Raw genomic sequence first — 54,662 nt, 5'->3', positions numbered from 1 at the left:
CGAATAACGGAAATGGATTAGATTCAGATGTTGACGGCGATACATTAACAATTACAGATATCAATGGAACTACCCCAGTTGTAGATACACCAATTAGTGTAACAGGAGGAACAGTAACATTATTATCAGATGGAACATTAGATATTCAACCTGATGGAACCGGAACTGCAATTACTTTCCCATATACCATAAGTGATGGAAATGGCGGAACAGATACAGCGAATGTTGATGTAACAATCGGTAATACTGCACCAGTTGCAGAAGATGATTCAGCAAGTACAACAGTTGATGTATTAGTAAATGTAGATGTTTTAGCGAATAACGGAAATGGATTAGATTCAGATGTTGACGGCGATACATTAACAATTACAGATATCAATGGAACTACCCCAGTTGTAGATACACCAATTAGTGTAACAGGAGGAACAGTAACATTATTATCAGATGGAACATTAGATATTCAACCTGATGGAACCGGAACTGCAATTACTTTCCCATATACTATTAGTGATGGAAATGGCGGAACAGATACAGCGAATGTTGCTGTAACAATCGATAATACTCCACCAGTAGCACAGGATGATACTGCAAGTACAATGATTGATGAATTAGTAAATGTAGATGTTTTAGCGAATAACGGAAATGGATTAGATTCAGATGTTGACGGCGATACATTAACAGTTACAGATATCAATGGAACTACCCCAGTTGTAGATACACCAATTAGTGTAACAGGAGGAACAGTAACATTATTATCAGATGGAACATTAGATATCCAACCTGATGGAACCGGAACTGCAATTACTTTCCCATATACTATTAGTGATGGAAATGGCGGAAACGATACAGCAAATGTTGATGTAACAATAGTTCCAAAAGACGAAAACCCAACAGCTGAACCTGACACAGCATCAACATTAAAAGATACGCCTGTAACTACAGGAAATGTCCTAGAAAATGATAGTGTTTTAGACAACGCAACAATCACTAGTTTTGATGCGATAAGCACTAAAGGTGGAACGGTTGTAAATAATAGCGATGGAACATTTGATTATACACCAGCTACAGGATTTGTAGGAAAAGATACTTTTACATATACACTTTGTGATGATGATACACCAAAAGCAAGTTGTTCAATAGCAACGGTAACGGTAACAGTTGGCGACGTAATTAAAGACGATCTAGCAAAGACAGAAATAAACACACCAGTTGTGGTTGATATTTTAGAAAATGATATTGATATTCCAACAGATGGAGATATCACAATAAAAACGCCACCAACCAACGGAACTGTTGTTATTACAGATCCAAATGGAACACCAAATGATCCAAGCGATGACGTTGTAACGTATATGCCAAACACGGATTTCACAGGAAAAGATACCTTTGAATACGAACTTTGTGATAACGCATCACCAGCAACTTGTAATACAGCAACGGTAACGGTAACAGTTGGAACATCTATTGATACCGATGGTGATGGAATTAGTGATAGTCAAGAAGTAATTGATGGAACAAACCCAGAGAATGCTTGTGATCATAAAGGAGGAACGACACCAGGAACTGCGGATTGTGATACAGATGGATTGACCAATGATGAAGAAACAACAGGAATTGATGACCCAAGTACGCCAGCAAATCCTGATGGAACAATAACCGACCCAACAAAACCAGATACTGATGGCGATGGTGTTTTAGATGGAATTGAAATTTTAGGAGGTACAGACCCGAATGATCCATGTAGTTTGGATGCCGTATATATTACAGAAGATAAAACAACAACAGTAGATTGTATTGGAAATCCAACAGCAGAAAATGACAGTGTATCAACCTTTAAAAACACTCCCGTAACCACAGGAAATGTATTAGAAAATGATACTGTACTAGATGGCGCAACCATTACAAAGTTAGATACAACAACTACTAACGGAGGAACAGTAGTAAATAATCAAGATGGGACATTTACATATACTCCAGCATCTGATTTTGTAGGAGAAGATACCTTTACGTATACACTTTGTGATGATGATAAACCAATACCAAGTTGTTCAACAGCTACGGTAACGGTGAATGTTGCATCAGTAATTGAACCTATTGTTGATGATTACACGGCAACGCCAGTATTAGTTGGAGAAAGTACACCATCGATAATCGATAACGATACATTTAATGGAAATCCAATAGTTGTAGGAACAGGAAAAGATGAAGTTACTTTAACGCCCAATCCAAACCAAACAAATGAACCAGGATTTACATTTAATGCTGATGGAACTATTACGATTTCAGAAGATGTAACTGAAGGAACGTATGAATTAGAGTATCAGATTTGCGAAAATGAAGTTATTACTCCAAACTGTGCTATAGCAAAAGTTAAGATTCTAGTTAAGAAAAAATCACTTCCTTGTGGAATGCCATACAATATTATGACCCCTGATAATGATGGAGAAAATGATAGTTTCTTTATCTCTTGTATTGATAAGCCAGCGTATAGTAAAAATACGGTAGAGATTTTTAATAGATGGGGAAATACGGTTTATAAAGCCTCAGGATATAATAATTCGGATGTTTCTTTTAAAGGGATTTCAAACGGACGTGCAACAATCACAGTAGATGAGAAATTACCACCGGGAACTTATTATTATGTTATTGATTTAGGAGATGGATCAGCACCTAAAGCAGGTTGGTTATACATAAATAGATAAAAAAAGAGATATGAAAATTAGATATACACTGCTATTAATTCTTTGCGCTGTACTTGGAGTTACTGCTCAGCAAGATCCACAATATACGCAATACATGTATAATACGATGAGCGTTAATCCAGCATATGCTGGTTCTAGCGGACATTCAATTATCAATTTGTTAGGACGTACGCAATGGGTCGGTTTAGATGGCGCACCCGATACACAAACGCTAAGTTATGATACTCCGCTAGGTTATAGCGGAGTTGGTTTAGGAATCAATTTAACGAACGATAGAATTGGACCTGCGAGTGAATTATTTTTAGATATCAACGGATCTTATACGATTCGTACGAGTGATGAAGGAAATTTATCCTTCGGATTAAAATTAGGAGGTCGTCATTTAAACGTAGATTGGAGTAAAGGACGAGTTAAAAATGTAAACGATAAAAAAATACAAGGAAATATCAATAAGTTTCTACCAACGATAGGAGCAGGATTGTATTACTATACGAATACATGGTATGTTGGAGGAGCGATTCCTAATTTCATAAGTACGGATCATTATGATGATGTAAGTAATGGTGGAGATATTGCAACCGAACGCATGCACTTATTTTTTATCGCAGGATATGTTTTTGATTTAAGTGATAATATCAAATTTAAACCAGCAGCTTTGGTAAAGGCAGTAAAAGGCGCTCCTTTATCAGTAGATGTATCGGCAAATTTTATGTTTAATGAAAAAGTAACAGCAGGATTAGCGTGGAGATGGGATGATTCGATAAGTGCTTTATTAGGTTTTCAAATCACTAGAGAATTGTATCTAGGTTTTGCTTATGATTTAACCTCTTCAAATTATAGCAATTACAATTCAGGAACATACGAAGTAATGTTACGATATGAAATGTTTAAAGAACAAGCGATAAAATCCCCAAGATTCTTCTAAATATTTTTAAAGAAAATTAAGCGATATGAAAAACACACTATATATATTAATTTTATTGATAAGTACTGCTAGTTTCGGGCAACGAAAATACGCAGCAGATAGGTATTATAAAGAATTTGCGTATAAAAAAGCAGCAGAATTATATGAATCTATCCATAGAAAAGGAGATACATCTTATTTAGTTTTAAGCCGTTTGGCAGATGCTCAATATTTTAATTTTGAGTTTGAAAAAGCGGAAAAAAACTACTCAAAATTAATGGATTTTCATGAGAAAATAGCTTCTAGTAAACATTTATTTAGATACTCACAAGTATTAAAAACGAATGGAAAAATAGCGGAATCAGATAAATGGCTTTTGAAATTACGAGGCGAAAATGCGATGGATAGTCGGGTGAGATCATTAGAGCAAAACAAAAATTATTTTTCAGAGTATTCTAATAAACCGAAAACGTTTATAAATATTCATAATATATCAACGAATACAAAATATTCAGATTTTGGCGGTTTTATTTATGAAGATGCACTTTATTTTGCATCAACAAAACCGAAAGTAAAGAGTGATAAAAAGCTGTATAAATGGAATAAACAACCATTTTTAAACATCTATAAAGCGAAGCAAAAAAACATGATTGCTAAGAAAATGTTGGATGTTGAAGAAGCAACGATGTTGGAGGATTTAAGCTCAAAATATCATGAATCGAATATGATTATCACCAAAAAAGGTAAAAAAGCCTATTTTACACGAGATAATTATGATGGTCGAAAATTAAAAGGTGATGAGGATCAAGTCTCACATCTTAAAATTTATAGTGCAGATAAAATAGGTGATTTTTGGGGAAATGTTCAAGAATTACCATTTAATAGTGATGCTTTTTCATGTGGTCATCCAGCGTTAAGTGCTGATGAAAAAACGTTGTATTTTGTATCAGATATGCCCAATGGATTTGGAGGTACAGATATCTATAAAGTAGCGATTTTAGAAAATAATAAGTTTGGGAAACCTGCGAATTTAGGAAAAGCAATCAATACGGAAAGTAGGGAAATGTTTCCTTTTATCGGAAAAGATAATGAGTTGTATTTTTCATCTGATGGTCATTTAGGTTTAGGAGCTTTGGATGTTTTTGAAGCGAAATATGATGGTGAAAATCATTTGAATCCAGTGAATTTAGGAAGTCCAATAAATGGAGCTTTTGATGATTTTTCCTTTGTGATAAACAAAGAACATTCGCACGGATTTTTCTCATCAAACAGAAAAGATGGAAAGGGAGATGATGATATTTATAGTTTTATCATTTATCAATGTAAAGAAGATATCAAAGGAATAATTAGTGATTCTCGTACAGGTGAACCAATCTCGAATGTTGTTGTTCAATTAATGAATCCTGCAGGAGAAGTAGTTTCTTCTATAAAAACAGGACGAACAGGTGCGTATCTTTTTGAACAAAAAGATTGTGAACATAATTTTGTAGTTGTAGCGTCAAAAGATGGTTATAAAAATGTGAAAGAAGAAACGGAAACGCTTGATGTAAATCAACAAGATGTTGTTGTGAATCTTAGTTTACAATCGTTAATTGTTGGAAATCAGATTGTAATCAACCCCATTTATTTTGATTTTGATAAGTCAAATATCCGAGAAGATGCGGAGTATGAATTGGAAGATATTGTAACGGTAATGAATACGTATCCAGAATTGGTTATTAAAATCGAATCGCATACGGATAGCCGAGGAGGTAAAGATTATAATAGGAATTTATCAGATAGCCGAGCAAAATCAACCCGTGATTATATAATTTCAAGAGGAATTTCATCAAACAGAATAGAAAGCGCGATTGGTTTTGGAGAAGATAATTTACTAAATCATTGTGATGATGCGAATAGTAGCAAGTGTAGTAAAGAAGAACATCAGAAAAACAGGCGTTCTTACTTTTACATCATCAAAGGAAATGAAAGTGTAAAGGCAATAAATGAGTAAGAAATCAGCAAAAAATAAATTATTAGTCAAAATAACAAAAACACGAAGTTCGCTTCGTGTTTTTTGGTTTATAGGTTTATTTTTATTTTGTGATTTTGTCTTTTCAAAAATAAAAAGACAAAGGAAACTATTGTTATCGCAATCATTATCGAGCTTATTGTACTTACAATGATATTTCCGTATGCTGTTATTTGTAAGCCGTTAAAAAATCGAATTATTAAAATAACAATTGTTACTAAACTGATAGCTATCCAATAAGTACGATTAGGTTTAGATACTATTATTTTCTTTTTTTCTTGCTTTTTAAAAGACCAAATAATGAATAATCCGCCTACCAGCGTACTTAAATGTTGCAATACTTTAAAGTGTGAAATTTGAGAATTTAATATTTTTTTATTCAGTTGAAAATAGTTCGTAAAAAAAGTGTTTTGGTGTGTAAAAGAATCCCAAAATAAGTGAGAATACGCTCCAATTAGAATAGATAAACAAACAATAAACCAATTTTTAATAAAATAATTATTCCAGTTTAAATTTTTTAAGTGAGTTGTTCGTATTTGAATATATTTAGGTGAGTTTTCTAGCAGTGATTTTTTAATAATAAGATGAAAAATAAAACATAAGAACAGTCCTAAAGGAAGGTTAAACCATAGCGTTCCAAGTATGGTATGACTGAAGTTACTTTGAATTTTCATCCGTAGAAAATATTCAAAATCAGGCGTTAAACTACCAATTATTAATGCGGTTAAAGAAATCCATTTTCCAAAGATATTTTTAAGCGGTAAAACAATTGCTGGATGCGAAAAGGTAAACGGCATTTTTTTATATTGATTTTATTTTATAAAAAGTAGTTTAAATAACTCGAAAGATAAGGAAACTACCTGATTTAAATATTAAGCCTTGCTTTTTGAATATTTCGACTCGCTTTAAATACTGTTTTTGGTAGATATTCTTCGGTTTGCTTAATTGAATAATGCCTTGCTTGGTTTCTAACGTCAATTGTTGGGATTCCTAAGTGTAAATAATTGGTAATTCCTGTATCTTTTAAAGAATACCATTGATAGGAATTGCTAAACTTTAGCTGTTTTTTGTATTTGCTCCAAGTATCCGATATTTTTTTCGGTTCTAATTGAGTTTCTCCAGGTTTAAAATTATCATCAGAAAATAGAAAATCATCATTTTTAGCATACTTTAAATGTTCAATTAAAACGTGAATTAATTGGCTTGGAATGGTTACTATCTGTGATTTTCTATTTTTACTCACATCAGCAGGAATGCTGATAATTCCATTTTTTAAAATAACATCACCAACTTTTAATTTTGTTAATTCAGTTCTTCTGATTAAACAATAAAAAGCGGTATAGCATAAGAAAAAATAATGTTTGTCGTTTTTTTCTAAATAATTAAAAATTTCTGTTCGTTCTTTTAGAGGGATTATAGTTCTTCTTTTTTCCGATACTCTAATTTTGTCAATAAATCCTGTAAAATCTACTTTCAGATAATCTCTTTTGATTAGCCATCGATTAAAAAGACTGATAAATCCTAAATAATTATTGTGTGTTCTGGCTGAATTTTTACGTTCATAAAAAATCATATCTAAAAAACTACGACAAAATCTTTCATTAAAAAAGTACACATTGCAATTCGATTGTTTTTTAAAAGTTAAGTATACTTTTAGATTTTTGATGTAACTTGTGTAGGCTCTTAACGTATCAGGGCGTAAAGAATCCTTGATTGTTTGTTGATTTATTTGATGTAAATAAATATCAAATACATCAAATAATTTTATTTTTTCAGTTGGTTTTTCTTGTGCTTGTTTGTAAGGAGTCCAACCTCTCATTAATTGGTCGTTTAATCTAGCTATAATAGATTTTGCATATATTCTTCTTTCTCTTTTATTCTTAATGTATTTTACCCGATGTCTTTTTCTTTTTAATCGTCTGCTTGGATCAGATTCGTATGGATCTATGGCATAATAAACAATTTCCCAAACTTTATTTTCTTTTAATTCGGCAGGAACATAATTGATAAAAGGTAATAGGTTGCTCTTTTGAAGTTTTGACATTTTTTTTTTACGTTGATTTTAAGAACAAAATTAACGGTAAAAAAGAATATATTTTGGCGAGCTTTTGACGCATTTTTTTGTATACAAAAAGAAACCCTTTAAAATAAAGGGTTTCAGAGTGTATTGTAGCGAGAAGCAGATTTGAACTGCCGACCTCAGGGTTATGAATCCTGCGCTCTAACCAACTGAGCTATCTCGCCATTGCGGGTGCAAATATACATCTTATTTTTAGATACACAAATGAAAATCTAATAAAAATGAATTTTTTTTTCAAAAATAAAGATATATCTTGCCATACCAAGAAAAAAAAAATGACAAAAGTTAAATACGAATTAGAATTTCCTATACACGCATCACCAAGTATGTTGTATAATTGTTTGGCAACGCCATCAGGATTAGAAGAATGGTTTGCTGATAGTGTTAATTCTCGTGGAAAATTAATTACTTTCACCTGGGATGATACCGAAGAAGAAGCTAAAATTATCGCAAAAAAAGTAAACGAACGCATCAAATATAAATGGGTTGAAAGTGAAGATGATGAAAGTTATTTCGAATTTTTAATACAAGTAGATGCGCTAACAAAAGATGTTGCCGTAATTATTACCGATTTTGCCGATACTGATGAAGTTGAAGAAGCTAAAATGTTATGGGAAAGTCAAATTGAAAGTTTGAAAAATAGTATCGGAGCATAATATTTTATACCTTATAAAAATCACAAAAAAAACTCGATATTGTAGTCTCTTATCATCGAGTTTTTTTACCGCGACTTTATCGAAATTATTCTAATTTTATTTTATAGTTTTATTATAGTTTTATTGTAATTTTGCAATCAAATTTTGAAAAATGATTAACTTTAACGGGGAAATAATATCAGAAACAGCACTACGAATATCTAAAGATAATAGAGCCTTTAAATATGGCGATGCTATTTTTGAAACCATACGGGTACTCAACACCAAAGTTGTTTTTATGGAAGACCATTATTTTAGATTAATGGCGTCAATGAGAATGCTACGTATGGAAATTCCGATGTCATTTACACTTGAGTTTTTGCAAGATGAAATCTTAAAAGTAATCAATGAATTACCAACATCACAAAATTATAGAGTTCGATTAAGTGTTTATAGAAAAGATGGCGGATTATACAAACCAACATCAAACCAAATTGATTATTTAATTGAAGCGAACGGATTTAATCCAACTCAAAAAACAAGCTATAAAATAGATTTATACAAAGATTTTTATAACTATTCTGGATTATTATCAACCATAAAAACAACCAACAGAATGTTAAATACTTTGTCAGCTATTTTTGCTGATGAAAATGATTTAGACAACTGTATTTTACTCAACGAACGAAAAGGAGTCGTAGAGGCAATTAATGGAAATGTTTTTGTAATTAAAGATGGAATTATCAAAACACCTGCTTTAACAGAAGGCTGTATTAAAGGAATTGTTCGAAAAAAAGTTATCGAAATTTTAGAAAAACATCCTGATTATTCAATAGAAGAAACTACAATTTCTCCTTTTGAACTCCAAAAAGCAGATGAAATATTCATCACAAATGCCATTGCAGGGATTCAATCGGTTACCAATTATCGAAAGAAAATATTTACATCAGAAATAACTCAAAAAATAAAAAGTAGTCTTAATTTATTAACAATTACTGGTTAATTCATTTGAACATCACTTGGAGCATTTGCCCAAATTTTATATTTGCCACCTTTTTGAAGCAATTTATTTTTCCAAAAGTTGGCATTTCTTATTGCTAAAATATTTTCATAATTATTTTCAGCGATAAACCAAGAATTTGTTTTTAATTCTGATGCTAATTGATTTGTTTCCCAACCAGAATATCCTAAAAAGAAACGAATATCGGTAGATTTTAATTTTTTATCGATTAATAATTCTTTTAAAAGGTCAAAATTTCCACCCCAATAAATGCCGTTGGCAACTTCAATACTGTTGGGGATTAATTGTGGAACTTTGTGTATAAAATATAAATTATCCTGCTCTACAGGACCTCCTTGATATATCTGGAAATCACAATCAATATCAGGAACAAAATCACTCAAAACATGTTGTGAAGGTCTGTTTAAAATAAAACCAACCGAACTTTTTGAAGTATGTTCTGTTACTAAAATAATCGTTCGATTAAAACAAGTATCATTTAAAATAGTAGGATCTGCAATTAATAACCTACCTTTTTCGAGCGTGAGAGTAATCATAATATTTGGTGTTTAGCAAGACCAAAATAAATTAAAATATGCAAAAATTAGTAAAAAATTAACATTTATTTTAAAATCATAAAAAAAACTACTAATTAGCGTATAATTAGTAGTTTTTTTATGTAGTAGTATATTGTTTTTTATTTCCAACCGCCACCTAATGCCTGATATAAATTAACAACAATTACTAATTGTTGTCGTTTACTGTCGATACTATTTAGTTCGGCACGCAAGGCACTTTCTCTGGCTGTTAATAAATCTAAATAATTAGCAAAGCCACTTTTCAGTAATTCTTCCGAGTTCATTTCGGCAGTACGTAAGGCTTCTACTTCTTTTTTTCGGAATTCAAATTTCTTAATTTCTGATTGATAAGAAAATAATGTATTTGATACTTCATTACCCGCAATTAGCAATGTTTTTTTAAATTCTAACAAAGCTTTTTCTTGTTGAGCAATAGCAACTTCTCTTTGGGTTTTTAATTTCCGTTGATTAAATAACGGCTGTGTTAAACCTCCTACGATATTTGCGAATAACGAATTTATATTAAATAATTTATCTAAATCTAAACTTTGCAAACCTCCTGCCGCAGTTAACTTCAAAGAAGGATATAAACTACTTTTAGCCATGTTGGTTTGTTCAAATGATTTGATTAAATTATATTCTGAAGCGATAACATCAGGTCTATTTCGTAATAAATTTGCAGGTATCCCTAGCGTGATATTTTGGTCATTTTTTTGAACAGCTAAACTACTTCTTTGAATACTAGTTGATGTTTTACCTAATAAAATACTAAGGGTATTTTCAGTTTTAAAAATAGCATTTTCAATATCTACTTGCAAAGCTTTTGCATTATTGAATTGTGCGATATTCTGATCCACTGCAACTTGTGTTACTTGTCCTGCATCTTTTAAAGCTTTGATGGTCGCAAGGCTACTTTCTCTAGTTAAAATAGTTTGTTTGGTTATTTCTAACTGCGCATCTAAAGCTAATAAATTATAATAAGTAGTGGCAATACCAGCAATAAGTTTTGTTTTTACTGCTTGATGTCCGGCAACACTTTGCAAATAAACCGCTTGTGTAGCTCTTTTGTTACTACGTATTTTACCCCAAATATCGGCTTCCCAAGTTAAGTTGGCACTAATATCAAATTGATCGGTAGAAGTATTGCTTAAAAATGCTCCAAACTGACTATTTTTTGATAATTCTTGATGCGTTACATTTGCACCAATATTTATTGATGGTAAATATCCAGCTTTTCCTTGTTTTGCGTATGCTTGAGCGGTAATCATTTGCTGAATAGCAATACGAACATCCATATTATTTTTAAGACCTTCTTCAATATATTGTTGAAGATATGTATCTGTAAATAAATTTTTCCAAGAAATATTAGCCATAGATATGCTATCCGTAGCTAAATTATCGGTTCTATAAAGAGAATCATTTTCTTTAATTTCAGGTCTTACATAATCTTTGGCAACAAAACAACTTTGTAATGTTAATGAGATTATTGCAACTATAATTGCTTTGCCAAAATAAATATATTTAGTTGTAAATTTCATGATTTTTTATGCTTCTATCGTTTGTATTGCTGATTTTTTAGTTACTTTTTCCTGTAACCATTGAAATAAGATAAATAAAACTGGAATTACAAAAACTCCTAAAATAGTTCCTATAAGCATTCCTCCAGCGGCTCCTGTACCAATCGCATTATTTCCTTCTGCACCAACACCTTTTGCTAAGACTAAAGGCATTAATCCTAAAATAAAAGCAAATGAAGTCATTAAAATTGGTCGTAAACGAGATTTTGCTCCGTGAATAGCCGCTGCTACAATAGTTTCACCATTATGACGTCTTTGAAGTGCAAATTCTACAATAAGGATGGCGTTTTTAGCGAGTAAACCAATCAGCATAATTAAGGAAATTTGAAAATAAATATTATTCTCTAATCCAAAGAATTTTGTACTTATATAAGCTCCAAATACTCCAAAAGGAATAGAAAATATAACCGCTAACGGTAAAATATAACTTTCATATTGTGCACTTAATAAAAAGTATATAAATAAAATACTTAATATAAATATAAAGGTTGTTTGATTTCCAGCACTTACTTCTTCACGAGTTAAACCAGAATAAGCAATGGTATAATTACTCGGTAATTTAGCGGCCTCTTCTTCGATTATTCGAATAGCATCACCTGTACTAAAACCATCGTTTGTAGCTCCAGATATTGTTGTAGAATTAAATAAATTAAAGCGTGTTACTGATTGTGGACCGTACACACGTTTTAGATTTACAAACTGTGTAATAGGAGTCATTTCGCCTTTTTCGGTTCTAACATACATGTTATCTAAAGCACTTTTATTTGCTCTATCATCTGGTGATGCTTGGATATAGACTCTAAATTGTTTTCCAAATTTTGAAAAATCAGATGCATAAATACCACCAATATATCCTTGTAATGTAGAAAAAATACTATTAATAGGAACTCCTTTTTCTTTTGCCAATGGAACATTTACTTCCATTTCATATTGAGGATATTTTGTGTTAAAAGAAGATTGTGCGTATTTAATTTCAGGATGTTTCATTAACGCCATTGAAAATTCTTTATTAGCCTTGTCTAAATCTGTAAATTTCCCTCCAAATTTATCTAATAAATTTACTTCAAAACCTGCTGAATTTCCAAAACCACGAATACTTGGAGGCGAAAAGAAAATAATATTTGCTTCGGGTATTGTTGAGGCAATTCCAAATAATTGACCTGTAATTGCTTTTACTGAAAGTGCTGTTGTTTTTCGTTCACCCCAGTCTTTTAGTTTTATAATCCCAAAACCAAAATTACTTCCAGCTCCACTAATTAAACTACGTCCTTTGATAAAGTTTACACCAATAATACCATCAATACTAGTTATTTTATCGTATAAATTTCTTGATACAGCATCAGTTCTATCTAAAGAAGCACCTGCGGGTAATTCGATATTTGCAAAAATAATTCCTCTATCTTCATTGGGTACAAAACCTGTTGGAGTTGTTTTTGATGCCCAAAAGATTCCAACAATTGCTAAAATTAATAACAGTGCAGGTACCCATTTTTTCTTATATAAAAACTCTAATGATTTCCCATATCTTTCCACAGTAGCGTTAAATCCACGATTAAAAAGTGTGTAAAAACGCTGTAAAGCACTTTTATTTTTTAACTCTTGATCTTCCTTATGAGTTTTTAATAAAATAGCACACAAAGCAGGACTTAATGTTAACGCATTTACTGCCGAAATAAGAATTGCAATAATTAAGGTAACTCCAAATTGTTCATAAAAAACACCTGTTGGTCCAGTTATAAATGTTACAGGAATAAACACGGCAGCCATTACTAAAGTTATCGATATAATAGCACCAGAAATTTCATTCATGGCAGTTAGTGTTGCCGTTTTCGGATTTTTTTCACCTTCATCCATCTTTGCATGCACGGCTTCTACGACCACAATAGCATCATCTACTACAATACCGATGGCGAGTACTAAGGCAAATAATGTTAAAAGATTAATTGAATATCCGAAAACATTTAAGAAAAAGAAGGTTCCTATAATAGAAACAGGAACTGCAATTGCAGGAATTAAGGTTGATCTAAAATCTTGTAAAAAGATAAAAACTACTAAAAATACTAATAAAAAAGCTTCTAATAAAGTTGTTATTACTTTGCTGATAGAAGCATTTAAAAATAAACTAGTATCGTAGGGTACAAAAATATCTAAACCTTCTGGTAAATCTTTTTTAACAGTTGCTAATGTTGTTTTTATATGCTGAATAATTTCACGAGCATTAGAACCTTTGGTTTGAAAAATCCCCATAAATACGGCAGGATTTCCTAAACTCATGGCATTTGAAGAATATGATTGTGCGTCTAGTTCTATGGTTGCAACATCATTTAAGGTTAAAAACTGACCATTTCCTAAGGCTTTTATAATAATATCTTCATATTGTTTTTCTTCTTTAAAGCGTCCGCTGTAGGTTAGTGTGTATGAAAATGCTTCACCATTATTTTGACCCAAAGAACCTGCGGCAGCTTCTAAATTCTGTTCCTTTAAAGCGGTGATAATATCCGAAGGTATTAAATTATAAGAGGCCAACTTTTCTGGTTTTAACCAAATTCGCATTGCGTAATCTTGTTGAGAAAATACACTTACATCACCAACTCCGCTAATACGTTGCATTGCAGGAATTACATTTATTTTTAAGTAATTTTGTATGAATGTAGCATCATAATCTTCATTTTTTGAATACATTGATATAAACATTAAAGCACTTGTTTCTTGCTTTTGAGTTGTTACCCCTGTTTGTTTTACTTCTTGTGGAAGCAACGGATTTGCTCTTGCTACTCGGTTTTGAACATTAACCGCTGCTATATCAGCATCTATTTCTTGATTAAAATATACGGTAATTTCTGCTGTTCCGTTATTGGAAGCAGTAGAGGTTATGTAGGTCATTCCTTCAACCCCATTAATTTGTTCTTCAATAGGAATAATTACACTTTCTAATACTGTTTCGGCATTTGCTCCAGGATAGGAAGCAACTACTTTAATTGTTGGCGGTGCAATATCAGGATATTCCTCTATTGGTAAACTGGAGATACTTATAATACCAAGTATCACTATGATAATAGAAATTACCGTAGACAATACGGGTCTTTCAATAAATGTTTTTAACATGATGTAGGGTGTTTATAAGTTATTTAGTTTTTAAATAATGTTGGTATCGGTTTTATGGCTTGTTCAAAAGAAACCTCTTTTGGAGTAATTATCATATCATTTTTCAATTTTCCAACACCAGCAACAATAATTTTATCTTGTAACGCTACGCCTGAAGCTACTACATATAAATTATCAACAATAGCCTTTATTTTTATAATTGAAACGGTTACTTTATTCTGATTATCTAGTTTAAAAATCATTATTTTACCTTGTTGCTCATAAGTTGCTTGCTGAGGTACTACAATGGCGTTTTTATAGATTGTTGGAATTTGAATTTTACCACTATTTCCGTTTGTTAATAACTGATTAGGGTTATCAAAAACAGCTCTAAGGCTTACCGTTCCTGTATTTTTATTTACTTGTCCTGTACTGGTTTCTATAGTTCCTTTTTCAGAATAGATACTATTGTTGGCTAAAACAAGGTTTACTTTTGCGTAGTTTGTTAATTTTTCTTGTAATGTTTTACCTGTTGCATTTTGTAAAAAATCTAAATATGCTGTTTCATTTAAATTAAAAAAAGCGTATACTTTACTAATATCACTAACAGTGGTAAGCGGTACAGAGTTATTAGGATTAATTAATGAACCTTCTCTAAAATTAATAGCGCCTACAAAACCATTTACAGGACTTTTAATGGTAGCGTATCCAATATTTGCATTTACACTGCTATAATTTGCTTTTGCTTGTGCTAAATTTGCTTTGGCGGTTTCTAGCTGAACGGCACTAATAATATTTTTTTCTACTAATGGTTTTAATTTTTCAACTTCAACTTGTGCAACATTTACACGTGCTTTAGCGGCACTGGCATCTTGATTTAAAGATTGTGTTTCTAATCTAAATAATACTTGACCTTTGCGTACTTTTTGTCCTTCATCAACCAAAACTTTTTGAATATAGCCTCCCATTTTAGCGTTTACATTACTATTAATAATCCCTTCAATAGCGGTTGGATATTCTTTAAAACTTGTTACTGTTTTTGGTGTTATTTGGGTTACAGGAAAACTAGGAGGTGTTGTATTTTTTTTTGCGCTATTTTTTTCTTGTTTATTCCCACAACTTGAAAAAATTGAAAAAGCACTTACTATTAATACTAGCATTATCTTATTTTGTTTCATTTTTTACGTAGTTTATTTTAGGTTTAGTATAGGTTTTATTTGGTTTAGATTTTAAATGTATTACTTGTAATTTTGGTTCTTAATTGGCTGATAGAATCTGTGGCTTCATCTAAAAATTTTATATAATCATTATGAAAACTCAATTCAAATTTTTCATCATCATTTTCAATTTTATGATTATTTTGAATTTCTTTATAATGTTTAATTTCTATGTGTAATTCTCTAATTTCTTTCCATTGTTCGACCATTTTATCAACATGTTGAACAATACTATTTTTATTGACGATAAAATATTTTTTACGATCGCCAGTTTTGGTGAAATACACTATTTTTTTCAAATCCTGTAAATGATTAAGATGTGTAGAAATAGTACTTTTACTAGCACACAAAATACTGACCAAATCTTCAAATGTGGTTCCTTTTTTGCCTGTTAGAATTACGTACGATAAAATACGTGCAGCAACAGGAGCTAAATGTTCTCTATTTTCTAAATGCACGCCTAATTTTTCTACTAAAGCCATTTTTTCTTTGCAGCTTTCTTTTTTCATTTTCATTAATTTGAAGGTTTTTTATATGATTTTAAAAAGTAAAATCGCTCACAAAAATACAGATTAGTTCGGAAGTAACCGAACTAATCGAATAATAAATAATGATAGTAGCATAAGAAAAATAAATACTAGTTTTTTGTAGTAAAAAGAGTTGGTGATAAACTAAAACTGATTATGATTAATAACAATCAGTTTTAATTTGATTTGATTTTTGAAATTTATCTAAAGGAGTGTTTAATTTTTTTAAAGTGATGATTTCTAGTGTTTCTAAAACGCCATTCATCATCGAAAGAGAACCACAAATCATAATAGTTCCGTTGTTTTTTAAGGTTGATGCGATTAAATCAGCATCTTTTAAAAGAATATCTTGAACATATTTTTTGTCATTTTTGTATTGTTGAGAATACGCAAGATGTATATTTTGAGTATTTAAATTTGTTAAAAAAGGCTGATATATTTTGAATGATTCTTGCGTTTTTCCGCCCCAAAATAAGTGTGTTTTTGAGTTGTTTTGTAACATTCCTAAAAAGGGAGCAATTCCTGTTCCGTTGGCAATTAAAATAGTATTTTCTGATTTTTTAGGAAATCTAAAATCTTTATTTTTTTGTATTCTAGCATTTAAAATTTCATCTTTTTTAATAGTTAAAAGAAGGTTCGAACAAATTCCAAATTCATGTTTTTTGATACTTAGTAAAATATCATTTTCTATTTTACCGATAGAGTATAAGCGTTCGATAGAATCTTGTTTTGGTGTAATTGCTAATAAATCACCAGAAGAAAAAGAGTGTTTTCTTGTTGGTTTTAACCGAATTAAAAAAGAATCATCTATATTTAGAGTTGTTGTACTTACAACTGAAAATTGTTGTTGTTTTTTAGGTTTTCTGATGATTTCTTCTAAAAGTATGCTACTATTTGTTTTTTCATTCCATTGTGATACCCAATTTTTAAAATCATCAAAATTTTGATTGTTTATTTTGTAAATTGGTAAAATAGGCGTGAATTCAGGACTATTTTTAAGATAATTATCAATAGTGATGGCAAATTTACAATATTCTTTATATGCTAAAGAACCAAAGCCGACCACGGCGTATTTCAGCTTGTTTTGTTGAGGTATTTTTTTAATTAAATCTAAGAAATTAGTAGCATTTATAGGAGGTTGACCATCACCATAAGTTGATGTTATTATAATTAAATGGGTTGCTTTTTTATATGATGTATAAGCGTTAAGATGCGTTATAAATACGGATTTTTTACTGATGATTAACGCATTATATAATGAGGTTGCATTTCTAAATGATTCGCCAGTTTCCGAGCCTACAAGGATGATAATTAGGGCAGCATCTTTTGAAATATTATTTTTTGGAAGTACACTTTTACGTTTTCTTTTTAAGGCAATTGCAAATCCAGAATACACAAAAAATAAAATAGCAATACAAGAAAGTAAAAGTATTGTAGCCCAAATAATAGTTCCTCGTCCTGTGTGTAAAAATAAACTCCAATCAGATAAAATAGCTGTCCATGATAAATTTTCAGCACTTATAATTTCGCCAGAATATTGATGAATAATTAGTTCTTTTGTATGTGTTTTTAAGAAAAAATAATCTTCGATATCATCTGAAAAAGGAAATTCAATACTTTTTAATTCGTTTAATTTTATGTTTTCAAAAACAGCAAATTCTTCAACAGGAGTTTTTTTAACAGCTTTTTTAGCAACATTTTCATCTGAAGAAAAACCCATAAAACTACTCGAATTAAAGGTGTGTTTAATTTTGGTGTTAGGTAAAATATTAAATTTTTCCAAGGATAAATAAATGCCTGTAAGGGTAATTATGAGTATTGGAATAAAGGCAAAACGCCCGATAATTACGTGATAATATTGAGCAAAATTTTCCTTAATAACTTTGGTGAAAAACTGAATAATTCCACCTTGTCTTTTGATAATTAAGATGCTTCCTGTTAGCGTAATTAAGCATAATAAAAATGAGAAAAATCCGACTAAAAAACGCCCTGTAGATTTTAAAAATAACGACCGATGTAAGTTTGTAGTCCATTTAAAAATAGGTGATTTAGCGGTAATAGTGCTAATTTTTTTTCCAGAAATAGGATTGATGTAAAAAGTTTCACTTTTTCCTGTTTGGGTAATTACCGAAGCTGTTACAAAATTATCTTGATTTACGGTTAAGGTAATTATTTCTTTATATTCTTTTTGTAAAGAAGCAATTGTTTGAGAAATGGTAATTTCATCAGTAGCTATTGCATATGGTTTTAACTGATTTGATATCGGTTCAAAAGCTAAAATAATTCCTGTAATTGAGGCGATAAGTATAAAAATAAAAGAAGATATAGCCAAGGTTAAGTGGCTATATCTCCAAATTGAAATGGTCATAAAATCAATTTAATGTTTGTTGAAAAACTACAATATAAATGAATATTTTATAAAAAAAATAATTAATAGATACCTATATATGTACCTTCTGCTAAGTTTTTTAAAGAAGCACCTAGCGTATATCCTGAAGGACTAGTAGAGGTGGTGTCAAAAATATAAATATTACCATCTTTACCTGTTGGTGTAATTGCCATATAAAATTTACCATCTTTTGTAACTGCATTTTGATATTGTGCAAGCCAAAGGTTATCAGGCATATTCATATCAACTACCGTTTTGTTGTATAAATCAACACGAGCTAGTCCCCAAACTGCATCACTAAACCAGTTAACACTAGCATCTGTATTTGCATAAGGAACGTAACCAATACCATTTCCTGCATAGAACCATCCATTAGAGGCTACATTAAAACCTAAAAGATCAGAAAGATTAAAGTTATAGCTATCGTCATAATCTCCGTTTGTTATTTTTAAAATATGGGTATCATATTGATTATTAGGAACAGAAATAACCTGATACACATCACCCTTTTCATCTAAATGAGAAACAGGGGTTCTGTAACCATTTGTTGCTCCAGCAGCAATATCAGTAGCTATTATTTGAGGATTAGTTAAAGAAGGGTAATCTAAAACTAATGTTTCAACATTTTTGTATTTTGCTTTGGTACAACCTCTTCCAGAGCAAGGGTCTATTGGGTTATAAGCGCTTTTTGACATGCCGTAGTATATCTTATCACCTGCAATTATGGGAGCATCTACTCTTCCTACATAATTATAGTGATTAACATCTACGCCAGCTATATTAATGGTGTATGGTTTTAAGTCGTTATCACTTACAGGAATAATAATTTCTTCAATAGAGCCAAAAGAAAGGTTTTCTAACCCAACACTCATTATTCTAAGAGAAACGTCCGATCTTATATATTTTTTAGGATCATTTACATCAAAAACTCTTTCTGCATTTCCACCATCAGCATAATGTATAGAAGCTGAATTTTCACTTGCCTTTGTCCATCTAGGATAGGCAGTACCCATAGCAAATTCTACATTTTTTTCATATTCTTGCGTAAAATTTTCACCACCATTTATTGCAAACTTATAAATTCTTCCACCTCCATAGTCAAGGTTAAAAAGAGAATTTCCTTCTTTTGAAGAAAAAATTCTAGCAGTTCTGGTAGATGGCATTTCGAAGCCTACACCATCATAACTAACAGTAATATTATTGCTAACATCAGTTAAGGTTTGAGTGTATATTTTAGTTTCTCCTGTTGGACTTGCAGATAATGCTAGTGTGAATTTTTGACGTGTATTACTAGGGTCTATAGGAGTTGGTACAGCCTTAGTAGTATCATCACTATTACAAGAAGTAGTAATAATAAAAACAGAAAATAGGCTCATTACAAATAGCTTTTGAGTAAGCATTCTTAAATTAAAATTGATCATAATATATATTAAATTAAAAAATTATATAATTTATTTTTAGGTAAAAAGCACGTCCTGGTTTTTGCAAAGCATAATTATCAAAAACTTGATTGTTAAACATGTTTTTAGCATCAAAAGAGATGGCTATCTTTTTATTAGGGAATTTATGTGTAATACTAATATCATTAACTAATTGTGTTGGTATGATATCTTTTCCTGCACCACCTAACGATTCCCAGTCTCTGTAAAACCAGTGTACATAAGATAGATTTGTAGAAAAAGTTGTTTCTGATTTTTTATGTATTAAATTGTTTAGACTATATTTTATATCGAAATTAGCTGTAAAAAATGGTGTATTTCTTTCTCTATTTTGATACCAATTAAAAGCTAAACCCTCTTCATTAAATTGAGTATTGAATAACGAATTAAATACTGAAACATTTGTATTGATATCTAATTTTCGGTTATAAGAATAAAAGAGATCAACATCAAAACCTTTACTGATATAACTAAAATCATTTACATATTCTGTAGTTTTATCTGTATTATCTTCTCTAACATTTTTTTTAATTTTATTTTTGGTATCTCTGATAAATGTATTTATCTTAATTTTTGCTTCATTTTTACCAAATTGAAATGTTCCTAAGGTTGCACCAAGATTTAAGTTAGTACTTTTTTCAGGTTTTAGATTGTAGTTAGGTTCTAGGTTTTCAGCAAGATTTCCAAATAATTCTCTTGCAACAGGTAGCCTAAAAGAATTTTCTGCGGATGCTTGTAAAAGAATATCAGGTGTTAATTGGTAAGCGATAGTTCCTCCATAGCCATTAGCATTCATACTTCTGTTAACGTCATTTAGCTCGATAGAGGATGTTTCACTTTCTTTTTTATATTCTATAATGCGAATATTTTGGTTAAATTTTTTATAAAAAACAGTTGTTTTTAATTTGGTATTAAAAGTATTAAAAGAGTATCCTAGTCCTAAAATGTTTTTCTTAGAATCTCTTTTGTCTTCTAAATTTCTTATATCTACATGTTTTAAGGGGTCTTCAGAATTTCTAATAAATTGAGAACGTAGAAAATTTACAGTTAATTTATGGTTTTTATTAACTACATAATTAGCAGTTGCTCTACTTAAATAAACAGTTTCATTATTTTCTTGTAATGTAGGGTTACCAGCTTCAGCACCTGAAAAATATTGATAATAGCCTATTTGGTTTCCGTTATTATCAAATCGTTTTTTGCGTTTTCCATCCCAGTCATAAATATCAGCAACAGTATCTGTAATTTGTCTTTTTAAATCTGAAAAAGAAGAGAATAGTTCTATTTTTAATTTTTTAGATAGTAAGCGATTATTTTTATATGAAAGACTAATTAATTTTGTTTGTTGTGCTGTTTTTCTATTTCCGTAAACAGATTCCATAGTAGCTCCATGTTGTATATCACGATTAAAAGAAGAATGAACGATACCAATTAATAGTTCATCTGCCCATTCTTTGTTTGTAATACCTCCATCAATTTTAAAACCATTAGAGGCGTATGAATCATGAAATCGCTTTGCTTTTACATACGTAATATTTCCAGTAGTAGGTTCTGTAGTGTATACTTGATTGCCCCAAACTTTATAATCATTGTCTGAATAATTATAAAAAGCAGAACCTTTTAAAGTTACTCCAGAATTTTTATTATAATAATTACCTAATACAGATGATTGATGTGTATTAAATGAACCGAAAGAATAAGAAGCTTCTAACATATTTCTAGAAATATGTTTGTTTAAAACAACGTTTATAGCACCACCTAAGGCGTCTCCAGCTAATTCAACAGGAACAACACCTTTATAAACTTCTATGCGTTCTATCATTTTTGTAGGAATACTACTTAATGAAAAAGAAGCTCCATACGAATCTATTGGTACGCCATTAATAAAAATACGGATAGCATTACCAGAAAGTCCGTTAATATTGTAATGTGTATGCGAACCTAACCCGCCATTTTGACGTATTCTAACCCCAGATGTTCTATCTAGTATTTCATTGGCTTGAATAGATTGAAGTTTAAGAGCTTTCATTTTAATTGCATTTACAGCAAACCCTTTCATTTCTATTTTCGATTCTATTGTTTTTCCTGTAATTAAAACTTCATCTAAACTATTCGCTTCATTATACTTTAGTCTATGTTTTATAAACATAGGTTTTTTGTTGATATTGAGAGATATTATTTCTGGTTCTTTATTAAAATGTTTGATGTTAATTCTATGTTTTGCGTATGGAACTTTAGTCAACTTAAAAAAACCAGTACTATCTGTTTCAGTGTATATTGTGCTATTTTTTATATATAAAGAAACGTATTTAGCAGGCGCTCCATTTTTAAAATATATGTTGCCTTCTATTGTTCCATTTTGTGAATAGATGGATGTTGTTATAAAAATTAATATGTAGAAAATGTATTTCATTCGTTTATCGACTATATTTTTTTGCAAAGATAGTATTTAATATTAATTTAGATTAAATAAATATAAGTATTTTGTAAAAAACTATTTTTTATTTTTATTTGTAAAATGCTTATTATGTTGTGATTAGCTAACTTTATTATTGAGGAATCATACGGATGTAACGTATAAAACCTTTACCGTCAATTTTACCTTTCATATTTTCTGATGTCAATTCAAATTCAATATCATCTTTGTAATATTCTTGATCTTCAACAGCAGATTCAAATCTAATTTTATATCCTTTATTTAATTTATCATTATCAATTTTAAGAATAGTAATAGCTCTGTTTCCTCCGCTAACAGTAGCACCAGTTAGGGCATCGATATTAGCACGAATTTTCCCTTGAAAATTCCACCATGCAGTAATGTCAGGATACCATTCTTCATCATCGCCCTGAACGTATAAGGTTTCTTCATATGCACCAGATGGATTTAGTAAAGAAACAGTAATATATGCACCTTCACCAATATAGTTCTTCATTTGAATCATACATTTATAGGTGTTATTATCTTTAGTTTTTGAACTAGAAAATGCCATAATACCAAAAGCTATAACTAAAATTATTAGTAATTTTTTCATTTTTTTATATTTAATATCAAGTGAGTATTCTGATTATTTTAAAAAGCTAATATCAGTATTTTTTAAAGCTTCATTTTCTCTAGCTAAATCATATAAAGTTTCATTAAAGCTTGTTCTTACGGTCTTTTTGGCACCTTTACTAATTAAATACTTTATAATTTTATCATTTTTAGCTGTTAAAACAGCTTCTTGTAAAGCTGATAATCCTTTTTTATTGATTGCATTAATATCTATGCTATATTTTTTTATAAAATCTAACATTGCTAAACTTTGTTTTTCAACAGCTAAATGATATAACGTATTGCCATTTTTTTGATTCTCTGTAATATCTAATCCTTTAGTTTTTAAAAGTGAAAGTTTTTGTTGAAACTCTTCTTTCTTTTTTTGATTAAAAGTTTTAAATAAATGATAGTTTAAGTTATTTCCTTTAGTGTCAATTACTGAAACATCAGCACCTTTTTCTAATAAGAATTTTAGAATTTCAGGTTTGTTTTTCAAAGCATTTGTAAGTGCGGATTTACCATTTTTATTTGTATGATTAATGTTTTTAGTTTTTGAAGTTAATAACTGTACAACCTTTAAAGAATTTCTTCTTGTTGCTTTTAACAATGGGGTTTCACCATTATTATCTACTTGATTTACATTAACACCTTTTTCTAAAAAATAGTTATAAACTTCAATATCTTTATTACTATATGCTATGTTATGAAGTGGAGTTACACCGTCTTTATTTGTAACGTTAGGGTTGATTCCTAAATTTTCTAAGTACTTAATAAAACTTAATGAGTTATAGCCGTTACGTGAGCCTATTGTAGATGCTAATATAGCATTATCACCATTTATGCTAAGGTTTTTATATGGTAATCCCTTTTTTATTAATAATTCTAACATAGCTTTGTTACCTTTATAAGCTGTGTAGTTAAAAGCTCCGTTTCCATTGTTATCTTTACTATCTAGGCTAAGTCCTTTATTTGTAAAATAATTAACAAGTTTAAAGTCTTTTAAATGACCAATTAATAACAATAAAGCATTTGCTCCTTTTTCATCTAAATCATTTTTAATATCGATACCATTTTTGATAAATAAATCATATATTTCTGTATTTGTTTGTCCTGCAACAGCGGCAAAAGTTAAGGGTGAAAAATGATGTGAATCTTTTAAATCTAATCGAGCATTGTTTTCAATTAAGTGTTTTATTAATTCAGTATTTCCTTTATATGCAGCCCAAAAAATATAGGTTCTTTTGTCGTGTGTAAGTTTGTTAACAGGATTTCCTTTTTTAAGGAGTAAATGTTTAATCGTTGCATTGGGTGCTTTTGCTAAAATAGCATAAGTAACGGGATCAAATCCATTAGAACTTAATGCAGTAACATTATTATTTTCTTTTATTTTTTGTTCGACTATTTCAATAGTTGGGTTAGTTTCCCAAAAATCTTTTTCTAAGAATATGTTTGAGTTTTGAGCAGAAATTAGTGAGCTTATAATACAAAAGCTAAATAATAGGGGTAATTTTAATAATTTCATTTTATTTTTATTTTAGAAAAGATTGAATAATTTTGTTTATTTCTTTTTCAGTAGTAATTTCATCTGAAAAAAGATGTTTGTATAAAGGTTTATTTTTTACTTTTTTCTCTAAAGAAAGGTCGGTATTTTTATTAAAAACGTTGTTCCATTCATTTCGGACTAATTGCCATTTTTCTTGATTTTTTTTCCACCAATTCTGTGCAGGTTTACAACGTTCATCGGCTACTTTCACGTAGGTATTGTATCCTTTTTCGTAGGCTATAATCACATCTTTTTCATCAACATTTCTGATGATTTTTTTATTGTCTTGGTCGTGCAACCAGCCATAATTGGTAATTTCATGACGATTTCCTCTTTCGGTTACATTATAATCGTTTCTTTTGGTGTATTCTCTACGAGGCAACGGTGCGTCTGTGGTGCTTTCCCAGTAGGTTTTTCCATCAATATGCACCCAAGAACCTGTTCCCTCATAACGTGGGCTATCATCTACTTGATACACTTTTTGTGTCCATTGATTTTTTACAATTTCCTTTGATTTTTGCTCAAATTTCCAATTTTCATCGCCATTAAACATATAAAAATCTTGATTTTCATACAACCAATCTTGTCGCCAATGTTTTACAATTTGAGGTTTTGCAGGATTTCCGACTTGCAATAAATGTTGTATGGCAATTTTATTATTTTCATCTTCAATTAATTCTGCCCATTCTAAGGCTTTATCAATTTTCATTTTCGATGGTTTGTATAATGAATCGTTGCTATTGTTAAAAGTTTCGGCAAAGTTGAAGGTTACTTCAAAACATCCACACATTTTTTTGATAGCTGTTTTATCTTTTGATTTTTTGCTTTGACCGTTTGTTGATAAGGTTGCTAAAAGCACAAAACTTGCTAGAAGTAGTTTTTTCATTGTGTATTATTTTTTGATTAAAATTTTTTATACAAAAATATATATTTTATTTAGATTGATTAAGAATAACTACATATATTTGTCCAAAATTATTAAGAATGTTTCTATATAGTATGTTTATTAAAATTGTCGATGTTTTTAAAACTGTGAATATTTTGAGCGTTTTCAATGTATTTATTTTTATGAGCATCACTGTTTTTTCGCAAGAAAAATCGGCAGTTGATAATGGCTGTACAGCTTCTTATGGTTTAGATGAAGTGGTGGTAACGGCAACCAGAACCGAGCGTCAATTGAGTTCATTGCCGATGCCTGTTACATTAATTTCAAAAGAGCAGTTGCAAAAATCAGGAGCGATTCGTTTAAAAGATATTTTAGAAGAGCAAACAGGAATTACTTTAGTTTCTGATTTTGGAAGTTCACAAGGAGTTCAGCTTCAGGGAGTTTCTGCGGATTATACCTTAATTTTAATTGATGGCGTTCCTATTATCGGGCGTGCTTCTGGAAATATTGATTTAAAAAGATTAAGTGTTAATAACATCCAGCAGATAGAAATTGTAAAAGGACCTTCTTCTTCTTTGTACGGTTCTGAAGCGATTGGAGGTGTTATTAATATTATCACTTCGCAACCAAAAAGAGAAAAACTAGAAGGATTTGTTCGTTATTTAGCCAAAGGCGGTGCAACGAATGAATTAGATATCAATACCAATATTAAATGGAAGAGAAGAGGTTTTGGAGTTGTTTCAGGGATAAATTTAAATACAAGTAAAGGTTTTGATTTATCACCAGAAACGGCTTCAAAAACAACTGAAGGACATCAGAATTTTACAGGAAATTTACAACTAAATTATGATTTTTCTGATAAATTAAAAACCATTGTTTCATCACGATATTATACACAATCTCAAGACATTCCTTTTAGTAGCATTGTCAATGAAAATCATGAAAATCATCAAAATAATAAAAAAACTAAAAATGATGAAAAAACTAAAAAAAGTGAAAATAAACGAACAGATTGGAATATAAATACGAAAATAATTCATAAAATAAATGATTCTTGGTCGTTTGATTATCAATTGTATACGACAAAATATACGACTGAAACTATTTTTAATGGCGAAAATAAATGGTATCGTCAAACATTAGTACGTCCTGAAATTAAATCAACCAATACTTTTAGAAAAGGAACTTTAATTCTGGGCGCTGGTGCCAATTTCGATGCTTTAAAAAGAACGGAATTTGAGGATGTTAAAAAATATAATACGCCATATTTCTTCACTCAGTTTGATTTTAATCCTATCGATAAATTAAATATTATTGTCGGCGCTCGATTTGAAAATAGTAATCAATACGAATCGGCTTTTACACCAAAAATATCGTCAAGTTATAAAATTAATGATTGGATAACAGCAAAAGCATCGGTTGGTTACGGATTTAAAGCTCCCGATTTCAGACAATTATATTTCAATTTTAAAAATTATGCCAATGGTTATATCGTATTAGGAACGCATACTTTACACGATATTCACGGCGATTTACCAAGCGTAAAACCCATCAAAAAAGAACTTAAAACAGAACGTTCAATTGGCTATAATTTCGGATTTCAATTAAAACCAGCATCAAATTTAAAACTAAATATCAATTTATTTAGAAATGATATTAAGGATATGATTGAATCTTTTGATACGCAATTAAGTGCGTCAAATTTAGGATTGCCTTTAGGAACACGTCTTTTTTCTTATCGAAATATCAATGAAGTATATACGCAAGGAGTGGAGCTTGATTTAGTCTATAAAATGACACAAAATTTTAGCTTTTTAGCGGGATATCAGTTTTTAAATTCCGCAGATAAAACAGCAAAACAGCAAATAAAAGACGGGCAAATTTTCTTTAGAAGAACACCGTTTTCAATATCAGAAAAAATGAAAATTTCGGATTATTATGGTTTGGCAGATAGGTCGAAACACATGGCGAATTGCAAACTTTTTTATGAAAATTATCAGCATCATTTCTCGGCAAGTATCAGGGCGGTTTACAGAGGGGAATACGCACCGTTCGACAGCAATAATAGCCAAGGAATTATTGATGATTTTGATAATTTTGTAGCTTCAAATACGAACGTGAATGTAACAATGTCTAAAACGTTTTTCAATTTGATGCATGCTCAAATAGGCATTAACAATCTTTTTAATGAAAAAGGTATTGCAAATAAAGAAAAATTTGCCAATAATGATACCGTTTTACGTTTAGGAACAACGTATTATGCAAGTTTACAATTTGATTTTTAAGAAAATAATCATCTATAATTACTCAAATAATCACTATTACTAAAATTAATTTATCAGATAAAATGAATTATTTACAATCAAGAAAATCGAAAATAATAAAATTAGAAAAAATAATAAAATTTAAAAAAATAATAAAGTCAATTTTAGCCGTAGTAATGATTTCTTTTTTAACCGTTTCGTGTAGCGATAATACTACAGATGAGGTTCTTAAAGAAGTTACAGCTAAAAAAATCATCAATTTACACGCAAAACAATCAATTGATTATACGATAGAACCTTCAATAGCTTCGGGTGAATTTGTAAAATTTAGCTTCAAAAAAGGTAAAGTTGTAACCGATGATACTTGGGATATTGCCTTTAGAGCAACCACAATTATTGTTAATGGAGGCGAATCAACAGGTATTAAAGAAGAGCCAAAAAGAACAGGAAATGCCAGTATTAGCTTGGTGATAGGTACATTTTCAAGCATTGTAAAAGCTCCAGATGCGAGTCGTTTTAAGCAAGATGAAAAAGGAATTTTAGCATTGCCAAAGAGTTTGTGGTACACTTATAATTTTTCGGATCATAGTATAAATCCTGTGGCAGGAAAAGTCATTGTGGTGAAAACTATTGATGGAAATTATGCGAAGATGGAAATTTTAAGTTATTATAAAGATATGGACACTTCAAATTCTGCCGATCCTGAAAATTCAGGCGCACAATATTATACGTTTAATTACACGTACAACCCGAATACTGGAGATAAAAATCTTCAGTAGTTTCTATTTAATTTTTGAATTTTTTGTTAGTTTTTGTTATGTTAAAGCTGTCTGGTTTGTTAAAAACCAGATAGCTTTTCTAATTTTACTTCAGTTTTTCCGCGATATATGGTGCAATTAATGCTATTTTATTTTTTGATAATTCCTCTGGAGTTCCTGTAAAAATAAGGTTTCCGCCATTTTTTCCACCTTCTAAACCCAGGTCAATAATATAATCGGCACATTTAATTAATTCGATATTATGTTCAATTACAATAATCGAATGTCCTTTATGAATCAAAGCATTGAAAGAGGCAAGTAATTTTTTAATATCATGAAAATGAAGTCCTGTGGTTGGTTCATCAAAAATAAATAAAGTTTTGTCTTTGGTCGTTCCTTTCATTAAAAAAGAGGCCAATTTAATACGCTGTGCTTCTCCGCCCGATAAAGTTGCTGAAGATTGTCCTAATTGCACATATCCTAAACCGACATCTTGCAATGGTTTTAATTTTCGAGCAATTTTAGGTTGATCAAAATTAGTAAAAAAAGCTACGGCATCATCAATGGTTAAATTTAAAATATCATCAATAGATTTTTTCCCAAATTGAACTTCTAATACTTCTTTTTTGAAGCGTTTTCCATGGCAAGTATCACATTGTAAATGCACATCTGCCATAAATTGCATTTCAATGGTAACTTCGCCTTCGCCTTTACAAACCTCGCAACGTCCTGCATCTACATTAAAAGAAAAATGTTTTGGTTGATAATTTCTGATGCTTGCTAATTTTTGAATCGAGAATAATTTTCGAATATCATCATAGGCTTTTATATAGGTTACAGGGTTTGATCTTGAGGAGCGTCCAATCGGGTTTTGGTCGATAAATTCGACGTGTTTTATGCTTTCAAAACTTCCTGTAATTTCGGTAAATTGTCCTAATTTTTCGCCATATCCATAGAGTTTTTTCTGCATCGCAGGATATAAAATATTTTTGACGAGCGTACTTTTTCCACTTCCAGAAACGCCTGTAATAACGGTTAAAGTATTCAGCGGAAAAGAAACGTCAATATTTTTTAAATTATGTTCACGAGCGCCAATAATATTAATCGTATTTGTTGATTTTTTACGTGTTTTTGGAATCTCAATTTTAAGTTCTTCGGATAAGTATTTAGCGGTTAAAGAGTCCGATTTCATAATATCTTTAAAAGTTCCTTCGGCAACGATATTTCCGCCATAGGTTCCTGCTTCGGGGCCGATATCAATAATATAATCGGCTTGTTTCATAATATCTTCATCGTGTTCTACTACGATAACCGTATTTCCTAAATCACGTAAATTTTTAAGAACTTCGATTAATTTTTCGGTATCTTTTGGATGCAATCCGATACTTGGTTCATCTAAAATATACATCGATCCAACGAGCGAACTTCCTAGAGAAGTTGCCAAATTGATACGCTGACTCTCACCGCCAGAAAGCGTGTTGGAAGTTCTATTTAAAGTTAGATAATTCAAGCCAACATCGGTTAAAAACTGCAAACGATTTTTAATTTCTGTTAGCAATCTTTTTGCGATGGCATTTTCATTTTTATCGAGTTTTAAAGTATTGAAAAATTCCGATAATTCATCTAAAGGAAGTGTTACTAAATCCGAAATTATTTTGCCATGAACTTGTACATAATTGGCTTCTTTTCGCAATCTTTTTCCGTTACAATCGGGGCAAATTGTTTTCCCTCGATAGCGAGAAAGTAGCACTCTATTTTGAATTTTATAGCTTTTTTGCTCTAATTTTTTGAATAAATCATGGATACCTTCAAATTTTGTAGTTCCGTCCCAAATTAATTTTTTCTGAGTTTCAGAAAGTTCAAACCAAGGTTTATGAATGGGAATATCAAAATCCATGGCGTTTAAAATTAAATTCTCTTTATAAATTTTATAGCTATCGGTTTTAAAAGGAAAAATGGCATCTTCAAAAATGGATAATCCTGTATTTGGAATCACTAATTCTTGGTCAATACCAACGACATTTCCATAACCTTCACAGGTCGGACAAGCTCCGTACGGATTGTTAAAACTGAATAAATGCGTGTTGGGTTCTAAAAAAGTAATGCCGTCTAATTCAAATTTATTGCTAAATTCTGTAATTTTTTTAGCTGAATTATCGCCTAAATTTTCAATAAAACACGTTCCTTTTCCTTCAAAAAAAGCCGTTTGAATGGCGTCGGCTAAACGATTATAAAAATCATCGTCATTTTTTGTGATAACTCTATCAACGACTAAAAAAAGTGTTTTTTCTGATAAATTTTCAAGTTCAGGATGAGCTTCTAAAGCGAAATCTTCAATTCTAACAACCTTATTTTGATATTTTATACGAGCATATCCTTGTTGTATCAACACTTGTAAAACGGTTTTTAAATCCCTGTTTTCATTGATAGTGATGGGTGCTAAAAGCAATAATTTCGAGCGTTCTTCCAATGTTTTTAGATGATTAATAACATCAGAAACCGTATGTTTTTTTACTTCTTTTGCTGAAATAGGTGAAATTGTTTTACCGATTCGGGCGTATAAAAGTTTTATATAATCATAAATTTCGGTGGAAGTTCCAACAGTTGAGCGTGGATTGGTAGAATTTACTTTTTGTTCAATCGCAATTGCGGGAGCAATTCCTTTAATGTAATCTACTTTTGGTTTGTGTAATTTCCCTAAAAATTGACGGGCATAAGACGATAAACTTTCCACATAACGTCGCTGTCCTTCGGCGTATAAGGTGTCAAAAGCTAAGGTCGATTTTCCAGAACCTGAAAGTCCTGTAAGTACGACTAATTTATTTCGAGGAATTACGACATCAATATTTTTTAAATTGTGCAGTTTTGCTCCTTTTATAATAATATTTTCTTTTGGATTTATCGTAGAAAGGTCTCTTTTCATTTGCTTTAAAATAAGCTATAAAAATACCATTTTTCCAAAGATTGTAGAAGCTCTTTTTAAAAAAATAAGATAAAATAGTCTTTAGAGTTGTTTTTCTTGATAAAAAAAAGCATATTTGTAAATCGCTACAAATCAGTAAATAATAGTAAATACATCAAAAACTAAAAGCTTATACGTTAAAAAATTACTTTTTTAAAATAAAATTTTGAATACACTTAAAAAGAGTACGTGAGTGCTCCGAAAAAAAGTACACTAAAAAAAGTAATTATGGTACATGAAAATATTGCAAAAAGTATTGTAAAAGATGTTGTAAGCGATAGTATTTTAGTAAAAGATTATCTTAACGGAAAAGAATCGGCAATAGCGGTATTAATTAAACGTCATCAGCAACGATTATACAGTTTTATTTACAGTAAAGTACACGATAGAAACACTACCGAAGATATATTTCAAGACACTTTTATAAAGGTAATTCGCACCCTAAAAAAAGGACGCTATAACGAAGAAGGGAAATTCTTACCTTGGGTAATGCGTATTTCTCATAATTTAATTATTGATTTTTTCAGGAAAAATAATCGAATGCCAAAATTTAATAATACCGATGATTTTGACATTTTTTCAGTACTTGCTGATGGAGCATTAAATATTGAAAATAAAATTATAAAAGAGCAAATACTCGCCGATGTAAAGTTGTTAATTGAAGAGTTGCCTATCGAACAAAAAGAGGTTTTAAAAATGCGTATTTATAACGATATGAGTTTTAATGAAATTTCAGAAAACACAGGCGTAAGTATCAATACGGCTTTAGGTAGAATGCGCTATGCATTGATTAATTTACGAAAAATAATCGAAAAAAATAATATTATTTTGGTGAATTAAGCAATAATCAACAAGGAACATCGTTAGTTATTTGAACACCTTATTATAAGGATTAAAGTACGTACTATGATGCAAATTTACTCAGAAAAATCATCAGAATTTAATAGCAATCCTAAAAAAGAAACGGTTCAGTTTTTAATCAATTTTTCAAAATCATTGAAGGTTATAAAAACGAAATCAAACTTTTTTATGGAGTTAAACTTGAATTAAGTTTATTTAAATTTTGAATTAAACTTTACGAAAAGCTTCGATAAAAAATTTGATAACATAATTATTGAAGCTTTTTTAGGATTAATTTTACTACTTATCTTCGTTGTTAATTTTTAGGTTTATTATTTTTGTAATAATCGTCTAAAACCGTTTTTCTTCCGATAGTTTTGGTGATGATATCTTTTTCTAAATCCCAGCCACGAGCGGGAGAATATTCACGTCCGTACCAAATTATTTGTAAATGAAGGTCGTTCCAAAGTTCTTTTGGAAATAAACGTTTGGCGTCTTTTTCGCTTTGCACTACATTTTTTCCATTGGATAAATTCCAACGATATAACAACCGATGAATGTGCGTATCAATAGGAAACGCAGGAACTCCAAAGGCTTGGCTCATTACTACACCTGCGGTTTTATGCCCAACGGCGGGTAATTCTTCTAGATATTCAAAACTTTCAGGTACTTTTCCTTGATGTTTTTCAATTAAAATTTTTGATAATCCATAAATTCCTTTTGATTTCATAGGCGATAAGCCACAAGGACGGATAATTTCCTTAATTTCTTCGATACTCATTTTTACCATATCATAAGGATTATCCGCTTTAGCGAAGAGCAAAGGTGTAATTTTATTTACTCGAACATCGGTACATTGTGCCGATAATAAAACAGCAATTAACAAGGTATACGGATCTTTATGTTCTAAAGGAACAGGGATTTCAGGATATAATTTTGCTAAGGTATCAATCACAAATTGCACTTTTTCCGCTTTCGTCATTTTTTGTGTTTTATAAGAATATGTTACAAGATATATGTATCAAAGATACAACGTGTATTTAAATTATCGAAAATCTTGAAGCTCTTATAAGTATTATAATTTTGTGTAACTTTGGAAATATACAAAATTTTGAAACTCAAAAATTATGACAACATTACAAATAGGAGATACGGCACCAAATTTTGAATCTGTCGATGAAAAAGGAAATACCATAAAACTTTCTGATTATAAAGGGAAAAAATTAGTGTTGTTTTTTTATCCGAAGGCAAGCACACCTGGTTGTACTAATGAAGCTTGTGATTTAAGAGATAATTATCAAACTTTTTTGGCAAAAGGCTACGCTGTTTTGGGTGCAAGTGCCGATTCTGCAAAGCGTCAGCAAAATTGGATTAACAAACATGAATTGCCTTTTCCGTTATTGGTTGATGAGCAAAAAGAAGTCATAAATGCTTTTGGCGTTTGGGGACCTAAAAAATTTATGGGAAAAGAATACGAAGGAATCCACCGAACAACCTTTATTATTGATGAAAATGGAATTATTGAAAATATCATCAGTAAAGTAAAAACGAAAGAACACGCAAGTCAAATTTTAGGCTAAGTTTTAGTTTTTGCTTATTTATTTATGATGAAATAAAATATAAAAAACCGAGTTTTAAGCTCGGTTTTTTTATGTTAGAATCTGTTTAATTTTCATCTGAAAAAAAAATATAGCAAAAAAACAAGAAATTGCATCCGTCAACCTGAATTTAGTTCAGGTTCGCATCCTGATTTGCCGTAATTCTCCTATTGATGCGATGCTGAACTAAATTCAGCATGACGAGAAGTTACTCTTTATTTAATTTTACAAACGTTTTTCTATCCAATTTTTAAAACTATAAAAATTTTGAGGAGCAACGCCATGACCAACAGGATATTCTGAATACTCATTTTTTAAATTATTTTTTTCCAGAAATACAGGTGTTTTTCTTGCCCAATCTACAGGAATTACTTGGTCAACTGTTCCGTGTGAACTGTAATAATCCGTTGTAATATTCGTGTTTTCTGTAGCGTTTTGTTCAATTAAATTTTCATCAATATAACCGCTCAACGCAATAACGTGTTGCACTTTATTTGGATACTTAAAACTTAATGCATAGCTTAAAATCGCACCTTGACTAAAACCTAAAATAAAAGTTTTATCAGGATTTGTGTTATATTTTGCCTTGATTTCATCAATAAAATCAGCAATTTTATCCATAGAATTTTTTGCTTGTACTAAATCTGAAAACTTCCCTTTTACGGCATCAAAATTAATAGCATACCAAGCAAAAGCACCGCCTCCCATTTCGTAAGGTGCTTGTGCGCTAACAATAAGCAAATCTTCGGGAAGTTCTTGGGCAAATGAAAATAAATCTTGCTCGTTACTGCCGTATCCGTGTAATAAAATTAATAAAGCAGGATTTTGAACCGTATTTTTTGGTTCTCTTATAATGTATTGTAAACTCATTTTTTTAAATTTCTTTGAACCAATCTTGAAAATATTCACCAATAATTGGAATTAATTTTTTCTCTCCTTTTAAAACAGCTATAAAACTTAAAATCCAAAGAATAAATAGTGAAATTCCAATTGTCCAGCCAATAAAACTACCTAAATATTTATAAACTAACCAGCCGTTTAAGAAAGATAAAATATGTAATCCTGTCATTTGGCGAATGTAAAAACTAGTATATTGATTTTTAGTATTTAGATTTAATACAAAGGCAATGATAGTTCCGATAATCCAAAAATGACTAATCACTGCATTTGTTTTTCCTTCACTGATTGTTATATTATTCATAATTATTAGGGTATATTTTTAGGTAAGATTAATCATTTAAAATTAATTGGTTATTGTTATAAATTCCGTATACTTTTCCTTTGATTTCTTTTTCTAAAAATACACTATTTTTTGAAGTTGATAAAATATCTTTTTCAGTAAAAGTATAAGTTCCTTCTGGATTGAAAAATGTTAAATTGGCAATTTCATTTTCTTTAATGGTTGTTTTTTGAAGTCCAAAACGTTCTTTCGGATTTTTAGATAAACAGTTTACAATGGTTTCTAAATCTAAGATTGAATTTAAAATTCCGAAAGCCGTTTCTAAACCGATAGTTCCATCTTTAGCGTTAGAAAATTCCACTTTTTTATGTTCAATATCAATTGGATTATGGTCGGAAGTAATCATATCAATTGTACCATTTTGAACACCTTTTATCAATGCGTTCACATCTTGGGAAGTTCTTAAAGGCGGATTTACTTTTTTATTTCCATCAAATTGATGCAATTCATCATCGGTTAAAAATAAGTTGTGAACTGCGACGCTACAAGAAACATTTAAACCATTTTCTTTGGCTTTTTTGATTAATTCAACCGATTTTTTAGTAGAAATTGTAGGAATATGTAATTTTCCACCTGTATATTCTAGTAAAAATAAATCACGAGAAATTTGTAATTCTTCTGCTAGGGCAGGAATTCCTTTTAAGCCTAAAAGCGTACTATTTTTACCTTCATTTGCGACACCTTCTCCAGCAATGGCGTTATTTTTAGGAAAACTAAGGGTTAAACCATTAAAATTTTGTGTATAAAGTAAGGCTATTTTGAGTAAATTATCGTTTGAAATTGGTTTGTTATAATCGCCAAAAGCAATTGCACCAGCTTGTTGCATATCATACAATTCTGCCATTTCAGCACCTTTACTTTGCTGGGTTAATGCGCCAATAGGATGTAAATTTGTTGCCGATTTATTGGCTCTATATATCAAAAATTCAACGGTCGCTTTGTTGTCAATTACAGGATTTGTGTTTGGATTAACCGCAATATCTGTAAAACCACTTTTAGAAGCTACTTTCAAACCATTTTTGATGGTTTCACGTTCTTCATAACCTGGTTCGCCCAAACAAACGCTGGTATCAAACCAACCTGTGGAAGCGTGTAAATTGTTACGTTTTATAACGTTATATTCTTTTTCTTCGGATATAAAATCCTCAATTTTACTGATAATTCCATCAGTAATTAAAATATCTTTTTGTTGTTGGTGGTAGGCACTAGAAGCATCAATAATTGTTACCGATTTAAACAGCGTTGTCATGTTTTAAAGAATTTTAAGATAAAAATTTCTGTCAGCAAAGATACAATGGCTAATGCTAAAAACCATTTCCAAAGCCATTGAATTTTAGATTCCTGATTGCTATTTTGCAATGTATTTTCTACAGAATTTGAAATTGTTTTATTTTTAAGTTCTTCAATATTCCGAATATCTAAGAAATTTAAAGAACTTTCTTGCTTCGGATAATTAAAAGCGATATTTTTTAAGATATTATTTTGTTGTTTTATTTGATAAAATCCAGCCTGTAACGGTTGATTTATAGTGGTAATTTCTATGTTATTTTGACGTGTTTTTTGCAATGGAATAAAGGAAGTTTCGGTATTTGAAATTTGTAAAACTTCCGATTTTTTGATACTATTATTTTTATGGATACCAATATTGATACTGTTTTTTGTGTTAATTCGATAATATAATTGGGGTTGTTTTCGGCTTTTTTTAGCGATATTATAAAAAATAGGCACAATCAAAGGTGAATTTATAAAATTACTATTTTGGGAATCAAGCGATGAAGCAACCCAAAAAATTGCCGAATTATTGGTGTTTATTTGTTGGATAAAAGCATTTTTATTTTCAAAATTAAGAATAGTGCTACTATTTTTAAAATTCGTTTTGTATTGTTTTTTTACATAAGGATATTGAAAATTTTGAATTTCTTTTTCAAATACATTTTTCAAAATCGGATGTTTATAATTGATATTTGTAATTTTTAAAGTGTCTTTTTTTTCTGAAATAATGCGTCCAATTTGGAGCTTTTTAAATAAAGTATTATAAGATGAAATTGTTGCGTTTTTGGCTGGAATAATAACTAGATTTCCGCCTTTTTTTGAATAATCAACTAAACTTTTGGCAAGTATTTCTGATATTTTTTCAATTTCATTTACGATAATTAGTTCTTGTTTTTCAAGTAGATTATAATTCAAATTTTGCACCGAAGAAGTGGTTAAATAGAATTCATTACTGGTATAAATTCGGTTTAAAAAATCGGTATTTTTAGTTTCACGAATATTTAAAACAGCCATTTTTGGATTTGAATTTATACAGAAATAAAATGTATTATCAAAAGCATAGGCATCGTTATAGTCGACTTGAATTTTACCAGAAAATTCCGCTGATTTCAGAATTGAAAAAATAACGGTCGTTGTTTTATTTTCATCAACAGTAAACATTTGTTTGTTGTTTAATTCCTGTTGTTTATAGAGTGAAATAGGAATTTCTTCTTTATATTTTCCTTGGTTTCTGATAACAATATGAATGTTTGTCGTTGCATTTTTTCCCTGACTTAGATAAACGCTATCAATAGAGATATTGTTTTTTAAAACGGGTGTTAATTTGACGAAAGTAGTATTTTTAGGCAAGGAATTAACATCGCTTATTTTTACATTTTGAAAATCAGAAATAAGCGTGTTTTTAGTATTTTTATGTTGTTTGTTTTCAGAGGATATTTTTAATAAAACTGTTTTTATATCGGTTTTTTTAGCGGTATTTTTGATGTTTACTAAAATGCTTTTTAATTCTGTGGCGGTTTTATTTTTATAAAAATCAGCATTAGTGAGTAAAGAATAGGTAGTTTTTTTGGAAAGATTTTCCATAATTTCTTGTATGGAAACTTGCAATAAATCACCCTTTTCGCCTTGCGTATTTGTGCTTAAAGAATTGTCTAAATATATTGATACATAGGAGTTTTCGCTCTCTTTATGATTTCCAAAATAAGGTTGTGCAAAAGCGAAAATTATCGCTGTAAGTAACAATAGGCGTGTGGCTAAAATTAGCCATTTTTTTAGACGAGAACTTTTGCGAGTCTGCAACGCAATTTTTTTTAAAAAAGCGACATTAGTAAACGGTACTTTTACAAATTTCTGAAATTGAAAAAGATGAATTAAAATCGGAATTAACAAAACTGCTAAGAAATATAAAATTTCAGGATGTTTAAATTGCATAGAATTGCCTCTTTTTTATTGAAAATAAAACTTGTAAAATATATTTTTCAGAATATAAATGTAAAAATAGGTAAATAGATGCTTGATTTTCGAGCATGGCATCAAATTTTAGTATTTTTGATGCTTCATAAGCAACTTGTTTTAAAAAAAACTAAAAAACTAAATGAAAGTAACTCATATCCCATTTAAAAAGACGGGTTTTTTCTCTAAAACAATGTTAGATTATTTAGAAGAATCACCAAAAATAAAACCCTTTTATAATAATTTTCCATCTTTAGAAGGATTTGAAAATCAGTTAAAAATCAAAAAAGCTCATTTTTCAACAGATAAAAGAAAAACACTTGTTGATGTTTTAACAACACAATATCGAAAGGTTACCGCAACGCCGAAAACGCAACAAAATATTGCTGATTTATCCTTAGAAAATACGTTTACAGTAACTACAGGACATCAATTAAATTTGTTTACAGGTCCTTTATATTTTTTATATAAAATTATTTCTACGATTAATTTATGTGAAAAATTAACAGAAAAATATCCGCAGGAAAATTTTGTACCTATTTATTGGATGGCAACTGAAGATCATGATTTTGAGGAAATAAATTACTTCAATTTTAAAGGCAAAAAAGTACAATGGAATTCGAATCAAAGTGGAGGAGTAGGACGTTTTTCAACGGAAGGTTTGGCTGAAGTTTTAGCTATTTTCTCGGAACATTTAGGAACTTCAAAAAATGCAGTATTTTTAAAAGAATTATTCAAAAAAGCCTATGTAAAACATCTGAATTTAGCCGATGCAACGCGTTATATTGCCAATGAATTATTTGGCGAATATGGTTTGGTAATTATTGATGCCGATGAAAAAGCATTAAAAAAAGCATTTATTCCGTTTGTCGAAGATGAATTAAAAAATCAAACATCGTATAAAAAGGTAACCCAAACGATTGAAGAATTTGGTGAAAATTATAAAATTCAAGTAAATCCAAGGGAAATTAATTTGTTTTATTTAACGGAGGAAATTCGCGAACGTATTATCATTGAAAATGATATCTTTAAAGTAAATGACACCAATATTTCTTGGACTTTTGAAGATTTACAAAAAGAAATTCATGAATTTCCTGAGCGATTTTCGCCCAATGTAATTATGCGTCCTTTATATCAAGAAGTAATTTTACCAAATCTTTGCTATGTTGGTGGCGGTGGAGAATTAGCATATTGGCTGGAATTAAAACAGTATTTTGAAGCTGTAAAAGTACCATTTCCAATTTTGTTATTGCGAAATTCCGCACAAATACTATCAGAAAAACAAGCAAGAAAATTAACGAAATTAACTATTTCATCAGAAGAAATTCTCTTGAAACAAGATGAGTTACTTCAAAAGAAAGTCGTCGAAATATCCGAAGAAAAAGTAGATTTTACAACGCAAAAAGAGTTTTTAAAACAGCAATTTATACAGTTAAAAGAAGTTGCTAAAAAAACAGATATTTCCTTTTTAGGAGCCGTAAATGCTCAAGAAAAAAAACAATTAAAAGGCTTAGAAAATTTAGAAAAACGCTGGTTACGTGCCGAGAAACGTCATCATAAAGATTTGGTTGCTAGAATCGTAGTTTTGCAAAACGAAATACTGCCAAATGGAAGCTTAGAAGAACGACACCGAAATTTTTCTGAATATTATTTAGAATACGGAAATAGCTTGATAAAAAATTTAAAAAACGGTTTAAAGCCACTACAATTAGAATTTACAGTACTGATATTTTAAATGGAAGATAAAAAAGGATTACACGAGAATAATAAGCATAAAAACGGATACGATTTTGAATTTTTAAAAGCAAAATATCCTCCAATTTCGGAGTTTGTTATCAAAAAATTTGAAAAAGAAACCATTGATTTTTCAGACCCTGTTGCTGTAAAAGAATTTAATAAAGCGTTATTAATGGCGCATTATCAGATTAAAGATTGGAATTTTCCTGACGAAAATTTATGTCCGCCAATTCCAGGAAGAGTCGATTATATTCATCATTTAGCCGATTTAATTGCTGATAAATCAGTAGATAAATCAGTACAAGAATCAACAGAAATAACCGTTTTAGATATCGGAACAGGCGCTAGTTGTATATATCCATTATTGGGCGCATCGGCTTATAATTGGAATTTTGTAGCAGTTGATATTGATTTAGATTCCTTAGATTATGCACAAGATATTATTGATGATAATCAATTAGATGCCAAAATTACACTGCGACAACAATTCAATGAATCGAATGTTTTAAAAGGAATTACTCAAGAAGATGACGCTTTTTCTGTAACAATGTGTAATCCGCCATTTTACAAATCGGCAGAAGAAGCCAGAGGAGCTAATAGAAGAAAATCAAGAAATTTAGGAAATAATACCGTGCGTAATTTTGCAGGAAATCATAATGAATTATGGTATATCGGAGGAGAAAAAGCCTTTTTACATACCTATTTATACGAGAGTTCTTTACAACCAAAACTAAGTAACTGGTTTACCAGTTTGGTATCAAAAAAAGAAAATGTAAAAAGTTTACAAGATTCTGCTAAAAAATTAGGCGTACAAGAATTTAAAGTGATTCCAATGAGTCAAGGAAATAAAGTAACACGAATTGTGTGCTGGCGATTTTAAATTTTAAACAGGCTCTTATACTAAAAAAGTTCTCGATACAATTTTTTTGAAGGAAAAAAATCACTCGAACTGACAGTTTATTTAATTTTAAACAGGCTTAAACAAAATCTCCCTTTATTTTTTTATAAATAAAGGGAGATTTTGTTTTAAGTATTTTAGTAATATTTTGTATTATTCAACAAAACCAGCTCTCTTTTTTAAATACTCAATAAATTTATCACTTACGCCTTCTTTTCTAAGATATTCCGCTGAAACAGGAAGTGAAACTGGATTAAAAGTAGGGTTTTCTATTACTAATTTAGGAAAATCATGATGCAATATACCAGAAGTTCCAATTGATACAAAATCAACACCAGCATCTAATATTTTTTGAACATCCACCGCATTGCTGATTTTTCCAGCAACAGTCCATTTTACCTTTTTAAAATCTAAACTGGTAAAGTGTTCTAATAAAGTACTTTTTTGATATTTTTCATCATTTGGTATTTTAAAACAATCCCACAAAGAAATATCTAAAAAATCAATATTTCCTTGATCAATTAATTGTTGAGAAACCCACTTTATTTCGTCAATATCCATAGCGAATCTTTCTGGAGATAATCGAACGCCAACTAAAAAATCAGCTCCGCATTGTTCTCTAATACCTGTAACAATTTCAAACAGTAAGCGAGCTCTATTTAATAAAGAACCTCCATATTGATCTGTTCTTTTATTAATTTCAGAACTCAAAAATTGTGTTAAAATATATCCATGAGCACCATGAATTTCAACGCCATCGTATCCGCATTTTTTAGCACGAACAGCCGCTGTAATAAAAGAGGTTCTTAATTCATAAACTTCCTCTAAACTAAGCGCTCTAGAATTCGTTTTTTCATTTTCTGAAGGACAAACAGAACGTTCATTTATCAGTTCAGAGGGTGTGCGCATTCCTGCATGATGCAACTGAATAACCGCTAAACTTCCATATGTTTTAATGTTTTTAGCTAATTTTATATGTCCTTTATTTAAGCTATCATTAAAAATACCAAGCTGTCCAAAAAAGCCTTTTCCTATCTCTTGAACATGTGAAGCACAGGTCATCACCAAACCAAAACCACCTTTTGCTCTCATGGTTAGCCAGTTGAATTCGTCTTCTGAAAGTTGTCCGTTATCATGGCTTTGTTGGTTTGTTAATGGAGCTAGCATAAACCTATTTTTCATAGTTATACCACAGTTAAAAGTTACTGTTGAATTGGTTTTAGTTATCATAATATAGTGCGTTTAAGTTTTGTGAATTCGAGTTGTTTTTATTTCTGATGCTAAAAAACTTCTCGATATCATTTTTTGAAGGAAAAAATAATTCTAACTGACAGTGTTTTTATGCTATAAAACTAAAAACCTCAGATTATTAAATTAATCTGAGATTTTTTTATCTAAAATAATAAGATTTTAAACAGTTTTTAGGGTTGTTTAAATTTTATTTTTTCTAAAAAACTAACAGTATTTGGACCTTCCATAAAAAGTAAATCTAAGATAGACAAGTTAGGCATAAAACCATGTTTATCATCAAATATTTGAATATATGTATCGATGTTAATTTCAACGCCTTTTTTAGCAATCGCTAAATTTCTGAAATCAGGTATTTCGGGCGTTACTTCATAAGTAGATGTTTTAGAAAATGTATCTTCAATTTGTAAAGCATCGGTAATAAATAAATGTGTATCGATATTTACATCTTGTAAATAGGTATATTTTTTATGAAATATTGTAGCAATATCATCTTCAAAAAACTCGAAAAATGGCGAGGATTTATACGCCGATTGTAAGGATTTAAAATGCTGTTGTTGCCATTGAATATCATTATCAACTAAAGTATCTTTACTTTTTTTTCTGTTTTCTGTACTTAAATGTTTTACAGGAATATTTAAAGATAATTTTCCGTTAGCACCATAAATATAACATCTGTTTCGGTAGGTTTGTTTTTGATAATTATCTTCAAATTCAAACATTACCGAATCGGCTGTATAAATTTTTGCGTATTGCGAAATAGGCGCGAAATAAGTAGGGATAAAAAGTGACATTATGATTTCTTTTTATCTTTTTTAAAACTATAGATGATATATCCTGCGATAAGTACAATAACCAACCATAAATAAGAGGTAGGTTTTCCACTTCCGCCAACGGTTGTAAACATTCTGTCCCAACGGATTGAATTTATTTTTGACATAAAATCGGGTGCGTTAGGATTCCAGCTTAACCAAATTAACACAGGTTTTCCAACGACATGATCGAAAGGAACATATCCCCAATTTCTGGCATCTAATGAGTTTTGACGATTATCTCCCATCATCCAATAATAATCTTGTTTAAAAGTATAGCTCGTTGCTTTTTTTCCGTTGATATAAATAGCATCACCAAAAATGGTTAAATTATTATTTTCATATCTTCGGATAATTTGCTCGTAAAATGGAATGGTATTTTCGTTTAAAGCGACTGTTGTTCCTGCTTTTGGAATGTAAAGTGGTCCAAAATTGTCAGAAGACCATGCGTATTTTGGGCTATGTGGAAAAACAGCTGCATCATAAGTTCCACTTGGTTTTACATGTTTTGTAACACTTTTTACTAAGTTGTTTTTTGCTAAAGAAGCCGCTTCATCATCTGTTAAGTTAAAAAAATAAATACCATCGTTCGTCATTTTCCCTTCTCCGTTTATATTAAATTCTCGGATAGTTTCGATCGCTAATTTTTTACCCTGTGTATCGACTTTAAAATACCATTGTGGTTTTGCTCTGTCTGGTAAAATAGTTTTTTTTCCGTTGATAAATACATAACCATCACGAACTTCTAATGTATCACCAGCAATACCCGTGGCTCTTTTTACGTAATTTGTTTTTTTATCAATAGGTTTGTACGTTGCTTCACCAGATTTATCACCCCACATGGTTTTTAAACTATCCGCAGGCCAACTGAAAACAACAATATCATTGCGTTTAATATTTTGAAAACCAGGGATTCGCATATAAGGTAATGACGCTTTATTTAAAAAACCATCTTTATTTTTATCATCAGAAATAAAAGATTTCATTCCTAAAAGTGGCAGTGTATCGTGTGCCATTGGTGCAGCAATTGTCGTACTAGGAATGCGCGCTCCGTAGTGGAATTTACTTACAAATAGATAATCTCCAACTAATAATGTTTTCTCTAGAGAAGAAGTTGGAATCGTATAAGGTTGCATAAAATAGGTGTGCACTAACGTTGCCGCTATAATGGCAAAAGCGATAGAACTTACCCATTCTCCTAAGGCAGATCTTGGTTGTAAACTTCTGTTTTCAATATAAGGAGTATCGGTGAAATAGTTGATATAATAGATGTAAAATCCGAAGGTAAAAACAGCTGAAAAGGTGTCTTTTCGTTGGTTAAAACCAAAACTTCTACAGGTTTCAATCCAAATAATAGGAAACATTAATAGATTTACAATAGGAATAAATAATAAAAATACCCACCATTTTGGGCGGTTGATTATTTGCATTAAAACAATTGCATTATAAACAGGCACGGCTGCTTCCCAAGCTTTTTTTCCAGCTTTAACATATAATTTCCAAGTTCCTAAAAAGTGAATTACTTGAAGTAGTAAAAAGAATAAAAACCATTCTGAAAATGTCATAATCTAGCTATTTTTTGCTCCTATTATTTAGGAATTATATTCAATAATTATCTAAAATAATTATATTTAAAATTATCTTATTAATGATTAATTAGTGTAATTTTTCAGGTATTTGTTACATTTTTGATGCATTTTTTTAATGCATTATTATGATATTAACCTAAGTTTAACACATCTCTCATCGAGAAAACTCCTGTTTTATTGACTAACCATTCGGCAGCAATAACAGCACCTAGCGCAAAACCTTGTCGGTTATGAGCCGTGTGTTTTATAGCAATCGTATCGACTAAAGAACTGTATGTTGTGGTGTGAGTTCCTGGTACATCTGGAGTTCTGATAGCGGTTATTGGAATATTTTCTTCGGATGTTTTAGCATCTAATTCCCAGGCTATTTTATCGGTATTTTCGATGATTCCTTCGGCTAAAGTAATTGCTGTTCCGCTTGGTGCGTCTAATTTTTTTGTATGATGAATCTCTTGAATAGCAATGTTATATTGCGGTAAGTTTTGCATCATTTTAGCCAATTGTTTGTTGAGTTCAAAGAAGATATTTACGCCTACACTAAAGTTAGAAGCATAGATAAAAGCTCCTTTTTTATGATTGCATAATTCAACAATTTCATGGTATTTCTCTAACCAGCCAGTAGTTCCTGAAATTACAGGAATTTGGTTTTCAATACAATGACTAATATTTTTAAAAGCGGCATCTGGTATGCTAAAATCAATAGCGATGTCTGCTTTTTTTATGTCGTATGTTGTTGCTCCTGAATCTTTAATAATTATTTCATGACCTCTTTGTAAAGCAACTTTTTCAATTTCTTTACCCATTCGACCATAACCGAGTAGTGCTATTTTCATAATTTAAAAAGTTTAAAAAGCGTATTTTAACGTTAAACCAACTTTTGGCGATTCTATAAATAAAGGATCTGGATATACCATGGGTTGTAAAGATAAACTATCATCAGTATCAAATTGTAATAAGTGTGCGTTTACACTCGCCTCTACGATTTGTAAAACATATAATAAAACACCTGTTAATAAGGATAAATCTCTATTTTTCCGAAGTATTTTTTGAGCATTTTCAAGCCCTTGTATCGACATTAATTCTTTTCCATCTTTATTGATAAATTCATCTTTGATACCTTGTTTTCGAAGTGTAAAAGCAGTTCGATAACGGTTATATTCATTTCGATTATCAATATAATAATACGTAGGAATTGCTAATGAAGCCCAAACAATGGGCGCTTTCCAGTATTTTTTGTTATAAATTTGACCTCCTCCAGGAAAAATAGCAGAATAAAATGCCGCTTTTGCAGGTGCTAACGGATTGTATTTATCACTATTTATTGGGGCTTTTATGGATGTAGTATCTTTTTGAGCAAATAATAGTTGACTCAAAAAAAGAGTACATAATACGAATATGAAAGTACGAATATTCAATTATTTTGGTAAGTTATTAATATGATTAACGGCTTGTTTTAATTTTGATGAATATGTAAAAAAAACTCAAAAACCACCTAATTAAAGATGGTTTTTTAAGATGTTATGATTATTTATCCGTTTAACATTACTGGCATTACTAACATTGTAACACTTTCACCTTGAGCAGTTCCATCAATAGGTGTTAAAATTCCAGCTCTATTTGGTAGCGACATTTCTATTAAAACATCGTTAGCATCTAAATTATTAAGCATTTCACTTAAAAAACGAGAATTAAATCCGATTTGTAAATCATCACCTTGATAATCACAATGTAAACGTTCATCAGCTTTGTTTGCGTAATCTAAATCTTCTGCAGAAATATTTAAAGAATTTCCTTCCATTTTTAAACGAATTTGATGCGTTGTTTTACTCGAAAAAATAGAAACACGACGCACAGAGTTTAAAAAAGAAGCTCTATCAACAGTTAATTTATTTGGATTTTCTTTAGGAATTACAGCTTCATAATTTGGATATTTTCCATCAATTAAACGACAAATTAACACTACATTTTCAAAAGTAAATTTGGCATTTGTATCATTATATTCGACCATTACATTACTATCCGAACTATTTAAAATCCCTTTTAATAAATTTAAAGGTTTTTTAGGCATGATAAATTCTACTGCAGTTTCGGCTGTTACATCGGTACGAGTATATTTTACTAATTTATGAGCATCGGTGGCAACAAAAGTTAATTCTTTCGTGTTAAACTGAAAAAATACACCACTCATTACGGGTCTTAAATCGTCATTTCCTGCTGCAAAAATCGTTTTTGAAATAGCTGTTGCTAAAATTTTTGATGGAATTTCAGTACTACTAGGATTAGGTAATTCTGGAGCTTTTGGAAATTCATCACCTCCAAAATACGCCATATCATACTTTCCTTGTTCCGAAATAATTTCAATAGTACTTCCGTTTTCGGCATTAAAAGTAAGCGGTTGGTCGGGAAATGTTTTTAAAGTGTCGAGTAATAAACTAGCGTTTATAGCAATAGAACCGGTGTCATTACTTTCAACATTTACAACCGAAGTCATAGTCGTTTCAAGGTCTGACGATGATATTTGAAGTTCATCGTTTGCGAGTTCCAATAAGAAATTATCTAAAATTGGTAACGTATTATTGTTATTAATAACACCTTTTAAAACTTGTAATTGCTTCAATAATTGAGAGCTAGATACGATAAATTTCATTGAGTAAATTTTCTGTTTATTAGAGTTACAAAGATATCTATAAAAAAATTAAAAATTAATTAAACATATAATTAAATTCGAGTGTTCCGTAGAAATTATGCGAAGGAACTCGCCAACTTTTTAGTTTCTTAGTATGATGTTTTATAATATATCCAAAATTAAAATGATTTGCGGTAAAACGAATTCCTATTTCGGTGGTCATTTTAAAAGGATTGATTCTATATGTAATAGGATTCGTATTTTCACTTAAAAAACCACCTTGAATTGTGGCATCATAGGCAACATAATGAAGCATCGGTTTTATATAAATAAAGGATTCTATTTTTGATTTATCAGTTTTAGCATCCGTATTTTTAATTAAATTTCCATGAAATGCAATCGAATTTATAATTTTTTGCAACGGTTTTAATCCAATTCGGGTGTAAAAACCTGTTGAGATATCAGTATGAATCGTTCCGAAATTAACGGTACTAATCCAATTGGCATCAATATATATAGTGTTTAATTTATTTAGATTATTTTTTAATCTGGTTAAACTTTTTAAATAATTTATTTTGAAGTTGAAGCCAAAGGTGTTTTTAATCTGATATTTCCAACCCGTTATTTTTTCGTAGCCATATAATGTATGCACAAAACTCTGAAGTTCTTTGCTTTTACTTGCCGAACCAAGCATTCCTATTTGTAAGTCTGTTTTTAAGAGCGTATTGTTTTGATAAAATCGAGTAATGCCAATACTCCCAAAGGAATATCCTGCAAAAGGGCGATCATGATTTTCAGGATATTTTACACTGGCTTTAAAAGGCGTGTACATCTGGTTTCCAAGCTTAAATTCAATTACTTTTTGTCGATTTTTTAAAGCATTTTTTGAAGTCTTTTTAGCCAGATATCGATATGTTAAAAAAAGTCCATTTGTATAATATCGATCTTGTGTTAGCGAGATATATAAATCATTATCGGTTATAATACTAAATTCTTTTGGTTGTTTTTGCTGGGCGAAAAGAGTTGTTTTATAGAGTATTAAAAAAAAAAAGATTTTTTGTTTCATAGCAATTATTATCGTCTTATTTTAGCAATGTAGGGTTAAATATAGCGTATTTCAACTTAATTATTTTTAAATGAAAGATAAAAAAATGCTTACCATTGAAGATTTTGAAAGTATTTCATCAACAGATGAATTATGGAACTTAATAGAAGAAAAAGAAATACCAATACACAAAGTTGTCGAGAAGATAACTTACGAAGAAGAATTGAAAAAACTTCAAATAGAATTGGTGAAATTACAGCAATGGATTGCCAAGAATAATAAGCGAGTAGCCGTTATTTTTGAAGGAAGAGATGCTGCTGGAAAAGGAGGGAATATCCGTCGTTTTATGGAACATTTAAATCCGCGTTCGATGCGTTTAGTAGCCCTGAATAAACCAACAGTGGTCGAAAAAGGACAATGGTATTTTCAACGTTATATTAAAGAATTACCAAATCCTGGAGAAATCGTTTTTTTTGATAGAAGCTGGTATAACCGAGCCGTAGTAGAACCTGTAATGGATTTTTGTAGCAAAGATCAATATAAAAAATTTATGGCGCAAGTGCCAGAATTTGAACACATGCTACACGAAGATGGTGTTACCATTATCAAATTTTGGTTGTCTATCTCAAAAGATGAACAAATGAAACGATTTGATGCTCGAAATGATAATCCATTAAAAAGATGGAAATTCAGTCCCGTAGATAAAAAAGGACAAGAACTCTGGAGCAGATACACCTATTATAAAGAAGAAATGTTCAGCAAAACACACACCACATACAGCCCGTGGATTGTCGTGAAAACGAACGATAAAAAGAAAGCTAGAATAGAGTGTATGCGTCATGTATTATCGCAATTTGATTATCAAGAAGAATCAGAACATAAAATCGTAAACAATCCAGATCCTAATATCGTAATGCGTTATTATCGTTCAGCAAAACATTTAGATTAATATGGAAAAATTAACACAAGGAGCTGTAAATAAGCTCAACACAAATAAAGGATTAAAAGCATTATTAACCAATAATCCATTTAATTTAGAAAGAGCTGTTCGAACTGTAGATTATCAGCGTAAGCTCGAAAAATTACAAGTAGAATTAATTCGTTTGCAAACTTGGGGAATCAATAATGATGAACGTATTATCATTATCTTTGAAGGAAGAGATGCCGCTGGAAAAGGAGGCGCTATCCGTAGAATGACCGAAAGAATTAATCCACGTCATATGCGAATTGTAGCACTGCCAAAACCCAATGAAGACCAAAAAACACAATGGTATTTTCAACGATATGTTGAACAATTTCCAAAAGCAGGAGAAATTGTTTTCTTTGATAGAAGCTGGTACAATAGAGCCGTGGTTGAACCTGTAAATGGATTTTGTACACAAAAAGAATATCAAATTTTCATGAATCAAGTGAATGAATTTGAAAGAATGATTCTAGAATCAGGTATTCGATTGGTTAAAGTTTATATGTCTATCAATAAAAGAGAACAAGCCAAACGCTTTAAAGAAATCGTAAATAATCCATTAAAACAATGGAAAATTACTCCCGTAGATTTAAAAGCACAAGAACTTTGGGATGATTATACGGATTATAAAAGAGCCATGTTCTCTAAAACAAATACCGCAATATCTCCTTGGAAAGTGATTCGAGCAAATAGAAAAACAATCGCAAGGATTAACGTAATTAATCATGTATTAAAAAGTATTCCGTATGATAAAAATACAGTAGTGTAAAAACTACTGTATTTTTTTTATCATATCGAAAATATAAAATAATTCACCAGCAATTTGTTTGCTGGTGTTTAAATAGCTGTCAAGAGCGATATCGGTATTGTCTGAATTTTTTGGGTCAGTATAAGGCAAGTGAAATCGAGAAATTGCATCAGGAATAAAAGGACAGTTTTCATCAGCACTACTGCAAGTGGTAATGGCAATATATGGATAGTTGTTCTCAGGATGATCAAATGTTTTTGAAAATCCTACAATTGATTTTTTTGTTCCCTTAAAAGAAACTAAATAACGTGGATTTTGATGTGAAAAATCAACAATATTGAATTCAAAACCTGTTTGTTGTAAACTTTTTACCGTATTTCGATGAAAAGCAGTCGCTTCTGTACCACCAGAATATGTTGAAATATTTTTTAATCCAAAGTATTCAATAGCAAAAAAAGCCCAAACTTGTGAAAATTGACTTCTTCTAGAATTATGTGTGCAAATAAAATTTAAATTTATTTTCTCTCTTTCTTGATATTCAGTAATAATGGAATCAGCAATATCGGTGAGTAATTTTTTACGGACATCACTTAGTATCATTTCTTTTCTCGCTTCTTCAAAGAATATTTTAGTGTTAATATTTTTAGTGTTTATCATTTTTTTACAGTTCTTTTGCAATATACAAGTAGCACAAAAATACAATGTAAAGCACTTTTTGTGAATTAAGTAAAGGTTAAGTATGTGTTTAGAAATAGGAAATAAAGTTGCAGTGTTAGACGCTGATATTCGGGGGATTATCACAAGAAAAGAAAATGACTTTTTTTTTGTGAAAGATCAACACGGGATGGAATATTCTTTTTATGCAACCGAATTGGTTAAAATTAAGGTAGAACAACACGAATTGAGTAGGCAAGTTGCTGTTCAAAAATCATTATGGCAACAAAAGACGCAAGAAACCGTTAAAAAGAAAAAATCTTTTTTTGTTAAAGATAAAAATGAAGTAATTATGGAGGTCGATTTACATGCCGATAAATTAGTGAAATCGACTCGTGGCATGGATAATTATGATATTCTATCCTTACAGTTAGAAACCGCAAAACACAAATTAGAATATTGTATCTCAAAAAGCATTTCAAAATTGGTGTTAATTCACGGAATTGGTGAAGGTGTTTTAAAAACCGAATTAGATTATTTATTGAATAATTATTCTGTGAAATATTACGACGCTTCGTATCAAAAATACGGAAAAGGAGCTACCGAAATTTATATTTATCAAAATCCAAATTAATTTTATATAAATATTTTATGAAAACTGTTTATTTAGATAATGCCGCCACAACACCAATATTACCCGCCGTTGTTGCCGTAATGCAGGAATCAATGTTGCATAATTTTGGAAATCCATCATCTATTCATCAATTTGGAAGGAAAGCAAAAGCAGTCGTGGAAACTGCTCGTAAAAATATTGCGAAACATTTTAAGGTATCAGCTAGTGAAATTTTCTTTACCGCAGGAGGCACGGAAGCCGATAATTTAATCTTATATAATGCCGTTTTAAATTTAGGCGTTACTCGAATTATTACCTCTAAAATCGAGCATCACGCCGTGTTGCGTACTGTTGAATATCTTCAGGAAAAATATGCAATAACCGTAGAATTTATACCTGTAAATGAACACGGAGTTCTTGATATCAATGCTTTTGAACAGGTTTTAAAAACATCTCCTGAAAAAGAATCCCAAAAAACATTGGTTAGTTTGATGTACGTAAACAATGAAATTGGAAACTTATTACCAATTGAAAATATCGCCCAATTATGTACGGAAAACAACGCGTATTTTCACTCCGATACCGTACAAGCAATTGGACATTATCCGTTAGATTTACAAAAAATTCCCGTAGATTTTATCGTAGCAAGTGCGCATAAATTTCACGGTCCGAAAGGCGTTGGTTTTGCTTATATCAAAAAAGGAATTTCAATAAAACCCTTGCTATACGGGGGGGAACAAGAAAGAGGTACACGAGCTAGTACCGAAAATGTACACGGTATTTTGGGTATGGAAAAAGCTTTAGAAATTTCTTTTGAAAATTTATCCGAAGATAAAAAACATATTGAAAAATTAAAAACATATTTTAGTACACAATTAAAAACGGACTTTAAAAATATTCAATTTAATGGCGAATCGGAATGTTTAGAAAATAGTAGTTATACGATTTTAAATGTTCGTTTTCCTGTGAAAAATAAGATGATACTTTTTAATTTGGATTTACACGGAATTGCGGTTTCTGGCGGAAGTGCTTGTCAAAGTGGAGCGAGTAAAGGTTCACACGTGTTGCGAGCTTTTTTAGAGGCTGATGAAGCTGAAAAAGCATCGGTACGTTTTTCTTTTAGTAAATTAACAACCTTTGCAGACCTTGATTTTACACTTGATAAATTAAAAAAAATTATCTAGTATCATTTAAATTGATGTAAAATTGTTTAGAATATTGCGAATTACTAAATTTTAAGATAGGTTTTAGTGATAAATATCAATAAAAGTTAAAAAATTTGAAATAAGTTGCTGAAAAAAAATAAAACTAACTTAAATTTGTTACTTTTATTTTTTTTATGATTGCTAAATTTGTATAACTAATTCATAAAAGGCATTTTATCTCTTTTTTTAAAGGTTTTTTATTGCTTTTTTATATCCGTTTTACATCAGAAATAAATCAGAAATAAAGAGTTTAAAAATATAGTTACATGATTTATTGATTAAAAGTTAATTTTGATTAAAATTTTCTTGATAAGAATTATAAAATCGCCCATAATATTAATTAATAAAGCTATAAAAAGAGATATAAAATGAAGTTATTTTTAAGTGTAATATCAGTATTTTTAGTAATTATTGCTTCGATAACCGATATACAAGCACAACAAGATCCGCAATATTCGCAGTATATGTACAATACGATGAGCGTAAATCCAGCGTATGCAGGTTCTAAAGATTTTGGTGTAATCACCGCAATTGGAAGAATGCAATGGGTTGGTTTTGAAGGAGCTCCAGAAACTCAAAATTTAAGTTATCATACGCCTTTAGGCTATTCTGGGTTAGGTTTAGGTTTCAATATTATGAATGATAAAATTGGTCCTTCGCAAGAAATTTCTTTAGATGCCAATGCCTCTTATAGTATTCAAACTGATTTAGATGGTACGTTGGCTTTTGGTTTGCGTTTAGGAGGACGTTTCTTAAATATTGATTGGAGCAAAGGAACGGCAAATGATGATGAAGCTATTTTTGGCGAAAATGTAAGTAAATTTTTACCAACAATTGGAGCAGGAGTTTATTATCATAAACCGACTTGGTATATTGGGCTTTCTGTACCTAATATTTTAAAAATGGAACATTATGATGGCGATAATCAATTAGGAAAAACGGCTGTTGAAAAAATGCACTTTTTCTTCATTGCAGGAGCCGTATATGATATTAATTATGATTTAATGTTTAAACCAGCAGTATTGTTAAAAGCTGTTGCGGGAGCTCCGTTGTCGTTGGATATCTCTGGAAATTTTTTATATAAAGAAAAATTTAGAGCAGGATTAGCTTGGAGATGGGACGATGCCATTAGTGCTCTTTTAGGTTTTCAGGCTTCAGAAACGTTGTTAATAGGTTATTCGTATGATTTAACAACCTCTAATTATAATGTAACAAATTCAGGAACTCACGAAATTATGTTACAATATGAATTATCAAAAGGTTCGAAATATAAAGTTCCTAAATTCTTTTAAAAATTTTCTTAAAAATTCATTTTAAGATTTTTAATAAAAATTTAATCTATAAAAAAAGCTCAAAATATCAACACGATATTTTGAGCTTTTTTATTGCTTTAAAATTTAAAAGATATCTTATTTTTTCGTGTTATTTTTTTAAAATTCTATCTAAAACTAAGTCTTTATCTAATTTTTTAGTACAGAAAAACCAATCTTTACAATCAATATCACTATCTTCCATTCGGTCATTTGCTGTTCCACAAGATCCTGCAGGACCTATAATAACATCATCTCCAGGATACCAATCAGCAGGAGTTGCAACGCCAAATTCATCCGCCGTTTGTAAGGCGATAATTACACGATATAATTCATCAAAATTTCTACCTAAACTTAAAGGGTAATAAATAAGACTTCTAACAATTCCTTTTGGATCGATAAAGAAAACAGCTCTTACTGCTTTTGTATCGTCTTCATTTTCCTGAATCATACCATATTTTCTGGCAACATCCATTTTGATGTCTTCAATTAACGGAAAGTTAACTTCAACATCTTTCATTCCTTTGTATTCAATTTTTTCTTTAATAGTACGCAACCAAGCAATATGACTGTATAATCCATCAATAGAAAGCCCTACAAGTTTACAATTTGCTTTGGCAAACTTATCTTCTAAAGAAGCAAATGTGATAAATTCTGATGTACAAACTGGTGTAAAATCAGCAGGATGACTAAAAAGAATAACCCAATCACCTTTATAAT

At 30.4% G+C, this 54,662-nt stretch carries 45 protein-coding genes and 1 tRNA gene (1 of these 46 cut by a window edge); 17 read left to right on the top strand and 29 right to left on the bottom strand.

Annotated elements, in window-relative coordinates; all coding sequences use genetic code 11:
• The 3 genes from L0U77_RS06335 to L0U77_RS06325 all read left to right on the top strand — a co-directional run.
• Positions 1-2,702: Ig-like domain-containing protein (locus tag L0U77_RS06335; RefSeq protein ID WP_233900908.1), on the top strand; the 2,702-nt coding region annotated here is incomplete at its 5' end.
• 10 nt (positions 2,703-2,712) lie between these two features.
• The gene (locus L0U77_RS06330) at positions 2,713-3,627 is read left to right on the top strand and encodes a PorP/SprF family type IX secretion system membrane protein (RefSeq protein ID WP_233900907.1); all 915 of its coding nucleotides are present in this window, start codon (positions 2,713-2,715) and stop codon (positions 3,625-3,627) included.
• A 25-nt stretch (positions 3,628-3,652) separates the two neighbouring features.
• On the top strand, positions 3,653-5,599 hold the full coding sequence (locus L0U77_RS06325; protein ID WP_233900906.1) for an OmpA family protein: 1,947 nt from the start codon (positions 3,653-3,655) through the stop codon (positions 5,597-5,599).
• A 68-nt stretch (positions 5,600-5,667) separates the two neighbouring features.
• On the opposite strand, the gene L0U77_RS06320 is transcribed toward L0U77_RS06325, so the two are convergent.
• The 3 genes from L0U77_RS06320 to L0U77_RS06310 all read right to left on the bottom strand — a co-directional run bounded on the left by L0U77_RS06320 (position 5,668) and on the right by L0U77_RS06310 (position 7,861).
• Positions 5,668-6,414: a DUF4184 family protein gene (locus tag L0U77_RS06320; protein WP_233886019.1), complete on the bottom strand. Its 747-nt coding sequence runs from the start codon at positions 6,412-6,414 to the stop codon at positions 5,668-5,670.
• A gap of 68 nt (positions 6,415-6,482) precedes the next feature.
• Positions 6,483-7,661 carry a tyrosine-type recombinase/integrase gene (locus tag L0U77_RS06315; RefSeq protein ID WP_233900905.1) on the bottom strand — a complete coding sequence of 393 codons (1,179 nt, stop codon included), beginning with the start codon at positions 7,659-7,661 and terminating at the stop codon, positions 6,483-6,485.
• A 126-nt stretch (positions 7,662-7,787) separates the two neighbouring features.
• A tRNA-Met gene (locus tag L0U77_RS06310) sits at positions 7,788-7,861 on the bottom strand.
• Between the two features lie 111 nt (positions 7,862-7,972).
• Between L0U77_RS06310 and L0U77_RS06305 the strand changes: the two genes are divergently transcribed.
• A complete protein-coding gene (locus tag L0U77_RS06305) occupies positions 7,973-8,353 on the top strand; it encodes an START-like domain-containing protein (RefSeq protein WP_193699899.1) in 381 nt (126 codons plus the stop codon).
• A gap of 151 nt (positions 8,354-8,504) precedes the next feature.
• Positions 8,505-9,335: an aminotransferase class IV gene (locus tag L0U77_RS06300; RefSeq protein ID WP_233884388.1), complete on the top strand. Its 831-nt coding sequence runs from the start codon at positions 8,505-8,507 to the stop codon at positions 9,333-9,335.
• Here L0U77_RS06300 and L0U77_RS06295 read toward each other — a convergent pair.
• The 11 genes from L0U77_RS06295 to L0U77_RS06245 all read right to left on the bottom strand — a co-directional run bounded on the left by L0U77_RS06295 (position 9,332) and on the right by L0U77_RS06245 (position 25,606).
• Positions 9,332-9,889, bottom strand: a complete 558-nt coding sequence (locus tag L0U77_RS06295; protein ID WP_101916830.1) for a YqgE/AlgH family protein — start codon at positions 9,887-9,889, stop codon at positions 9,332-9,334. The genes L0U77_RS06300 and L0U77_RS06295 overlap by 4 nt on opposite strands.
• 140 nt (positions 9,890-10,029) lie before the next feature.
• On the bottom strand, positions 10,030-11,448 hold the full coding sequence (locus L0U77_RS06290; protein WP_193699898.1) for an efflux transporter outer membrane subunit: 1,419 nt from the start codon (positions 11,446-11,448) through the stop codon (positions 10,030-10,032).
• Positions 11,449-11,454: 6 nt separating this feature from the next.
• Complete coding sequence (locus tag L0U77_RS06285) at positions 11,455-14,592, bottom strand: efflux RND transporter permease subunit (RefSeq protein WP_233897820.1); 3,138 nt, start codon at positions 14,590-14,592, stop codon at positions 11,455-11,457.
• Between the two features lie 23 nt (positions 14,593-14,615).
• Positions 14,616-15,749, bottom strand: a complete 1,134-nt coding sequence (locus L0U77_RS06280) for an efflux RND transporter periplasmic adaptor subunit (RefSeq protein ID WP_233900904.1) — start codon at positions 15,747-15,749, stop codon at positions 14,616-14,618.
• Between the two features lie 44 nt (positions 15,750-15,793).
• A complete protein-coding gene (locus L0U77_RS06275; RefSeq protein ID WP_233884384.1) occupies positions 15,794-16,297 on the bottom strand; it encodes a GbsR/MarR family transcriptional regulator in 504 nt (167 codons plus the stop codon).
• 178 nt (positions 16,298-16,475) lie between these two features.
• Positions 16,476-18,683: a PepSY domain-containing protein gene (locus L0U77_RS06270; RefSeq protein WP_233900903.1), complete on the bottom strand. Its 2,208-nt coding sequence runs from the start codon at positions 18,681-18,683 to the stop codon at positions 16,476-16,478.
• 62 nt (positions 18,684-18,745) lie between these two features.
• Positions 18,746-20,080, bottom strand: coding sequence for a hypothetical protein (locus L0U77_RS06265; RefSeq protein ID WP_233900902.1), 1,335 nt, complete (start codon positions 20,078-20,080; stop codon positions 18,746-18,748).
• A gap of 58 nt (positions 20,081-20,138) precedes the next feature.
• Complete coding sequence (locus L0U77_RS06260; protein WP_233899804.1) at positions 20,139-22,556, bottom strand: TonB-dependent receptor domain-containing protein; 2,418 nt, start codon at positions 22,554-22,556, stop codon at positions 20,139-20,141.
• 136 nt (positions 22,557-22,692) lie between these two features.
• The gene (locus L0U77_RS06255; protein WP_233897815.1) at positions 22,693-23,133 is read right to left on the bottom strand and encodes a DUF2271 domain-containing protein; all 441 of its coding nucleotides are present in this window, start codon (positions 23,131-23,133) and stop codon (positions 22,693-22,695) included.
• 75 nt (positions 23,134-23,208) lie between these two features.
• Positions 23,209-24,699 (bottom strand): ankyrin repeat domain-containing protein, encoded by a 1,491-nt coding sequence (locus tag L0U77_RS06250; RefSeq protein WP_233897814.1) that lies wholly within the window; start codon positions 24,697-24,699, stop codon positions 23,209-23,211.
• Between the two features lie 7 nt (positions 24,700-24,706).
• On the bottom strand, positions 24,707-25,606 hold the full coding sequence (locus L0U77_RS06245; RefSeq protein ID WP_233898372.1) for a DUF6607 family protein: 900 nt from the start codon (positions 25,604-25,606) through the stop codon (positions 24,707-24,709).
• Between the two features lie 182 nt (positions 25,607-25,788).
• Here L0U77_RS06245 and L0U77_RS06240 point away from each other — a divergent pair, with 182 nt between their 5' ends.
• Entirely contained in the window at positions 25,789-27,891 is a 2,103-nt protein-coding gene (locus L0U77_RS06240; RefSeq protein ID WP_233900901.1) for a TonB-dependent receptor plug domain-containing protein, read from the top strand.
• 62 nt (positions 27,892-27,953) lie between these two features.
• Positions 27,954-28,649, top strand: a complete 696-nt coding sequence (locus tag L0U77_RS06235; RefSeq protein WP_233900900.1) for an HmuY family protein — start codon at positions 27,954-27,956, stop codon at positions 28,647-28,649.
• An 85-nt stretch (positions 28,650-28,734) separates the two neighbouring features.
• Here the strand turns inward: L0U77_RS06235 and uvrA are convergent, their stop codons facing one another.
• The gene (gene uvrA, locus L0U77_RS06230) at positions 28,735-31,551 is read right to left on the bottom strand and encodes an excinuclease ABC subunit UvrA (RefSeq protein ID WP_233900899.1); all 2,817 of its coding nucleotides are present in this window, start codon (positions 31,549-31,551) and stop codon (positions 28,735-28,737) included.
• 267 nt (positions 31,552-31,818) lie between these two features.
• Here uvrA and L0U77_RS06225 point away from each other — a divergent pair, with 267 nt between their 5' ends.
• Both L0U77_RS06225 and L0U77_RS06220 read left to right on the top strand, forming a co-directional pair.
• Positions 31,819-32,430 (top strand): RNA polymerase sigma factor, encoded by a 612-nt coding sequence (locus L0U77_RS06225; RefSeq protein WP_233884370.1) that lies wholly within the window; start codon positions 31,819-31,821, stop codon positions 32,428-32,430.
• A 66-nt stretch (positions 32,431-32,496) separates the two neighbouring features.
• The gene (locus L0U77_RS06220) at positions 32,497-32,640 is read left to right on the top strand and encodes a hypothetical protein (RefSeq protein WP_193699893.1); all 144 of its coding nucleotides are present in this window, start codon (positions 32,497-32,499) and stop codon (positions 32,638-32,640) included.
• Between the two features lie 106 nt (positions 32,641-32,746).
• Here the strand turns inward: L0U77_RS06220 and L0U77_RS06215 are convergent, their stop codons facing one another.
• Positions 32,747-33,412, bottom strand: a complete 666-nt coding sequence (locus L0U77_RS06215) for an endonuclease III domain-containing protein (protein WP_193706541.1) — start codon at positions 33,410-33,412, stop codon at positions 32,747-32,749.
• A 145-nt stretch (positions 33,413-33,557) separates the two neighbouring features.
• Here L0U77_RS06215 and bcp point away from each other — a divergent pair, with 145 nt between their 5' ends.
• Positions 33,558-34,010 (top strand): thioredoxin-dependent thiol peroxidase, encoded by a 453-nt coding sequence (bcp, locus tag L0U77_RS06210; RefSeq protein WP_233900898.1) that lies wholly within the window; start codon positions 33,558-33,560, stop codon positions 34,008-34,010.
• A 243-nt stretch (positions 34,011-34,253) separates the two neighbouring features.
• Here bcp and L0U77_RS06205 read toward each other — a convergent pair whose 3' ends face one another.
• The 4 genes from L0U77_RS06205 to L0U77_RS06190 are packed head-to-tail and all read right to left on the bottom strand — an operon-like array spanning position 34,254 to position 38,472.
• The gene (locus L0U77_RS06205; protein WP_233900897.1) at positions 34,254-34,898 is read right to left on the bottom strand and encodes an alpha/beta hydrolase; all 645 of its coding nucleotides are present in this window, start codon (positions 34,896-34,898) and stop codon (positions 34,254-34,256) included.
• Positions 34,899-34,902: 4 nt separating this feature from the next.
• The gene (locus L0U77_RS06200) at positions 34,903-35,229 is read right to left on the bottom strand and encodes a hypothetical protein (protein ID WP_101916842.1); all 327 of its coding nucleotides are present in this window, start codon (positions 35,227-35,229) and stop codon (positions 34,903-34,905) included.
• A gap of 28 nt (positions 35,230-35,257) precedes the next feature.
• Positions 35,258-36,517: a dihydroorotase gene (locus tag L0U77_RS06195; RefSeq protein WP_233900896.1), complete on the bottom strand. Its 1,260-nt coding sequence runs from the start codon at positions 36,515-36,517 to the stop codon at positions 35,258-35,260.
• Entirely contained in the window at positions 36,514-38,472 is a 1,959-nt protein-coding gene (locus tag L0U77_RS06190; protein WP_233900895.1) for a BatA domain-containing protein, read from the bottom strand. The genes L0U77_RS06195 and L0U77_RS06190 overlap by 4 nt, the downstream gene beginning before the upstream one ends.
• 163 nt (positions 38,473-38,635) lie before the next feature.
• On the opposite strand from L0U77_RS06190, the gene bshC reads away from it, so the two are divergent.
• Positions 38,636-40,228 (top strand): bacillithiol biosynthesis cysteine-adding enzyme BshC, encoded by a 1,593-nt coding sequence (gene bshC / locus L0U77_RS06185; protein ID WP_233900894.1) that lies wholly within the window; start codon positions 38,636-38,638, stop codon positions 40,226-40,228.
• Entirely contained in the window at positions 40,229-41,110 is an 882-nt protein-coding gene (gene rlmF / locus L0U77_RS06180; protein ID WP_193699889.1) for a 23S rRNA (adenine(1618)-N(6))-methyltransferase RlmF, read from the top strand.
• 171 nt (positions 41,111-41,281) lie between these two features.
• On the opposite strand, the gene L0U77_RS06175 is transcribed toward rlmF, so the two are convergent.
• The 7 genes from L0U77_RS06175 to L0U77_RS06145 all read right to left on the bottom strand — a co-directional run bounded on the left by L0U77_RS06175 (position 41,282) and on the right by L0U77_RS06145 (position 48,469).
• A complete protein-coding gene (locus tag L0U77_RS06175) occupies positions 41,282-42,310 on the bottom strand; it encodes an NADH:flavin oxidoreductase (RefSeq protein WP_262909558.1) in 1,029 nt (342 codons plus the stop codon).
• Between the two features lie 239 nt (positions 42,311-42,549).
• A complete protein-coding gene (locus L0U77_RS06170; RefSeq protein WP_101916847.1) occupies positions 42,550-43,170 on the bottom strand; it encodes a WbqC family protein in 621 nt (206 codons plus the stop codon).
• The gene (gene lepB / locus L0U77_RS06165) at positions 43,170-44,753 is read right to left on the bottom strand and encodes a signal peptidase I (protein ID WP_233897802.1); all 1,584 of its coding nucleotides are present in this window, start codon (positions 44,751-44,753) and stop codon (positions 43,170-43,172) included. Before lepB ends, L0U77_RS06170 begins: the two co-directional genes overlap by 1 nt.
• Before the next feature lie 155 nt (positions 44,754-44,908).
• A complete protein-coding gene (gene dapB / locus L0U77_RS06160) occupies positions 44,909-45,610 on the bottom strand; it encodes a 4-hydroxy-tetrahydrodipicolinate reductase (protein WP_101916849.1) in 702 nt (233 codons plus the stop codon).
• 12 nt (positions 45,611-45,622) lie between these two features.
• A complete protein-coding gene (locus tag L0U77_RS06155; RefSeq protein ID WP_233860911.1) occupies positions 45,623-46,150 on the bottom strand; it encodes a DUF5683 domain-containing protein in 528 nt (175 codons plus the stop codon).
• A 155-nt stretch (positions 46,151-46,305) separates the two neighbouring features.
• Entirely contained in the window at positions 46,306-47,424 is a 1,119-nt protein-coding gene (dnaN, locus tag L0U77_RS06150; protein ID WP_101916851.1) for a DNA polymerase III subunit beta, read from the bottom strand.
• 55 nt (positions 47,425-47,479) lie between these two features.
• A complete protein-coding gene (locus L0U77_RS06145; protein ID WP_233897801.1) occupies positions 47,480-48,469 on the bottom strand; it encodes a lipid A deacylase LpxR family protein in 990 nt (329 codons plus the stop codon).
• Between the two features lie 70 nt (positions 48,470-48,539).
• Between L0U77_RS06145 and ppk2 (L0U77_RS06140) the strand changes: the two genes are divergently transcribed.
• Together ppk2 (L0U77_RS06140) and ppk2 (L0U77_RS06135) are read left to right on the top strand one after the other, a co-directional pair.
• A complete protein-coding gene (ppk2, locus tag L0U77_RS06140) occupies positions 48,540-49,397 on the top strand; it encodes a polyphosphate kinase 2 (protein ID WP_101916853.1) in 858 nt (285 codons plus the stop codon).
• A 1-nt stretch (position 49,398) separates the two neighbouring features.
• The gene (gene ppk2, locus L0U77_RS06135) at positions 49,399-50,181 is read left to right on the top strand and encodes a polyphosphate kinase 2 (protein ID WP_193699886.1); all 783 of its coding nucleotides are present in this window, start codon (positions 49,399-49,401) and stop codon (positions 50,179-50,181) included.
• A gap of 3 nt (positions 50,182-50,184) precedes the next feature.
• Here ppk2 (L0U77_RS06135) and L0U77_RS06130 read toward each other — a convergent pair whose 3' ends face one another.
• Positions 50,185-50,817: a low molecular weight phosphatase family protein gene (locus L0U77_RS06130; protein WP_233884344.1), complete on the bottom strand. Its 633-nt coding sequence runs from the start codon at positions 50,815-50,817 to the stop codon at positions 50,185-50,187.
• 82 nt (positions 50,818-50,899) lie between these two features.
• On the opposite strand from L0U77_RS06130, the gene L0U77_RS06125 reads away from it, so the two are divergent.
• From L0U77_RS06125 to L0U77_RS06115, 3 genes are all read left to right on the top strand, one after another.
• Positions 50,900-51,448, top strand: a complete 549-nt coding sequence (locus L0U77_RS06125) for a Smr/MutS family protein (RefSeq protein WP_101916856.1) — start codon at positions 50,900-50,902, stop codon at positions 51,446-51,448.
• 17 nt (positions 51,449-51,465) lie between these two features.
• Entirely contained in the window at positions 51,466-52,611 is a 1,146-nt protein-coding gene (locus tag L0U77_RS06120) for a cysteine desulfurase family protein (RefSeq protein WP_233897800.1), read from the top strand.
• A 389-nt stretch (positions 52,612-53,000) separates the two neighbouring features.
• The gene (locus L0U77_RS06115) at positions 53,001-53,924 is read left to right on the top strand and encodes a PorP/SprF family type IX secretion system membrane protein (protein ID WP_101916858.1); all 924 of its coding nucleotides are present in this window, start codon (positions 53,001-53,003) and stop codon (positions 53,922-53,924) included.
• A gap of 130 nt (positions 53,925-54,054) precedes the next feature.
• On the opposite strand, the gene L0U77_RS06110 is transcribed toward L0U77_RS06115, so the two are convergent.
• Positions 54,055-54,662: the 3' portion of a peroxiredoxin gene (locus L0U77_RS06110; RefSeq protein ID WP_101916859.1), read on the bottom strand. 130 nt of this gene lie beyond the right edge of the window; only the last 608 of its 738 coding nucleotides appear in the window; its start codon lies beyond the right edge, outside the window; it ends in the stop codon at positions 54,055-54,057.

This window comes from Tenacibaculum piscium (assembly GCF_021390715.1).
GTDB lineage: Bacteria > Bacteroidota > Bacteroidia > Flavobacteriales > Flavobacteriaceae > Polaribacter > Polaribacter piscius.
Note: the sequence above shows the minus strand (reverse complement) of the source record. Positions and strands in the feature narration are given on the sequence as shown.

Bases quoted from the DNA above. Each gene is read 5' to 3' on its own strand.
- L0U77_RS06200 (WP_101916842.1), bottom strand. From the start codon at position 35,229: ATGAATAATATAACAATCAGTGAAGGAAAAACAAATGCAGTGATTAGT.
- L0U77_RS06125 (WP_101916856.1), top strand. From the start codon at position 50,900: ATGTGTTTAGAAATAGGAAATAAAGTTGCAGTGTTAGACGCTGATATT.
- L0U77_RS06280 (WP_233900904.1), bottom strand. From the start codon at position 15,749: ATGAAACAAAATAAGATAATGCTAGTATTAATAGTAAGTGCTTTTTCA.
- L0U77_RS06190 (WP_233900895.1), bottom strand. From the start codon at position 38,472: ATGCAATTTAAACATCCTGAAATTTTATATTTCTTAGCAGTTTTGTTA.
- L0U77_RS06120 (WP_233897800.1), top strand. From the start codon at position 51,466: ATGAAAACTGTTTATTTAGATAATGCCGCCACAACACCAATATTACCC.
- bcp (WP_233900898.1), top strand. From the start codon at position 33,558: ATGACAACATTACAAATAGGAGATACGGCACCAAATTTTGAATCTGTC.
- L0U77_RS06255 (WP_233897815.1), bottom strand. From the start codon at position 23,133: ATGGCATTTTCTAGTTCAAAAACTAAAGATAATAACACCTATAAATGT.
- L0U77_RS06260 (WP_233899804.1), bottom strand. From the start codon at position 22,556: ATGAAATACATTTTCTACATATTAATTTTTATAACAACATCCATCTAT.
- L0U77_RS06205 (WP_233900897.1), bottom strand. From the start codon at position 34,898: ATGAGTTTACAATACATTATAAGAGAACCAAAAAATACGGTTCAAAAT.
- dnaN (WP_101916851.1), bottom strand. From the start codon at position 47,424: ATGAAATTTATCGTATCTAGCTCTCAATTATTGAAGCAATTACAAGTT.
- L0U77_RS06235 (WP_233900900.1), top strand. From the start codon at position 27,954: ATGAATTATTTACAATCAAGAAAATCGAAAATAATAAAATTAGAAAAA.
- L0U77_RS06220 (WP_193699893.1), top strand. From the start codon at position 32,497: ATGATGCAAATTTACTCAGAAAAATCATCAGAATTTAATAGCAATCCT.
- L0U77_RS06170 (WP_101916847.1), bottom strand. From the start codon at position 43,170: ATGTCACTTTTTATCCCTACTTATTTCGCGCCTATTTCGCAATACGCA.
- L0U77_RS06305 (WP_193699899.1), top strand. From the start codon at position 7,973: ATGACAAAAGTTAAATACGAATTAGAATTTCCTATACACGCATCACCA.
- ppk2 (WP_193699886.1), top strand. From the start codon at position 49,399: ATGGAAAAATTAACACAAGGAGCTGTAAATAAGCTCAACACAAATAAA.
- L0U77_RS06145 (WP_233897801.1), bottom strand. From the start codon at position 48,469: ATGAAACAAAAAATCTTTTTTTTTTTAATACTCTATAAAACAACTCTT.
- L0U77_RS06130 (WP_233884344.1), bottom strand. From the start codon at position 50,817: ATGATAAACACTAAAAATATTAACACTAAAATATTCTTTGAAGAAGCG.
- lepB (WP_233897802.1), bottom strand. From the start codon at position 44,753: ATGACATTTTCAGAATGGTTTTTATTCTTTTTACTACTTCAAGTAATT.
- L0U77_RS06240 (WP_233900901.1), top strand. From the start codon at position 25,789: ATGAGCATCACTGTTTTTTCGCAAGAAAAATCGGCAGTTGATAATGGC.
- L0U77_RS06275 (WP_233884384.1), bottom strand. From the start codon at position 16,297: ATGAAAAAAGAAAGCTGCAAAGAAAAAATGGCTTTAGTAGAAAAATTA.
- L0U77_RS06300 (WP_233884388.1), top strand. From the start codon at position 8,505: ATGATTAACTTTAACGGGGAAATAATATCAGAAACAGCACTACGAATA.
- L0U77_RS06325 (WP_233900906.1), top strand. From the start codon at position 3,653: ATGAAAAACACACTATATATATTAATTTTATTGATAAGTACTGCTAGT.
- L0U77_RS06215 (WP_193706541.1), bottom strand. From the start codon at position 33,412: ATGACGAAAGCGGAAAAAGTGCAATTTGTGATTGATACCTTAGCAAAA.
- L0U77_RS06245 (WP_233898372.1), bottom strand. From the start codon at position 25,606: ATGAAAAAACTACTTCTAGCAAGTTTTGTGCTTTTAGCAACCTTATCA.
- L0U77_RS06250 (WP_233897814.1), bottom strand. From the start codon at position 24,699: ATGAAATTATTAAAATTACCCCTATTATTTAGCTTTTGTATTATAAGC.
- L0U77_RS06285 (WP_233897820.1), bottom strand. From the start codon at position 14,592: ATGTTAAAAACATTTATTGAAAGACCCGTATTGTCTACGGTAATTTCT.
- rlmF (WP_193699889.1), top strand. From the start codon at position 40,229: ATGGAAGATAAAAAAGGATTACACGAGAATAATAAGCATAAAAACGGA.
- L0U77_RS06195 (WP_233900896.1), bottom strand. From the start codon at position 36,517: ATGACAACGCTGTTTAAATCGGTAACAATTATTGATGCTTCTAGTGCC.
- uvrA (WP_233900899.1), bottom strand. From the start codon at position 31,551: ATGAAAAGAGACCTTTCTACGATAAATCCAAAAGAAAATATTATTATA.
- L0U77_RS06295 (WP_101916830.1), bottom strand. From the start codon at position 9,889: ATGATTACTCTCACGCTCGAAAAAGGTAGGTTATTAATTGCAGATCCT.
- dapB (WP_101916849.1), bottom strand. From the start codon at position 45,610: ATGAAAATAGCACTACTCGGTTATGGTCGAATGGGTAAAGAAATTGAA.
- L0U77_RS06320 (WP_233886019.1), bottom strand. From the start codon at position 6,414: ATGCCGTTTACCTTTTCGCATCCAGCAATTGTTTTACCGCTTAAAAAT.
- L0U77_RS06225 (WP_233884370.1), top strand. From the start codon at position 31,819: ATGGTACATGAAAATATTGCAAAAAGTATTGTAAAAGATGTTGTAAGC.
- L0U77_RS06270 (WP_233900903.1), bottom strand. From the start codon at position 18,683: ATGACCATTTCAATTTGGAGATATAGCCACTTAACCTTGGCTATATCT.
- L0U77_RS06265 (WP_233900902.1), bottom strand. From the start codon at position 20,080: ATGAGCCTATTTTCTGTTTTTATTATTACTACTTCTTGTAATAGTGAT.
- L0U77_RS06175 (WP_262909558.1), bottom strand. From the start codon at position 42,310: ATGAAAAATAGGTTTATGCTAGCTCCATTAACAAACCAACAAAGCCAT.
- bshC (WP_233900894.1), top strand. From the start codon at position 38,636: ATGAAAGTAACTCATATCCCATTTAAAAAGACGGGTTTTTTCTCTAAA.
- L0U77_RS06330 (WP_233900907.1), top strand. From the start codon at position 2,713: ATGAAAATTAGATATACACTGCTATTAATTCTTTGCGCTGTACTTGGA.
- L0U77_RS06115 (WP_101916858.1), top strand. From the start codon at position 53,001: ATGAAGTTATTTTTAAGTGTAATATCAGTATTTTTAGTAATTATTGCT.
- L0U77_RS06290 (WP_193699898.1), bottom strand. From the start codon at position 11,448: ATGAAATTTACAACTAAATATATTTATTTTGGCAAAGCAATTATAGTT.
- L0U77_RS06315 (WP_233900905.1), bottom strand. From the start codon at position 7,661: ATGTCAAAACTTCAAAAGAGCAACCTATTACCTTTTATCAATTATGTT.
- ppk2 (WP_101916853.1), top strand. From the start codon at position 48,540: ATGAAAGATAAAAAAATGCTTACCATTGAAGATTTTGAAAGTATTTCA.